The organism is Nocardia sp. NPDC051570, from assembly GCF_044454005.1.
GTDB lineage: Bacteria > Actinomycetota > Actinomycetes > Mycobacteriales > Mycobacteriaceae > Nocardia.
In genome coordinates this window covers 1-55,110 of record NZ_JBITDI010000019.1, presented here as the reverse complement: position 1 = coordinate 55,110, position 55,110 = coordinate 1, and the positions used below count along the sequence as shown (strand labels likewise).

Annotated in this window: 61 protein-coding genes (1 of these 61 only partly in view); 24 read left to right on the top strand and 37 right to left on the bottom strand. The window is 67.4% G+C overall.

Annotated elements, in window-relative coordinates:
- Positions 1–184 carry the start of an AMP-binding protein gene (locus ACIA76_RS35300; protein WP_397158368.1) on the bottom strand. The gene continues 1,442 nt to the left of window position 1, outside the view, so only the first 184 of its 1,626 coding nucleotides appear in the window; its start codon is at positions 182–184; the stop codon falls past the left edge of the window.
- Between the two features lie 346 nt (positions 185–530).
- Here ACIA76_RS35300 and ACIA76_RS35295 point away from each other — a divergent pair, with 346 nt between their 5' ends.
- A complete protein-coding gene (locus ACIA76_RS35295; RefSeq protein ID WP_397158365.1) occupies positions 531–1,268 on the top strand; it encodes a TetR/AcrR family transcriptional regulator in 738 nt (245 codons plus the stop codon).
- 98 nt (positions 1,269–1,366) lie between these two features.
- Here the strand turns inward: ACIA76_RS35295 and ACIA76_RS35290 are convergent, their stop codons facing one another.
- A complete protein-coding gene (locus ACIA76_RS35290; protein WP_397158363.1) occupies positions 1,367–1,996 on the bottom strand; it encodes a TetR/AcrR family transcriptional regulator in 630 nt (209 codons plus the stop codon).
- 149 nt (positions 1,997–2,145) lie between these two features.
- Between ACIA76_RS35290 and ACIA76_RS35285 the strand changes: the two genes are divergently transcribed.
- Both ACIA76_RS35285 and ACIA76_RS35280 read left to right on the top strand, forming a co-directional pair.
- A complete protein-coding gene (locus ACIA76_RS35285) occupies positions 2,146–3,654 on the top strand; it encodes an FAD-binding oxidoreductase (RefSeq protein WP_397158360.1) in 1,509 nt (502 codons plus the stop codon).
- A gap of 288 nt (positions 3,655–3,942) precedes the next feature.
- A complete protein-coding gene (locus tag ACIA76_RS35280) occupies positions 3,943–4,080 on the top strand; it encodes a hypothetical protein (protein ID WP_397158358.1) in 138 nt (45 codons plus the stop codon).
- 41 nt (positions 4,081–4,121) lie between these two features.
- Here the strand turns inward: ACIA76_RS35280 and ACIA76_RS35275 are convergent, their stop codons facing one another.
- Together ACIA76_RS35275 and ACIA76_RS35270 are read right to left on the bottom strand one after the other, a co-directional pair.
- Complete coding sequence (locus tag ACIA76_RS35275) at positions 4,122–4,748, bottom strand: SMI1/KNR4 family protein (RefSeq protein ID WP_397158356.1); 627 nt, start codon at positions 4,746–4,748, stop codon at positions 4,122–4,124.
- Positions 4,749–4,800: 52 nt separating this feature from the next.
- Entirely contained in the window at positions 4,801–6,144 is a 1,344-nt protein-coding gene (locus tag ACIA76_RS35270; protein WP_397158559.1) for an SHOCT domain-containing protein, read from the bottom strand.
- Between ACIA76_RS35270 and ACIA76_RS35265 the strand changes: the two genes are divergently transcribed.
- The 3 genes from ACIA76_RS35265 (at position 6,128) to ACIA76_RS35255 (ending at position 8,974) form a co-directional block, all read left to right on the top strand.
- A complete protein-coding gene (locus ACIA76_RS35265) occupies positions 6,128–6,331 on the top strand; it encodes a hypothetical protein (protein ID WP_397158573.1) in 204 nt (67 codons plus the stop codon). The two genes, ACIA76_RS35270 and ACIA76_RS35265, sit on opposite strands and share 17 nt — an antisense overlap.
- A gap of 830 nt (positions 6,332–7,161) precedes the next feature.
- A complete protein-coding gene (locus tag ACIA76_RS35260) occupies positions 7,162–7,545 on the top strand; it encodes a WXG100 family type VII secretion target (protein ID WP_397158354.1) in 384 nt (127 codons plus the stop codon).
- 4 nt (positions 7,546–7,549) lie between these two features.
- Entirely contained in the window at positions 7,550–8,974 is a 1,425-nt protein-coding gene (locus ACIA76_RS35255; RefSeq protein WP_397158352.1) for a hypothetical protein, read from the top strand.
- A 22-nt stretch (positions 8,975–8,996) separates the two neighbouring features.
- Here ACIA76_RS35255 and ACIA76_RS35250 read toward each other — a convergent pair whose 3' ends face one another.
- A complete protein-coding gene (locus ACIA76_RS35250) occupies positions 8,997–9,719 on the bottom strand; it encodes a sensor domain-containing protein (protein ID WP_397158350.1) in 723 nt (240 codons plus the stop codon).
- 55 nt (positions 9,720–9,774) lie between these two features.
- Positions 9,775–10,206: a winged helix-turn-helix transcriptional regulator gene (locus ACIA76_RS35245; protein ID WP_397158348.1), complete on the bottom strand. Its 432-nt coding sequence runs from the start codon at positions 10,204–10,206 to the stop codon at positions 9,775–9,777.
- 97 nt (positions 10,207–10,303) lie between these two features.
- On the opposite strand from ACIA76_RS35245, the gene ACIA76_RS35240 reads away from it, so the two are divergent.
- The gene (locus tag ACIA76_RS35240) at positions 10,304–11,242 is read left to right on the top strand and encodes an alpha/beta fold hydrolase (protein WP_397158346.1); all 939 of its coding nucleotides are present in this window, start codon (positions 10,304–10,306) and stop codon (positions 11,240–11,242) included.
- Positions 11,243–11,432: 190 nt separating this feature from the next.
- Here the strand turns inward: ACIA76_RS35240 and ACIA76_RS35235 are convergent, their stop codons facing one another.
- Together ACIA76_RS35235 and ACIA76_RS35230 are read right to left on the bottom strand one after the other, a co-directional pair.
- Positions 11,433–11,753, bottom strand: a complete 321-nt coding sequence (locus tag ACIA76_RS35235; protein WP_397158344.1) for a hypothetical protein — start codon at positions 11,751–11,753, stop codon at positions 11,433–11,435.
- Positions 11,754–12,027: 274 nt separating this feature from the next.
- Positions 12,028–13,548 (bottom strand): FAD-dependent monooxygenase, encoded by a 1,521-nt coding sequence (locus ACIA76_RS35230; RefSeq protein WP_397158342.1) that lies wholly within the window; start codon positions 13,546–13,548, stop codon positions 12,028–12,030.
- 72 nt (positions 13,549–13,620) lie between these two features.
- On the opposite strand from ACIA76_RS35230, the gene ACIA76_RS35225 reads away from it, so the two are divergent.
- Entirely contained in the window at positions 13,621–14,292 is a 672-nt protein-coding gene (locus ACIA76_RS35225; RefSeq protein WP_397158340.1) for a TetR/AcrR family transcriptional regulator C-terminal domain-containing protein, read from the top strand.
- A gap of 5 nt (positions 14,293–14,297) precedes the next feature.
- On the opposite strand, the gene ACIA76_RS35220 is transcribed toward ACIA76_RS35225, so the two are convergent.
- Positions 14,298–14,906, bottom strand: coding sequence for a TetR/AcrR family transcriptional regulator (locus ACIA76_RS35220; RefSeq protein ID WP_397158338.1), 609 nt, complete (start codon positions 14,904–14,906; stop codon positions 14,298–14,300).
- Positions 14,907–15,016: 110 nt separating this feature from the next.
- On the opposite strand from ACIA76_RS35220, the gene ACIA76_RS35215 reads away from it, so the two are divergent.
- From ACIA76_RS35215 to ACIA76_RS35205, 3 genes are read left to right on the top strand one after another with little or no spacing between them, the layout of a single operon-like run.
- Positions 15,017–16,216 (top strand): alpha/beta hydrolase family protein, encoded by a 1,200-nt coding sequence (locus ACIA76_RS35215; protein ID WP_397158336.1) that lies wholly within the window; start codon positions 15,017–15,019, stop codon positions 16,214–16,216.
- 59 nt (positions 16,217–16,275) lie between these two features.
- A complete protein-coding gene (locus tag ACIA76_RS35210; RefSeq protein WP_397158334.1) occupies positions 16,276–16,689 on the top strand; it encodes a VOC family protein in 414 nt (137 codons plus the stop codon).
- Between the two features lie 32 nt (positions 16,690–16,721).
- Positions 16,722–18,029, top strand: a complete 1,308-nt coding sequence (locus ACIA76_RS35205) for an MFS transporter (RefSeq protein ID WP_397158332.1) — start codon at positions 16,722–16,724, stop codon at positions 18,027–18,029.
- Between the two features lie 22 nt (positions 18,030–18,051).
- Here ACIA76_RS35205 and ACIA76_RS35200 read toward each other — a convergent pair whose 3' ends face one another.
- The gene (locus tag ACIA76_RS35200) at positions 18,052–18,621 is read right to left on the bottom strand and encodes a TetR/AcrR family transcriptional regulator (protein ID WP_397158330.1); all 570 of its coding nucleotides are present in this window, start codon (positions 18,619–18,621) and stop codon (positions 18,052–18,054) included.
- A 39-nt stretch (positions 18,622–18,660) separates the two neighbouring features.
- Positions 18,661–19,554: an SDR family oxidoreductase gene (locus tag ACIA76_RS35195; RefSeq protein WP_397158328.1), complete on the bottom strand. Its 894-nt coding sequence runs from the start codon at positions 19,552–19,554 to the stop codon at positions 18,661–18,663.
- Between the two features lie 147 nt (positions 19,555–19,701).
- On the opposite strand from ACIA76_RS35195, the gene ACIA76_RS35190 reads away from it, so the two are divergent.
- Together ACIA76_RS35190 and ACIA76_RS35185 are read left to right on the top strand one after the other, a co-directional pair.
- Complete coding sequence (locus ACIA76_RS35190) at positions 19,702–20,067, top strand: darcynin family protein (RefSeq protein WP_397158326.1); 366 nt, start codon at positions 19,702–19,704, stop codon at positions 20,065–20,067.
- Between the two features lie 78 nt (positions 20,068–20,145).
- Positions 20,146–21,030 carry a DMT family transporter gene (locus tag ACIA76_RS35185; RefSeq protein ID WP_397158325.1) on the top strand — a complete coding sequence of 295 codons (885 nt, stop codon included), beginning with the start codon at positions 20,146–20,148 and terminating at the stop codon, positions 21,028–21,030.
- Here ACIA76_RS35185 and ACIA76_RS35180 read toward each other — a convergent pair.
- The 9 genes from ACIA76_RS35180 to ACIA76_RS35140 all read right to left on the bottom strand — a co-directional run bounded on the left by ACIA76_RS35180 (position 20,981) and on the right by ACIA76_RS35140 (position 28,815).
- The gene (locus ACIA76_RS35180; protein ID WP_397158323.1) at positions 20,981–22,108 is read right to left on the bottom strand and encodes a glycerol dehydrogenase; all 1,128 of its coding nucleotides are present in this window, start codon (positions 22,106–22,108) and stop codon (positions 20,981–20,983) included. The two genes, ACIA76_RS35185 and ACIA76_RS35180, sit on opposite strands and share 50 nt — an antisense overlap.
- A 10-nt stretch (positions 22,109–22,118) precedes the next feature.
- A complete protein-coding gene (locus ACIA76_RS35175; RefSeq protein ID WP_397158321.1) occupies positions 22,119–22,763 on the bottom strand; it encodes a LuxR C-terminal-related transcriptional regulator in 645 nt (214 codons plus the stop codon).
- An 11-nt stretch (positions 22,764–22,774) separates the two neighbouring features.
- Positions 22,775–24,013 carry a sensor histidine kinase gene (locus ACIA76_RS35170; protein WP_397158319.1) on the bottom strand — a complete coding sequence of 413 codons (1,239 nt, stop codon included), beginning with the start codon at positions 24,011–24,013 and terminating at the stop codon, positions 22,775–22,777.
- A gap of 93 nt (positions 24,014–24,106) precedes the next feature.
- Entirely contained in the window at positions 24,107–25,279 is a 1,173-nt protein-coding gene (locus ACIA76_RS35165) for a glycosyltransferase (protein ID WP_397158317.1), read from the bottom strand.
- Positions 25,279–26,046, bottom strand: a complete 768-nt coding sequence (locus ACIA76_RS35160) for a DUF2334 domain-containing protein (RefSeq protein ID WP_397158316.1) — start codon at positions 26,044–26,046, stop codon at positions 25,279–25,281. Before ACIA76_RS35160 ends, ACIA76_RS35165 begins: the two co-directional genes overlap by 1 nt.
- A 76-nt stretch (positions 26,047–26,122) precedes the next feature.
- Entirely contained in the window at positions 26,123–26,962 is an 840-nt protein-coding gene (locus ACIA76_RS35155) for a lysophospholipase (RefSeq protein WP_397158314.1), read from the bottom strand.
- 261 nt (positions 26,963–27,223) lie between these two features.
- Complete coding sequence (locus ACIA76_RS35150; RefSeq protein WP_397158312.1) at positions 27,224–27,439, bottom strand: hypothetical protein; 216 nt, start codon at positions 27,437–27,439, stop codon at positions 27,224–27,226.
- Between the two features lie 255 nt (positions 27,440–27,694).
- Entirely contained in the window at positions 27,695–28,150 is a 456-nt protein-coding gene (locus ACIA76_RS35145; protein ID WP_397158310.1) for a MarR family winged helix-turn-helix transcriptional regulator, read from the bottom strand.
- 23 nt (positions 28,151–28,173) lie between these two features.
- A complete protein-coding gene (locus ACIA76_RS35140; protein ID WP_397158308.1) occupies positions 28,174–28,815 on the bottom strand; it encodes a GAF domain-containing protein in 642 nt (213 codons plus the stop codon).
- Between the two features lie 518 nt (positions 28,816–29,333).
- Here ACIA76_RS35140 and ACIA76_RS35135 point away from each other — a divergent pair.
- The 4 genes from ACIA76_RS35135 (at position 29,334) to ACIA76_RS35120 (ending at position 31,130) form a co-directional block, all read left to right on the top strand.
- Positions 29,334–30,155 carry an SDR family NAD(P)-dependent oxidoreductase gene (locus ACIA76_RS35135; protein WP_397158306.1) on the top strand — a complete coding sequence of 274 codons (822 nt, stop codon included), beginning with the start codon at positions 29,334–29,336 and terminating at the stop codon, positions 30,153–30,155.
- A gap of 31 nt (positions 30,156–30,186) precedes the next feature.
- Complete coding sequence (locus tag ACIA76_RS35130) at positions 30,187–30,261, top strand: 50S ribosomal protein bL37 (RefSeq protein ID WP_397158557.1); 75 nt, start codon at positions 30,187–30,189, stop codon at positions 30,259–30,261.
- A gap of 109 nt (positions 30,262–30,370) precedes the next feature.
- Positions 30,371–30,808 carry a TY-Chap domain-containing protein gene (locus ACIA76_RS35125; protein ID WP_397158304.1) on the top strand — a complete coding sequence of 146 codons (438 nt, stop codon included), beginning with the start codon at positions 30,371–30,373 and terminating at the stop codon, positions 30,806–30,808.
- 142 nt (positions 30,809–30,950) lie between these two features.
- Positions 30,951–31,130, top strand: coding sequence for a hypothetical protein (locus ACIA76_RS35120; RefSeq protein ID WP_397158302.1), 180 nt, complete (start codon positions 30,951–30,953; stop codon positions 31,128–31,130).
- Between the two features lie 64 nt (positions 31,131–31,194).
- Here the strand turns inward: ACIA76_RS35120 and ACIA76_RS35115 are convergent, their stop codons facing one another.
- Both ACIA76_RS35115 and ACIA76_RS35110 read right to left on the bottom strand, forming a co-directional pair.
- A complete protein-coding gene (locus tag ACIA76_RS35115) occupies positions 31,195–32,067 on the bottom strand; it encodes a tyrosine-protein phosphatase (protein WP_397158300.1) in 873 nt (290 codons plus the stop codon).
- A gap of 388 nt (positions 32,068–32,455) precedes the next feature.
- Complete coding sequence (locus ACIA76_RS35110) at positions 32,456–33,685, bottom strand: helix-turn-helix domain-containing protein (protein ID WP_397158298.1); 1,230 nt, start codon at positions 33,683–33,685, stop codon at positions 32,456–32,458.
- A 178-nt stretch (positions 33,686–33,863) separates the two neighbouring features.
- On the opposite strand from ACIA76_RS35110, the gene ACIA76_RS35105 reads away from it, so the two are divergent.
- A complete protein-coding gene (locus tag ACIA76_RS35105; protein ID WP_397158296.1) occupies positions 33,864–34,091 on the top strand; it encodes a hypothetical protein in 228 nt (75 codons plus the stop codon).
- A gap of 103 nt (positions 34,092–34,194) precedes the next feature.
- Positions 34,195–34,347, top strand: coding sequence for a hypothetical protein (locus ACIA76_RS35100; protein ID WP_397158294.1), 153 nt, complete (start codon positions 34,195–34,197; stop codon positions 34,345–34,347).
- A 43-nt stretch (positions 34,348–34,390) separates the two neighbouring features.
- On the opposite strand, the gene ACIA76_RS35095 is transcribed toward ACIA76_RS35100, so the two are convergent.
- The 3 genes from ACIA76_RS35095 to glnA all read right to left on the bottom strand — a co-directional run bounded on the left by ACIA76_RS35095 (position 34,391) and on the right by glnA (position 36,500).
- A complete protein-coding gene (locus ACIA76_RS35095) occupies positions 34,391–34,642 on the bottom strand; it encodes a type II toxin-antitoxin system RelE/ParE family toxin (protein WP_397158293.1) in 252 nt (83 codons plus the stop codon).
- Positions 34,639–34,911 (bottom strand): type II toxin-antitoxin system Phd/YefM family antitoxin, encoded by a 273-nt coding sequence (locus tag ACIA76_RS35090; protein WP_397158291.1) that lies wholly within the window; start codon positions 34,909–34,911, stop codon positions 34,639–34,641. Before ACIA76_RS35090 ends, ACIA76_RS35095 begins: the two co-directional genes overlap by 4 nt.
- A 152-nt stretch (positions 34,912–35,063) precedes the next feature.
- Complete coding sequence (glnA, locus tag ACIA76_RS35085) at positions 35,064–36,500, bottom strand: type I glutamate--ammonia ligase (protein WP_397158289.1); 1,437 nt, start codon at positions 36,498–36,500, stop codon at positions 35,064–35,066.
- Between the two features lie 362 nt (positions 36,501–36,862).
- On the opposite strand from glnA, the gene ACIA76_RS35080 reads away from it, so the two are divergent.
- Positions 36,863–37,324, top strand: coding sequence for an RDD family protein (locus ACIA76_RS35080; protein WP_397158287.1), 462 nt, complete (start codon positions 36,863–36,865; stop codon positions 37,322–37,324).
- A 59-nt stretch (positions 37,325–37,383) separates the two neighbouring features.
- Here the strand turns inward: ACIA76_RS35080 and ACIA76_RS35075 are convergent, their stop codons facing one another.
- From ACIA76_RS35075 to sucB, 8 genes are all read right to left on the bottom strand, one after another.
- Entirely contained in the window at positions 37,384–38,235 is an 852-nt protein-coding gene (locus ACIA76_RS35075) for a C1 family peptidase (protein WP_397158285.1), read from the bottom strand.
- 216 nt (positions 38,236–38,451) lie between these two features.
- The gene (locus ACIA76_RS35070) at positions 38,452–39,195 is read right to left on the bottom strand and encodes a DUF4191 domain-containing protein (RefSeq protein ID WP_397158283.1); all 744 of its coding nucleotides are present in this window, start codon (positions 39,193–39,195) and stop codon (positions 38,452–38,454) included.
- A 31-nt stretch (positions 39,196–39,226) separates the two neighbouring features.
- Entirely contained in the window at positions 39,227–41,428 is a 2,202-nt protein-coding gene (locus ACIA76_RS35065; RefSeq protein WP_397158556.1) for an elongation factor G-like protein EF-G2, read from the bottom strand.
- 170 nt (positions 41,429–41,598) lie between these two features.
- Positions 41,599–42,651: a lipoyl synthase gene (lipA, locus tag ACIA76_RS35060; RefSeq protein WP_397158281.1), complete on the bottom strand. Its 1,053-nt coding sequence runs from the start codon at positions 42,649–42,651 to the stop codon at positions 41,599–41,601.
- A gap of 21 nt (positions 42,652–42,672) precedes the next feature.
- Positions 42,673–43,416, bottom strand: coding sequence for a lipoyl(octanoyl) transferase LipB (gene lipB, locus ACIA76_RS35055; RefSeq protein ID WP_397158554.1), 744 nt, complete (start codon positions 43,414–43,416; stop codon positions 42,673–42,675).
- Positions 43,417–43,466: 50 nt separating this feature from the next.
- Entirely contained in the window at positions 43,467–44,006 is a 540-nt protein-coding gene (locus ACIA76_RS35050) for a GNAT family N-acetyltransferase (RefSeq protein ID WP_397158279.1), read from the bottom strand.
- Positions 44,007–44,158: 152 nt separating this feature from the next.
- A complete protein-coding gene (locus ACIA76_RS35045) occupies positions 44,159–45,058 on the bottom strand; it encodes a TIGR01777 family oxidoreductase (protein ID WP_397158277.1) in 900 nt (299 codons plus the stop codon).
- 13 nt (positions 45,059–45,071) lie between these two features.
- Positions 45,072–46,823 (bottom strand): 2-oxoglutarate dehydrogenase, E2 component, dihydrolipoamide succinyltransferase, encoded by a 1,752-nt coding sequence (gene sucB / locus ACIA76_RS35040; protein ID WP_397158275.1) that lies wholly within the window; start codon positions 46,821–46,823, stop codon positions 45,072–45,074.
- 295 nt (positions 46,824–47,118) lie between these two features.
- Between sucB and ACIA76_RS35035 the strand changes: the two genes are divergently transcribed.
- On the top strand, positions 47,119–47,466 hold the full coding sequence (locus ACIA76_RS35035; RefSeq protein ID WP_397158273.1) for an oxidoreductase: 348 nt from the start codon (positions 47,119–47,121) through the stop codon (positions 47,464–47,466).
- Between the two features lie 162 nt (positions 47,467–47,628).
- Here ACIA76_RS35035 and ACIA76_RS35030 read toward each other — a convergent pair whose 3' ends face one another.
- Complete coding sequence (locus ACIA76_RS35030) at positions 47,629–49,131, bottom strand: leucyl aminopeptidase (RefSeq protein WP_397158271.1); 1,503 nt, start codon at positions 49,129–49,131, stop codon at positions 47,629–47,631.
- A gap of 113 nt (positions 49,132–49,244) precedes the next feature.
- Here ACIA76_RS35030 and gcvT point away from each other — a divergent pair, with 113 nt between their 5' ends.
- Together gcvT and ACIA76_RS35020 are read left to right on the top strand one after the other, a co-directional pair.
- Positions 49,245–50,345, top strand: a complete 1,101-nt coding sequence (gene gcvT / locus ACIA76_RS35025) for a glycine cleavage system aminomethyltransferase GcvT (RefSeq protein WP_397158269.1) — start codon at positions 49,245–49,247, stop codon at positions 50,343–50,345.
- Positions 50,346–50,668: 323 nt separating this feature from the next.
- Complete coding sequence (locus tag ACIA76_RS35020; RefSeq protein WP_397158267.1) at positions 50,669–51,769, top strand: branched-chain amino acid aminotransferase; 1,101 nt, start codon at positions 50,669–50,671, stop codon at positions 51,767–51,769.
- 2 nt (positions 51,770–51,771) lie between these two features.
- On the opposite strand, the gene ACIA76_RS35015 is transcribed toward ACIA76_RS35020, so the two are convergent.
- The 3 genes from ACIA76_RS35015 to ACIA76_RS35005 form a co-directional block, all read right to left on the bottom strand.
- Positions 51,772–52,485 carry an MBL fold metallo-hydrolase gene (locus ACIA76_RS35015; RefSeq protein WP_397158265.1) on the bottom strand — a complete coding sequence of 238 codons (714 nt, stop codon included), beginning with the start codon at positions 52,483–52,485 and terminating at the stop codon, positions 51,772–51,774.
- Positions 52,486–52,643: 158 nt separating this feature from the next.
- Positions 52,644–53,615 carry a carbohydrate kinase family protein gene (locus ACIA76_RS35010; RefSeq protein ID WP_397158263.1) on the bottom strand — a complete coding sequence of 324 codons (972 nt, stop codon included), beginning with the start codon at positions 53,613–53,615 and terminating at the stop codon, positions 52,644–52,646.
- Between the two features lie 128 nt (positions 53,616–53,743).
- Entirely contained in the window at positions 53,744–54,094 is a 351-nt protein-coding gene (locus tag ACIA76_RS35005) for a HesB/IscA family protein (protein ID WP_397158261.1), read from the bottom strand.
- 202 nt (positions 54,095–54,296) lie between these two features.
- Here ACIA76_RS35005 and ACIA76_RS35000 point away from each other — a divergent pair, with 202 nt between their 5' ends.
- Entirely contained in the window at positions 54,297–54,980 is a 684-nt protein-coding gene (locus tag ACIA76_RS35000) for a DUF3043 domain-containing protein (protein ID WP_397158259.1), read from the top strand.
- Positions 54,981–55,110: the final 130 nt, after the last annotated feature.

The window sequence follows — 55,110 nt, the reverse complement described above, 5'->3', positions numbered from 1 at the left end:
CCCGCGTGCCCTTCCGGATCCCGGTGCGAGACAAGGCCGCAGCCGTGCGCTCGACCAGCTCCTCGAATTCGGGGTAGGTCAGACGGCGATCGGGTACACCAGGCCGAACATGCCATAGTGCGACCGTGTCCCTCGGTCGGCCCTCATCCAACCTGCGATTTGCTTCGACGGTGCTGGTGCCCATGTCTACCTCCGACCGCACCGATGAATCCGGATCGGCACCCACCTCGTTCCGACTTCTCCGACCTCGAAACTTGGCGGCCGGGCGCTCCACTCGCGCGATCACACCGCCGTCGACCTCATGCTTGGAATTCATCGCCGATCACCAGCTTTCTCTAGTCGTACCTACCAACGCATTACGGGGCACATATGGCTGCCTGTGTTACGTCTCGGTTCGAGACCGGATACTGCCTGTTCGCGGGGTCGCGATCACCTCGCCACCACACCGACGCTAACCATCGCCCAACCCGGTGTCAACATTGGAGTCACCAATGGTGACAACAATGGTCGGGATCTGGCACACTGGTGTGGTGAACGCGACAAACAAAACCAGTGGCCGTCCCCGCAAGAAACCGGCCCGCGAGACGGGCGGTGGCGAGAAGCCGCGTTTCCTGTCCCGGGAGGTGCTGCTCGACGCCGCCATGGCGGTCGTCGAGCGCGACGGGTCCGACAAACTCACCATCCGCGCGCTGGGCGCCGATCTCGGCGTCGATCACACCGCGATCTACCGGCACTTCCGCAGCATGGACGAACTGCTGCTCGCCTTGGCCGACCGGCTGCTGGCCACCGCCCTGGCCGACTTCGAGCCCGCGCCCGACTGGCGCACCACCGTGCGCGAGCTCAGCATCAGAGTCCGGCGCGCCTACCTGACCCACCCGCGCCTCGCTGTCTTGGCTGCGGCCAGAGTTACCCGCGGCGACGCCGAATTCCGGATCGTCGACCTGGGCGTGGCCGCCCTCAAAGCCGCCGGGATGGACGATCGCGCCGCCGCGCGCTACTACTTGGCCTGGGCGCACCTGGTGCTCGGCGCGACCGTGCTGGAAGCCATCACCCTCGGCCTCGACGAGCACGCCCGCGCCGGCGATCTGGCGGCAACCACCCGTGAATACCTGGCCGCACCCCCCTCCCAATACCCCCACCTCGCCGCGGCCGCACCCTACTTCGCCGACGCTGTCACCGAAGACCGCTTCGAACTCGGGCTGGACCTCCTCCTCGACGCTGTCGAGCTCCACGCCAACAAACAGACCCCCACATCAACCTCGGAGTGATTCACCGAAACCGTTGGCGGAGTGTGTCGGGACGGAGAAACCGGTCAACGAAGTTCGGCTGGAGTACTGGTGCACTACATGCCCTGTGTGGGGTGGTGTTATGTGTGGGCGGGGATGTCGAGGCCGTCGGCCAGTTCGGTCAGGACGGAGTCGGTGATGCGTTGTAGCGCGGTGGTGCTGTGATCATCGGAGTTTATCCAGTGGTCGAAGCCGACACTCAAGGCGGCGAAACAGGTTTCGGCCGTCAATTGCACGTATAGGTCCTCCTCGGGGCGGCCACAGCGCTGGGCGAAATGCGCGGCCAGCTCGCCCGCACGGCTCTTGGCGCCGATGAAGTTGGCTTGCCGCAGTTCGGGATTGGTGGTCAACAACCGACGGACGCGGCGGAGTGTGTCGACCTGGTCGGGGCTCAGCGACACGGGGGAATAGCCGGTGAGCATGTCGTGCAGGGCCCCGCGGAGGGCAGCGATTGCGGATTCGGTGGGCGGGCGCTGCTGTAACGCGGAAATCAGATGCGCGCCAAGGTCTTCCTCGTGGGTGAACACGATCGCCGTCTTCGACGGGAAATGCCGGTGCACGGTGCGGCGCGCAACATGAGCCTCGTCGGCGATCTCCTGCACGGTGGTCTGCTCGAAGCCTTGCCGCTCGAACAGCCGCAGCGCCGTGTGGATCACCTCCCGCCGCACTCGAGCTTTCGCCTGCTCACGCAGTCCACGCGATGGTGTCATCGGGGTTTCCCTGTCGCCTTCCTCACATCTGTCTCATGGTGACACTTCGGGAGTCTACATTCACTGAAGTGTCTCAATGAGCCACTAAAGGTATCTGTGAAGACGAGCCTTCCACTTCTCGACCAACTCGATGAGATAGGAGTTCTGCGATGTCCACAGCTGTCAGTTCGACGAGAAACAGCACGCTCGAGACCCTCGAGGCGGTGCGGGCGATGATCGGGGCGGACCGGGTGGATATGGTCACCGACAACGCCGGAGAACTTGTCCCACTCCCGCCGTTCGCCGATGTCAGCATGTCGCCACCCCACACGGTGCTGGGAGTTGTTCGCCCGCGCAGCGCCGAGGATGTGCAACGGATCGTCGCCCTGTTCGATCAATCGCCGTCGGCCAGCGGCTTGTACGTGTACAGCACCGGCCACAACTGGGGCTTCGGTTCCCGCGGACCCGCGGTCGACAACGTCGTCGCGCTCGACCTCGGCAACGTCGACCAGCTGCGGGGCATCGACATCGAGAGTGGCTGGGCGATCGTCGAACCGGGCGTCACCCAAGCGACCCTGGCGACCCGCCTGATGGGAACCAGTCGTGTCGCGAACCTGACCAGCTCCTCCGGACACACCAGCCTCGTCGGTAATCTGTCCGAACGCGGCGTCGGGATGCGCCGCCACCGAGTCGACGATCTACTCGGCCTGGAAGTCGTGCTGCCCGACGGGCACATGGTGCGCCTGGGCTGGTGGCCGGAGACCGGTAAGCACAAGGCCCTCTATCAGCACGGGTTGGGCCCCAATCCGTTGCACCTGTTTCTGCAATCGAATCTCGGCATCATCACCGCAGCGGTAATCCGGCTGATGCCTCGCCCCCCGAGGGAACGACTGGTCACCCTGCCGTTCACGCGGGCCGATCTGACAGCCGTCGCCACACTCGTCCGGGAATGGATGGTGGTCGGCCTGGTCAACGGCGTGCCGAAGTTCGCCGACGCCACCTCTGTCGATCACTACGGCGTCGCCGGCGTGCAGCAGGACCAGATGGTCGTCATGTATGTCGACGGCACCGCCGCCACCATCGACACCTCGGTGCAACTGCTCCTCGACGAGGCAGCAGCGACGGGGCTGTTCGGCGATCCGATCGTCGTCGACGAGCCCGAGCCCGGCACCGTGGCCGCGATGATGCGGGCGCAGTACTCCGGTGATCCGTCCTACAGCGAAGCGATCTTCGAGAACGCCTACCACGCCACCGCCGAAACGTTCGACGACAACGGCCCCGGCTGGATGTTCTTCGCCACCGTCGTCCCCTTCGCCGGCGCAGACATGATCGCCGCCTATGAACTCATCGAGCGCATCGAGCAAGACACCGGTGTGAAGTTCGGTGCGGTGTTCAACATCGTCGACGCCGACAGCGGCGATTTGGTTCTGAACTACATCTTCGACCGCACCGAGGAGGAGGCCGCCAAGGCCCACCGAGGCCGCGACCGCGCCTATGAACTGTTCGCCGAAGCCGGCTACTACCCCTACCGGTTGGACAGCGGCCACGGCCAGTTGGCCGACAAAGTCAGCCCCGGCCCCGAAGCACGCGAACTCATCGCGCGATTCAAAAACTGGCTCGACCCCCACCACACCATCGCGGTCGGACGATACGAGACACCCCCAGCAAACCGACACTGACACCGCCCACCCCGAACAGCCACGGCACCCACAGTGACGACACTTGACCAAACCTTTCAATACCAGCAGCCGATTACCGGACACCAGACACACGTCCGGTATTCGGCTACTACCGGACATTCTGCGCCGCAGTCGATCTCGCCGTGCATAACGCCGCCCCGCGGCACAGAGCTCACCCCTGCGGGCTATGGCCAGCATGCGGGGCGGGCTGGTGAATCCCACCGAGGATGCGGGATCCAGCACCGTGGAGTGATGAGTCATCGTGTCTCGTGATGTTGGAATGACGGTATGCGGGAACGGATTCCGGGTACCGATGTGGTGGGTGATTTCGGCTTCGGCCGTCCCCCGAAACCGCCCCGGCTGCCGAAAGCAGCCTGGATCAACGAGCCACCGAAGGAGAACATCAACACGGAATTCGTCGCCTGACCGGTCTCACCGGGATTGACAGGTTCCGCCCTCGTGACTGCCTATTTCCGTTCGTCTTTCAGTTTGTCGACGATCGCCTTCGCTAGGGTGATCTTCCTGTTCAGGAATTCCTTCAGATCGGCGAATCGGGTGTGGTCGGTGCTCTCCACTTCCCATACCGGGGCCGAGGCGCACTGCTGTTCTCGGCAGCCGACTGTGACGTAGACGATGCCATCGGCAGTGCCGCCGATGATGATCAAGTTGTCGAAGGAGTCCATCTCCAGATCGCTGGGCTGGATGGAGTATTCGTGGAAGGTATCGAGCATGACCTTGTGCTCGGGGGAGTCTTTGGAGATGTCGCTCAGCGCGTAGAGGTTGCCGCCGCCGGAGAAGGCTGTCCAGCCGTTGGCGTAGGCGAGCCACTGTTTGTATTGGTCGTCGAAGCGGATTCCGAGTCGCGCTTCGGCCGTGCGGATGTCTTCGGGTGAGGCCGCAGGGTTCGGCTCGGTCAACATCCAGTCAGATTTCCGGCCGAGCGCGAGATTCGCGTCGTACCAGTGCCTTTGCTGCTGTTTCAGCGACGAGATCACCGGCGGTACCCAATCACCCGGCTGTCCGGCCGGTTTGTCCGAACACGCACAGGCAGCTATGGCCATGAGAATGATCAACGACCATCGCGTGGACCGCATGCGCTGCTCCTTCGCTAGAGGTTGCCACCATCTTCGTTACTCACTGCTGTGTTCAGAATGACGTTGGTGGGGGTGAGGCCATTACTCGGGGGTTGGCGCTGGGCACGCAGACTCCATCTTCCCAGTCGCCGGGTACGAATGCGCGGGCCTTGTAGTTGATCGGATACTGTCTGCCCTGCGCACCGATCGACCGGTTCAGCGAACTGTCCATCGCTTCCCACGCGTACGGCATCGGTTTGGGTGGCGGCGGTCCGGTCCACATAGTGTCGGGAACGTGCCCCGGCTCGGCCTTCCCCGACGGGAACTGAGCCGGGTCAGGGTTGCGGAATATCTCGGGATGGGCCTCTTTCCACTGGGTTGCGAGTTGGGACGCGATGCCCCGCTCCGGAGTGTCTGTGGTGGCGATGCGCCAGGCAGGGAACATGTTGGAAGCGATATACGCATTGCCGCCGGTGATGTAGGCGTCACGTTGGCGGGTCACGTTGGACTTCTGCGGTTCGGGCAGGTTCTCCTGGCCTTTCGCGAGGCATACGGCAACCAAGCCCTCACAATCCTTGGAGGTGTCGCCCTTGTAGGCGCATTCCTTCTTGGAGCGGTCACGGGTGCGGTTGCGTTCGCGATAGACCCGGTACCACTCGTCGCGTACCTCCTGCCAGACGATCTGTTTGATCTGGTCCTTCGTCCCGGCGCAGCCCTTGTTGAGCTGGTTGGTGCGGTCGATGATCCGCCGCACGAAGGGATCGTCCGGGCCCAACTCTTCCTCGAGCGGTCCGACGATCGACGTGACGACCTCGTGGACCTCCGCCGGGCTGAGCACCCGAATCCCTGGCACACCGCAGGACGCCGGGTGGATCAACTCCGGCGGAATGACCCCGCCGTCACCGCTGGTCGATGCCGGGTTCTGCTCGCCGCCGTGTAGAAGGCGTTGCTTCAGGGCGTTGAACTCGTCGTCGGACAGCACGCCCTGGTCATGGAGTTGGGCGGCGTGTTCGAGCTGAGACACGATATCCCCGCTGGGCGCACCCGGCTCGGCGGGCGGCGGTGGTGGTGGCGGTTCTGGTTGCCCTGGTGGCGGATTGGCCGGCGCCGGTGGTACACGCGGCGGATTGCCTGGTGCCGCTGGTGGTGTGTCGCCGGGGACCGGAACAATCGGAGTGCCGTTTCCTGGTCCAGGATTCGGCGGCGTCAAGGCCCCGGGCCCGCTCCCCGGACCGGGGGCGGGTGAGTTGGTCGGGAATGCCGGTGGGGTAGGCACCGGCGGTATGTCGTTCGGTCCTTGCGGTCCAGTCGGTGGCCCGGGCGGGGGCGGCGGGCAGGACACCGGGGGAATGGGGATGCAGATCGGCTGGGCATTTGCTTGCGGGGTATGACGATCGGGTGTGGTCACGATCGCCATAGCGACCAGCGCGGCAAGCGCGGCCGACAACGCCGTCAGCCATCGACGCACCGAGCGGGAGAACATCAGTGGTCTCCTCGAGGTCACCGCCAGGCAGACGGCTGGCAGGTCGTTATCGCTGTTCGAAGCGACAGCGACAGTGCAGCAACAACTACAACAGCCTGGCGATGCGACTCGAGTGCAGTGAAGGACGTGCGGTTCAGCGAACTAGTCACAATCTGGAGCTGACTGTACAGAGGTGATTGGTTCTGTACAGAAAGTTCCTTGAGACACCCCGTGGACCCGATGAAGTTCCCTGTCACGTCACTCGAACGGTGGGTCGCGCACCCGCCGGATTCGATGGCTGACACGACGAGGATGACTTCGGGTTATGCAACGCGTAGGCGGGCTGGAGCCACATCGCGTCCCTTGACACAAGACACGCGGCGCGCTTCCTCCTTGTTATGGAGAGGTTGAACCCGCGGGCGTAGGCGGACACTGTCGCTGCCGCCGGTCGACATCACATAATCGGCTACGTGCGTGCGTTCGCCGGGCCGAGATGATCACTGCTCGTTGAGCTTCCAAAGAGTCGCGTGGCCGTTCGGAGCCGCGCGCCACGCGGCATGTGAGCGCATTCTCCCGGCGCACACCGAGGCTGAGATGCCGGGCAAATGCAGGCAACGCGAAACACCCCTCCTCGTCGAAGTACTGCCGTGATGGGAGCGAATAGTGATTGCCAGTCGATAGCTGTCGGGTCGAATGCAGGTGACACAGTCGAACCTGAACTGCGCAGGAGGGAGCTCGGTTGTGAAGCGCGTCCTCAGTGGTGCTGCCGTCTTATCCGCCGCGGCGTTCGTCTCGGTGCCGGTTCACACGAGCCCCGGCTCGGCAGTGGTGCCGGTTGCTCGGGGACCATCGCCCTGGCCGGCTGAGCGATCCATCGCGCTGCTGCGGCGTCACTGTCGGTGGTTCTGGGGGCATCGAGACACAGGACGGCTCGGCTAAAATGGCTTACCGGGGGGATGGCTCAGCGGGAGAATGCCTTTCGGCGGAAGGCGACCAGAAATGGTTGGGGTCGGGGATAATTCGTTCGGTAATCCATCAGGCGGTGCCGGCGACGAGGCGATCGAGGTCGACCCAGGCGACCTCCATATCATCGGGCACCAGTTCACGACAGCGGCCTCCGATGCCGTCGAGCACTTCGCCAGGTACCACACCGACCTGGAAGACTATTCCAGCACGGTGTTCACCACCACCCGCGCGGCGCTCATGGACAAGGTCGACGGCTGGCGGGCGCGGACGACGAGACTTCTGCACACGGTCGACAGCCATGGGCGCGAACTGCATTCGAGCGCGATCGAATACCGGGCCGCGGACGGCAACGCACAGACGGATATCGAGAATGTCGTCGGGCAGGCTTGATACGATGGTCACATTCGGCGATGTGCTCGGCTTCGACCCGGGGCAACTCCAGGAGATATTCCGTATCTGCACCTCGGCCAAGGGTTCGTGCACTGATTTGCACGACACGCTCCACGGCTTGAATACGCTGCAGACTTGGAACGGCCCGGCGTCGACGGTCGCCAGAGCCTCCGTCGGAAAGACCCGGGTGGACATCGACAGTCACGGCCAGGAGGTGTCCCAGGTCGGCGCGGCCGCGCTCGACTGCTACGAGGAGGGCGTCTCGCTGAAGAAGGAAGCCCTCGACTGTGAGCAGCAAGCCGGGGCGGCACATCTCGCCATCGATCCCGCCACGGGCACGGTCACCGAGACATTGATGGGGCCGTTCAACGACTCTCGGCGCGTGCTGATCGCGAATCTGCAGACCCGTGTGAACAATGTCGTCACCGACGCCACCCGGTTCGACGAGGACCTTGCCGTCCTGATCCAGGGCGCGGACGGACAGCTTCCCCTTACCCCGCCGGGCTCGCCGGGCGAGAACGAACTCGACCGTCGCGCCAACGAGATCGCCGCATTCCGCGCTGTCTACCACCGTGATCCGATTTCCGAGAACGACTGGCGCATGGCCGACGCCCTGGACCCGCACACCTATGACCCGAAATACAAAGGCGTCAAAGCCAATATCGTCATGCAGGCGTTCGATCCGATCCCCGGTGCCGGCGTGTACCGGCAGAACATGTACATCCCGTCCCCTGGTGTCCACAACGTCTTCAATCCCTTCGACGGTGGGTCGATCATCGGTTTCCTCGTCGATCAGAATGTCTTTCCCGAGAATCACGGAGACTTTCGCGGTCCGTCCTCGACAGTGCCCGCCGAGGAATCCAGGGTCTCGTTCTATGCCGATATGGACAACGGCATTCTGATCGGCCGGCAGAATCCGACGGTGAGCGAATACGGTGAGGTGCGGGCCGGTGTGCCCAACGTCTATGCGGTGCAAGGCAACGACGGCTCGTTGGCCGTCCATTACGACGGTACGGATGCGCTCGCCCCGCCCGGCTCGGAGTTGTTTCCCGTCCAGGGCGACATGACCCTGACACCGACGGGCGGGGGCAAAATCGCCGCCGGCGGAAAGGTCACCTCGTATCCCAGTGTCGAGGCCTATCAGTACAAGCCGGACGGGACCATCACCACGTTGTTTTCCCGGCAGGCGACGATGTCCTCCTGGGGGCCGATCGAGCACTTGCCGTTGGGCGAGGGCGCGAGCGTCGGGCATGAAGCGCCGAGCGTGGTCTCCGAGGTTCCGCATTACCCGGACGACCCGCCCGTTCTGACCCAGGTCGACCGCACACCCGGACATGTCCCGGAGGTGACAGGACCGATACCCGGCGCCCCCACGCCGACACCACCCGCCCCCTCACCCGGCCCCGCTCCAACCCTGCCGCCAGGCTGAGGCTGCGGGCCACTGCCACCGCCTACGAGCGCAGCGCGGTCACCTCCGCTGAGACGGACGCCGCCCGGCTGGTGGTCGGATCCTGAATGCGGCCCTGCATCACGGCGAGTCGGGTGAGCAGGGTCTGCGCGAAGGCGGCCTGCAGGGCGGCGCTGCCCCGCTGGACGGTGTACACGGTGAGCAGTGCTACGACACCGACGATCGTGTAGAAGACTGTCCGGTTGTGGGCAGTGTTCGCGCCCATGATCGTCTCGATGACGATGTCGTGGCTGTCGCCATAGGGAATGAACCTGCCCCAGAACCAGTACGTCAAACCACCCAGCGTCATTGCCCACCACACGATCGGCAGCACGAACGTGATGATCGCGATCGGTAGGTTGACGATGGCGTACAACAGATCCAGCCAGCTCTGCCCCTGCCCGATCGGCGCGGTGATCCGACGGAACCATCCCGCCCCCTCCGGTGCCCCGGCGTACCGAGGCCGTGGTGTCGCCCTGCCCGTCAGCTGCTGAAGGCGTAGGCGTTCGATGTCGGCGAAGCCGCGCGCGAGCAGCAGCGTCAGCGCGAGCAGCGGAATCCCGATGAAGATCACCACTGTGCCGATGCTCGCCGAGAAAAGGGCCACAAAGAGGCTGAAACTGACCACTGCGAGGGGCAAACCCAAGAACGTGTATGCGAAGTCGAGGCCCAAGCGCCGGATAATCATCACGCCGACAACGCTAGGACCGCGCACAGTGAGATCCATCCAGCCCTGGTATGGGATCGGGCTACCCCCAGGGAGGGATGGCCGTACATCGGAGTCAGCGGATATCTTGCGCCGCAACTGATCTCACCCCGTCGACCGACCCGTAGGCGGCGTTGGCGTGGTCGATCTCGGCCATGTGGTCCTCCGCCCAGGTCCGCAGTGCCGCCAACGGGATCTCCAGGGACAAGCCCAGTTCGGTGAGCCGGTAGTGCACGCGGGGCGGGACTGCCGGCTCCACTCGGCGGGTGACCAGACCGTCCCGGACCAGGTTGTGCAAGGTCACCGACAGCATCTTCTGCGACACACCGGGCATGCGCCGCCGCAGCTCGGCGAACCGTACTTCGCCCGGGGCGGCCTGTGCGAGGACCTTGACCGCCATCGACGTCCATTTCGTGCCGATGCGGTCCAGCAATTGACGTGTCGGGCATTGGCGATCGAACAGATCACCGCGATCGGTGGCCTTCGCGTGCGCTGATCGAGTAGTCACCTGGACCTCACCACCTGTAGCCAATGTGCCGTCTTGGCAGCGCAACTGAGGTTACCTACCGTTCTCTGGTAACCAATGGTAACTACTGAGAGATTCCATGTCCCGCACGCCCTTCCATGCCGCGTCGATCGAGCTGCGCCGGATCGAAACCAACGGCATCCGCGCCAATGTCGCCGTTGCCGGCACCGGCCCCGCGGTCGTTCTGCTGCACGGCTTTCCACATACCTGGCGACTGTGGAGCGAGATCATCGGCCCGTTGTCCGCGCATTACCGGGTCATCGCCCCGGACCTCCGCGGATTCGGCGCCACCAGTCGTGCACCGGACGGCTACGACGCCGGCACGCTGGCCGCCGATATTTCCGGGATCCTCGATGCCCTCGGCGAACCCACCGCGGCCGTGGTCGCGATCGATGCCGGCACCCCGGTCGCGGTCCTGCTCGCCCTGCGGAACCCCGATCGGGTACGGCAGTTGGTGGTCATGGAAGCACTGCTGGGCACACTCCCCGGCGCCGAGGACTTCCTTGCCGCGGGCCCGCCGTGGTGGTTCGGATTCCATGCCGTGCCCGGCCTCGCCGAAACGGTCCTGCTCGGCCAGGAGGCGCGGTATATCGAATGGTTTCTCACCACTGGCACCCGTGGCCGGGGCGTGCGGGCCGATATCCACGACGCGTTCGTCGACGCCTACACCGGACACGATGCCCTACGCTGCGCCTTTTCCTATTACCGCGCACTGCCGACCAGCGCCCACCAGATCAACGACGCCGCGGCGGCCGGTCGGTTCACCACACCCACCCTGGCCATCGGCGCCCACCCGGTCGGCGATGCGCTCGAGCGACAACTACGTCTCATCGCCGAGAATCTCACAGGACACGTCATTCCGGATTGCGGTCACATCATCCCGTTGGACCGGCCCCCGAGAACTACTCAGCCTCATACTGCCCTTCCTCGCCGCCGACCGCCCCGCCTGATCGCGCAAGCCCCGTCATGCGGCACCCCCTCCTCGGCCGCCAGACGTTCTGCGCCGCAGTCGATCTGAGCGGCCACCGTATTCGGCGCTGCGTGCCGGGGTGTGCTTGTGGTCGGGTAGCGAGGGCCGAGGCTGGATCCCCGCTACCCGATCATCAAGGGTGGCAATGTGACTGCTCGCCTTGCCGCCGTCCGATCTTCACACCGCTACCTCGAGCCAGGTTGCCAGCGGTCGTGATTCGCGGTCGACAGGTCCAGGGCTAATTGACAATGGTGCACTTGAGCGACTTGGACACCTGCTGGCCGTTTTTGGCGGTGATCGTTACACCGACCTCCGCGGTCCTGCCGACGAGATCATCAGTTGCCTTGAACTGGGTCTGCTGAGCGTTTGCGGGCCACTTGTAACCTTCGGGGTACGTGGGCAGCCAGTCAGGCCAGGTCCAGGCATAGGTCGCGTCCATCGGCTGCACGGGCTGGTCGTTATCGTCGATTGCGATCGCGCTGATCATGACGGGATTACCTACGACGAGGGTCGCTGTGTCGTCGTTCACGCCTGCACCGCCGAGAAATCGGATCTGCATTATTCGCTCCGTTCATCCTTGATGAGACTGTCTCCACTCCGCCGCTGTGTAGCTGCTCAGGTAACCGGCGAGTGTCGGTGCGCACGAAATGCCTGGCACCGCTTCATGATCCAGTCTGTTCGGGCATCGAGTCTCGGTATCCGCGAAATTCGTCAGCCCGGGGTCGGACTCGCCTGAGCGACACGCCCTCCCATGCTCACCGCGCCTTGCGGTTGGTGCCGACGAGGTGGGCGACCTCCCGCATCGGCACGCCCTCCGCGGTCGGGTTCGGCTGTCAATGCCCGGGTTTCGTGCTGTCCGTCGTCCTCGAGTCGCTCGAGGGGCCGAGCCAGGTGGTGAGGGCGTCGAGTAGGGCCGGGGTGTTGTCGGATTCGGTGGCGGCCCAGGCGATGTAGCCGTCGGGGCGGATCAGGAGGGCGGTGGGGAGCTCGATCGGGCCGATGTCGGGGAGTCTCGGGTGGATGTCCTCGGTGCGGGCGGTGATGAGGTCGAGGCGGTCGGACCAGCCCGCGGTGAGGGCGGGGAGGTCGGCGGGGTGGCCCAGGTTCAGCAGGACGGGGCGGGCGTTGTGCAGCAGCGTGAAGGTTCGGGTGTCGCCGTCGGCCGTCTTCAGGTCCAGGTCGGGCATGCGGCGGCCCAGGAGAGCGTGGGCGTCGCCGAGGGGGTAGTGGAGGTCCAGCGCGTTGATCATGCCGGCCAGGTAGCGGTTGACGTCGTCGAAACCGACGAGGGTTTCGACGGTTTCGCGGAGGGCTTCGGTGTGAGGGCCGGGGCGGCCGAGGGCGGTTTGGGCGCGGGTGTTGTGCAGGACGCGGGCGGCGACGGGGTGGCGTTCGCTCTCGTAGGTGTCGAGCAGGGTGTCCGGCGCGTGGCCGGTGGCTACGGCGGCCAGCTTCCAGCCGAGGTTGACCGCGTCCTGGATGCCGAGGTTCTGGCCCTGACCGCCCGCGGGGAAGTGGATATGCGCGGCATCGCCGGCGAGCAGGACGCGGCCCGCGCGGTAGCGGTCGGCCTGGCGCGCGGCGTCGCCGAAGTGGGAGATCCAGCGCGGGCTGTGCATGCCGAAATCCGTTCCGGCGATGCGGATCAGCGAGCGGCGCAGCTCCTCGACGTCGACGGTCGTGTCACGATCGAGCACCCGGTCGTATTCGGTGGTCACGACCCGGTACCAGCCGGGTTCGAAGTCGAACACCAGGAGACCGCCGTGCTCGTACCGCTGCATGGATCCCAGATCCTCAGGGGGAGAGGCCAATTCGACGTCACCGAGAATCGAGGTCAGGGTGGCGTCGGTGCCGGGGAAGTCGATGCCCGCCAGCTTGCGCACCGCGCTGCGGCCGCCGTCGCAGCCGACCACGTAATCGACTGTGAGCGTGTCGATTCCGGCGGGAGTGCGCACCGTCACCTCGACACCGTCGTCGTGCTGATCGATGCCGATCACCTCGGTCGACCACCGCACCGTCACGCCCAGTTCGGCGGCGCGTTGCTCGAGCAGTCGCTCGACGCGGTACTGCAGCAGCACCAGCGTGTAGGGATAACGGGTCGGGAAGTCGCTGAAATCCAATGCGAGGCCCGAGTAGTGCCCGACCTGCAGCGGGCGACCCTCGGCCAGGAAACGATCCAGGATGCCGCGCTGATCCAGCACCTCCATCGTGCGCGGATGCATACCGCCCGCCCGTGATTCCCCGCTGCGCTCGGCGAGCCGGTCCACGAGCACGACATCTACTCCGGCCGTACGCAATTCGGATGCCAGCATCAGGCCCGTCGGACCCGCACCGGCGATCAGTACGGTCGCCATCGCGACCACCTCCTTAACAACGTTAAATCGAACGACGTTAAGGATGCGCTGAACGATGTTAAGCTGTCAAGTGTGCCGAAGCCGAAGACCGCCCCGCCCGCCAAGCTCACCGTCGAGCTGATCGCGCGCACCGCCCTGGACCTGCTCAATGAGGTGGGCCTGGACGGGCTGACCATGCGGGCGCTGGCCACGCGGCTGACTGTGCAAGCACCCGCGCTGTACTGGCACGTCAAGAACAAACGGCAACTGCTCGACGCGATGGCGACGATGATGTTCGTCGATGCGATCGGGGGCATCGAGGCGCCCCGGCGCGGGGTCGACTGGGATGAGTGGTCGGCCGAATGGGCGAGGCGGTTGCGCCGCACCATGTTGCGCTATCGCGACGGCGCACGGGTCTTCGCCGGAACCTGGGTCACCGATCCGTTCGTCTTCCGCACCACCGAACTGGCCCTGGGCACCCTGCAGGACGCGGGTTTCGAGCTGCGCACGGCCGCGCGCACCTTTGGGGTGCTCCTGCACTACACCGTCGGATTCACCATCGAGGAGCAGGCCCGCACCGGGATCGACTACGGCGACGTCAATCCCTATGGGGACGAGCAGATGAGCGCGATCCTCGATCCCGAACGCTTCCCGCTCAGCGCCGCGGCCCGTAACGATCTGTTCGATCCCGACACCGACAGGGGATTCGAGGACGGACTGCGCGTGGTGCTGGCGGGGATGCGCTGCATCGGACTGGGTGAATAGTGTTGTCAGGCACGGCCTTTCGGGGAAGCGCGCAGTGCGTGTAACACCATCTCGGTGAGCTCGTCCAGATATCCGGGATCGGTCGTACCGCCCCGCAGCGTCTGCCGCCAGAACAGCGGCGCGACCGTGAAGTCCAGGGCCAGTTCGATATTCAGATCCCCGGGCAGCTCACCGCGCTCGATACCGCGCCGCAGTAGTTCCGCCACCCGCTCGCGCCGCTGCTCGCCGAGCCCGGTCCCCAGCGCCTCGGCCAGTGCGGGCGTGCGCACCGCCTCCGCGAGCAGATCGGGAATGATGCGGGCCGCCAAGGGATGTGCCAGCCCGGCCGCGGTCACCTCGAGGAAGGCGCGCAGATCCCCGCGCAGCGTTCCGGTGTCGGGCGTCTCGGCCGCGGTCACCGCCACCTCGGCGATGAGCGCGAGCACCAGCTGCTGTTTGGACGGCCAGCGTCGATACAGGGTTGGCTTGCTCACGCCCGCGCGCCGGGCGACCGCCTCCATCGACAGCTTTCCGTAACCGACCTCGGCCAACTCGGTGAAGGCGGCGGCCCGGATCGCGGCGGTGACCTGAGGCTGCATGACCGCGGCGCCCGCGGGGGTACGTCGGGTGCTCATGGAAACACTCTATCAACGAGGAAACGGTTGCGTATCGACGTCCAGTGTTCTACCGTTGAGCTCGTACGAAGAAACGCTAACGTATCGACGTAAGTGACGAGGTCAACGCCATGAAGTTCCTATTCGACGATGAGTCCTATTCGTTCGAGACGCTGCGCGCGGCGGGCTTCGCCTGCTATGGCGGCGCCGAACTGGGCGAGGTGCTCACCACCGCCGCCCGGATCACCGAGGGTGACGACGATTCCTGGCTGCGGGAGTGGCGGGCCACCGCGGAGCGAGTGCACGCGATCGGCCGCGACTGCCTGGCGCGGGGTCATCGGGTGAGCGCACGCGAGGCACTGTTGCGTGCCTCGAACTACTACCGCACCGCGGAGTTCTACCGGCGCGAGCACCCGGTCGGCGATTCCGTGATGCACGAGCTCTCGCGGCTGTCGCGCGAAACCTTCGCCGCCGCGGCGCCCTTGCTCGACACCCCCGTGCGCGCGGTGTCGATTCCCTACGCCGACACCACACTTCCGGGGTATCTGTTCCTGGTCGACGACTCCGGCGCGCCGCGGCCCACGATCATCTTCAACAGCGGCTTCGATTCCACCCTGGAGGAGGCGTATTTCGTGCTCGCCGCGGCGGCCGTGGCGCGCGGATATCAGGTGCTCGCCTTCGACGGGCCGGGGCAGGGTGCGGTGATTCGCGAACAGGGCCTGCCGTTCCGGCCGGACTGGGAGGCGGTGATCACGCCCGTGGTCGACTTCGCCGTCGCGCTGCCGGAGGTCGACGCCGACCGAATCGCGTTGTTCGGCTACAGCCTCGGCGGCTATCTGACCGCCCGGGCCGCCGCCTTCGAACCGCGCCTGGCCGCACTGATCCTCGACGACGGCCTGTTCGACTACCACGCCCCCCACCTGCGCATGCTGCCGCCGTTCCTGAACGAGTGGATCGAGGCCGGTCGCGACGCCGAGGTGAATTCCGTTGTGGCACTGATGACCGCGTACAGCACGCAACTGCGCTGGGCGATGCGCAACGGGAACTGGACCTTCGCCGCGACCGGACCGGCCGATTACATCCGCAAGACCAAGGCATACACCCTCGCCGGTGTGGTCGACCGAATCGCCTGCCCCACACTGGTTCTCGATGCGGAGAACGACCAGTTCTTCGGCGGCGAGGCCGAGCGGATGTACAAGGCGCTGAGCTGTCCGAAGGACTACATCGTCGGCACCGAGGCCGAGGGTGCGGGCGAGCACTGCCATGTGGGTGCCATGCTGCTCACCCATCAGCGCGTCTTCGACTGGCTGGACGGCACCGCCGCCGCGTGAGTCGCGGCGCATCGGGGCCCGGCGCGGGCCGGGCCCCCACGCGGAGTAGCGTGCGCCGCATGGGGTTTGCCGTCGAGCGGTTCGATCACATCGTCCTCAATTGCCGCGATGTGGCGGCCACCGCCGCATGGTACGAGCGGGTGCTCGGCATGCGCGCGCAGACCTTCGGGCCATCCGGCCGCACGGCGCTGGCATTCGGGAATCAGAAGATCAATCTGCGCCCGCTGGGCGCGCTCGCGGCGGATCCGAACTGGACGACCGGCGCGGTGGAGGCGGCGGGGTCGGAGGATCTGTGCTTCGTCACGACCGCGACGCCCGAAGACGTGCGCGCACATCTCATCTCCTGCGGGGTGGAGATCGTCGCCGGACCGCTCGCCAAGATCGGTGCGCTGGGCGAGATGACCTCGCACTACTGTCGCGATCTCGACGGGAATCTCGTGGAGATCGCCGTCTATCCCCCTTCCGGGTCTTGACGTCCGGCAATCCGGACACGGACAGTACGCAGGTGCTATCGGACACCGATGTCTCCCGGAGGACGCTGCGCAAGGTCGGCGTGCGGCTCGTGCCGTTTCTGGGTCTGCTCTATGTCGTCAACTCGCTGGATCGGGTCAATATCGGCTTCGCCGGGCCGAGCGGGCTGAAGACCGATCTGGCGTTGAGCGAGACGGTCTTCGGATTCGCCTCGGGCATCTTCTTTCTCGGATATCTGGTGTTGGAGGTGCCGAGCAATCTGGCACTGCATCGGTTCGGTGCGCGGCGGTGGATCGCGCGAATCATGGTGAGCTGGGGTGTGATCGCCACGGCCATGGCGTTCGTGCCGAATGCGACCGTGCTGATCGTGCTGCGCTTCGCGCTCGGTGTGGCCGAGGCCGGCTTCTTCCCCGGAATCCTGCTGTATCTCACGTACTGGTTCCCGCAGGCCCATCGCGCGCGAGTGGTGGCGCTGTTCATGACGGCCATTCCGATCTCGACCGCGCTCGGGTCCACGCTGTCGAGTCTGATCATCCAGTACGGCGACGGGGTGTTCGGGCTGCGGGGCTGGCGGTTCATGTTCCTGGTCGAGGGACTGCCCGCGCTGGCGTTGGCCGTGGTGACCTGGTGGTATCTCACCGATCGGCCCGAGCAGGCGCGCTGGCTCACGCCCGGGGAAAGGGATTGGCTCGCAGGCGAACTCGAGCGCGAGCGGGTCGCGGTCGAGCGCCGCGAGCACTGGACCGTGCGCAAGGCGCTGACCGATAGGAGGGTGCTCGGACTGGCGGCGATCTACGGCGGCCTCGTCTACGGCCTGTACGCGCTGGCCTTCTTCCTGCCCACCATCGTCGCTGGATTCCAGCAGCAGTACGGCGTGCACTATTCGGTGGTGCAGCGCGGATTGATCGCCGCGGTGCCGTATGCCGTCGCCGCGCTGACGATGGTGTGGTGGGGTCGCCACGGCGACCGCACGGGGGAGCGGCGGTGGCATGTGGCCCTGCCCGCGGTGATCGGCGGCCTGGCCATCCCCGTCACGCTGTACCTGGGTGATCCGTTCGCCGCCATGACCGCGGTGACCGTCTGTGCCGTCGGCCTGATGGCGGCGCTGCCCACCTTCTGGGCACTGCCCGGCGCCTTCCTGTCCGGTGCGGCCGCGGCCGGCGGTATCGCGCTGATCAATTCGCTCGGCAATATCAGCGGTTTCGCCGCGCCCTACATCACCGGATGGCTGCGCGATGTCACCGGCACCCAGCGGGCGGGGCTGTGGGTGGTCGGGGTGTGCATGGTGCTCGCGGGCCTGGGAGCCCTCGCCCTGCGCCCGCCCGCGACGAACGAAAGGTGATGGGGCCCACCACGATTGGAGATCATGCCCAGGTGGTGACGAGCCGCTGGGCCTGCGCGCGCAGATCCCGGCGCGACGGCGGGGTGTCGCCGGTGATCACGAGGAATACGATCGGGCCGCACAGTTCGGCGACGGCCAGTCGATCTTGCGGCAGGCCGGGGAGTGTGGGCGCGAGGCGGTCGAGCACCACGCGGGCCGGTGCGCCGAGGATGTCGGCGGCGGCGAGGAGCGTGCCCACCTCGCCGTCGTGCTGGGCCTCACCCAGCAGGGCGCGGTAGGCCGCGCCCGCGGGTGAGGCCGTGAGGAACTGCGCGAGGGTGACCAGGAATTCGGTGATCATGCGCACCGGATCGGCGTGCGCGGCGATGGTCAGTTCGCCCCGCGCGTCGTCCGCGCAGGCCTCGATCAGGATGTGCGCCTTGGTGGGCCACCAGCGATAGACGGTCTGGCGGCCCACTCCGGCGCGTTCGGCGATGCCCTTCATGGTCATCGCGGCATAGCCGGTCTCGACGAGGAGATCGTCGACCGCGTGCAGGACCGCGGCGCGGGCGGATTCGCTGCGTGGCCGCCCCGGTGCGGCAGACTTACTCATAGCGACACCATATCGGGGCATCGTGTACCGGTATCGCGCTCAGCGGGTGTAGGCGCCGGAGTCGATATCCTCGATCAGGCTCGGCCCGGTGGGCTCCCAGTCCACGGCCTTGCGGGTGAGCTCGCTCGAGGCGGTCATGGTCATGCCGAAGAAGCTGCCCACGATGCCGAAATGCTCCCCGGCATCGGCCGGGGCGACCGAGACGACGGGCAGATCCAGGGCGCGACCGATGGCCTCGGCGATCGCCCGTGTGGTGACGAACTCCTCGGCCACGACGTGCAGACGCGTTCCGCCCGAGGCGTTTTCCAGGCCGAGCCGGATGAGCCGGGCCGCATCGGAGCGATGCACCGCCGACCAGGTCGCCGAGCCGTCGCCGAGATAGCCCGAGACGCCGCGCCGACGGGCCGCGGCCACGAGGAAGGTGACGAAACCCCAGTCGCCCGCCCCGTGGACCGAGGGCGCGAATCGGGTGATGACGGTCCGCACGCCGCGGTCGACGTAGTCCAGCGCGAGATTCTCACTGCCGCCGCGATCGGATCCCGGGCCCACCGCGGGCGAGGGATCGGTCTCCAGCACCGAACGCCCCTCGACCAGACCCGACAGGGCGTTGGCGACTACGAACGGCCGCCCGGTGCCGACCAGTGCCTCGGCCATGGTCGCGACCGCGGCCCGCTCGGCGCGATCCGATTCGGCCGGATTGCCCCAGTCGTGTTTGTTGGCCAGATGGACGACCGCGTCGGCCTCGGAAGCGCCGCGGTGCAACGAGTCCGGATCGTCGAGATCACCGCGCAGGACCGTCGCGCCCCTGCGCTCGAGCGCCGCGGCCGAGGCGTCCGACCGGGCCAGCCCGACGACCCCGTGTCCCGTGTCGAGCAGCTCGTCGACGGTCGCCGATCCGATCCAGCCGCTGGCGCCGGTGACGAATACACGCATATGCCTGTTCTCCTTCGAATGATGTAGTTCCGAGTCACTGTGCATCGAAACGATAGCAGGGAATCGAGACATCGTGTATCGAATCTGCTAGCCTTTCGGTGCACGGTGACTCGGAATGGTTCCGGGCGCCGACGAAAGGAAAGTGCTATGACCACAACGGCATTCGAACCGAATCTGACCGCGTTCATGCTGGTGAAGACGCTGCCTGCCTGGCTGAGCCTGACCGTCGAAGAGCGGTTCCGGGCCTTCGAGACCGAGATCCTGCCCGCCGTCCGGGACAAGGTGGAGGGGGTGCGCTCGCGCTTCTTCGATACCGAGTTCTACTCGGCCCGGGTGACCGATATCTGGGTGTGGGAGGCGCGCGATCACCACTCGTACCAACTGGTGGTCGAGGCGCTGCGCGAGACACCGTTCTGGGACCACTACTTCGAGGTCGTCGACCTGCTGGTCGGCGTCGAGAACGCCTACGCCACCAACTACGGCCGAGACACCGTCGCCACCGTCGAGGCGTGAGGTTTCGCACCGGTTCGCGATGACCGCCGTCCATGCGGCGGCCAACCGGGGTTCACCAGTGGTGCTCAGGATGTACTCATGATCGGATTGGTCGGTGTCGAGGTGGTCGGTGGCGGGTTGGCGCTGCTGTCCGCCTTGCTTTTCGCGGTGGCGGCGGCGCTGCAGCAGGGCAGTGCGCGGCGGGCGGCGCTGGCCGATCCGACGCAGGGCCGCTCGCTCGCGGTGATCGGGATCGCGCGCACGCTGGTGACCAACCGGCGGTGGCTGGTGGGTCAGGGGGCCAGTGCGACCGGATTCGTCTTACATGCGGCCGCGCTGCGGTTCACCGCACTGCCGATGGTGCAGGCGCTGCTGGTGGTGCAGTTGCTGTTCGCGCTGCCGCTGTCCGCGGGGCGGCGGCGTCGGCGACTGCTGCGCCGGGATTGGGCGGGGACCGCGGCGGTGTGCTGCGGGCTGGTGGTGCTGATCGCACACGGTGTGCCGCACGGCTCGGTGCGTACCGATCGGTTACCCCTTGCCGCCCTGGTGGTTCCGGTGGCGGTGCTGCTGTTGCTGGCGGTGGCGCAGACAGTTCGATCCACGCAGTGGCGTGCCGCGCTGATCGCGATGGCCTCGGGGTGGTGCGTATCCACCACGGCCGTGCTGGTGTCGATCTCGGCCGCCGCCCTCCCGCAGCTGAGCTGGGCGCTGGTGGGAGTTCCGCTCTCGACCGGGATCGGCGCGGTCCTGACCCAGGAGGCGTTCGCGCGCGGCTCGCTGCCCACGGCCCTGACCACCATGACCATCACCGACCCGATCCTCAGCTACACCGCGGGCCTCACGCTGTTCACCAGCCCCGCCCGGGTGTATCCGCTGCCGCTGGCCCTGGCCGCCGGGCTCATCGTGGGAGGAATTGTGCTCCTGGCGAATTCGCCTACCCTGCACGATGAGCGCGAGTCGCCGCGGCCGGTGCCCGTCGGCTGAGGGCGTCGGCGGCGCGCAGCGCGTCCAGGGTCATCGCGGCGTCGACCGCGAAGGGTTCGTTGTGGATCGTCTCGCCCGCGGCCGTGGCGCGAATGGCGATGGCGGACAAGGTTTCCGCCTCGGCGTCGGCCAGGCCGAGCGCGGCGAGGGTGGTGGGCAGGCCGACCTCGGTGCAGAAGTTCAGGACGGTATCGATCTCCGCGGCGGGCGCGCCTTCGAGGACCAATTGGGTCAGCACGCCGAAGGCGACCTTCTCGCCGTGCAGGAACGGCCGGGTCTGCGGCGCGGCGGTGAGCCCGTTGTGGACGGCGTGCGCGGCGGCCAGGCCGGAGGATTCGAAGCCGAGACCGGACAGCAGGGTATTGGCCTCGACGATGCGTTCGAGCGCCGGGGTGACGGCATGTTCGCGCACGGCGGCCAAGGCCTGCGAGCCATCGGCCAGCAGCGTGTTGTAGCAGAGTTCGGCGAGCGCGGTCGCGCTGCGCGTGGACGCGCCGCCGCGCATATTGCGCACCCGCGCCAGCGTGCAGGTGCGCGCCTCGAACCAGGTGGCCAGCGCATCGCCCATCCCGGCGGCCAGCAGCCGCGGTGGGGCCTGCGCGATGACCGAGGTATCGACCAGCACGAGCGCCGGATTGCGCTGGACGAGTTGATAGGCCTCGAATTCGCCTGCGTCGCTGTAGATCACCGACAGCGCGCTGCACGGGGCATCGCTGGAGGCAGTGGTCGGACAGCTGATCATGGGCAGCGCCAGATCGTCGGCGACCGCGCGGGCCGCATCGAGCACCTTGCCGCCGCCCGCGCCCAGCACGACCGTGCCGCCGGTGTCGCGCACGGCGGCGGTGATCCGGGCGAGTTCCGCGCGGCTGCACTCCCCGCCCGAATCATGGACGGAATAAACGATTTTCGCCTCGGTCAGCGACCGGTCCCAGGTGTCGGCCAGTAATCGCCGCGCGCTGCCGCTCGCCACGATCAGCACCGGTCCGCCGATCCCGAGCCGCGTCATCTCCGTCCCGAGCGCGGCCGTGGCATCGCGCCCCTGCACGTAATGACCCGGCGAGGAGAACACACTCAGCATTGCGACCACGCTACGCGCTGAGCCAGGCCACCACGGCCAGGACGCGGCGATGGTCGCTGTCCGACGGCGGCAGGTTCAGCTTGGCGAAGATCGAGGAGACATGCTTCTCCACACCGCCCTCGCTGATCTCGAGCCGCTGACAGATCGCCCGGTTGGTGCGGCCCTGGGCCATGAGGTCGAGGATCTGGCGCTCGCGCGGGGTCAGCGCGTCCAGCGGCCCGCGCCGACGGCGGGCGAACAGCCCGGTGACCACCTCCGGATCGAGTACGGTGCCGCCGTCGGCCACTCGGCGCAGGGCGTCGGACAGCTCCTCCAGCTTGGAGATTCGATCCTTGAGCAGATAGCCGACGCCGCCGAGTCCCGCCTCGGCGAGCAGATCGGTGGCATAGGTCTGTTCGACGTATTGGGACAGCACCAGCACCGCCGTACCCGGCACCAGACGCCGCGCCTCGAGCGCGGCGCGCAATCCCTCGGTGCCGAACGACGGTGGCATCCGCACATCGGTGACCGCGATATCGGGTCGATGGTCGACCACCGCGCGAATCAGCGCCTCGCCGTCGCCGACGGCCTCGACCACTGTCGCGCCCGCCTCGTCGAGCAGCCGGACCAGACCCTCCCGAAGTAGCAGCGAATCCTCCGCCAGCACCACACGCACGAGCGGAAATCCTACCGGTGCAGGGGGATCTCGGCGGTCAGCACCGTCGGCCCGCCCGCGGGGCTGTGCACGTCGAGCCGGCCGTCGACCCCGGCGAGCCGATCGGCCAGACCGGCCAGGCCGTGGCCCTTGCCCAGATGCGCGCCGCCGACGCCGTCGTCGGCGACCCGCAGCCACAGGGTCGCGGTCTCGGTGGTCACCGTCACGGTGCAGCCGGTGGCGTACGCATGTTTGGCGATATTGGTCAATGCCTCGCTGACCACGAAATAGGCCGCGTTCTCGACCGATTCGGCGAGCCGGGCGCGCTCGGGCAGATCGCAGTCGAGCGTGGCGGGGACCGGGCAGCGGGCCACCGCCGCGTCGAGTGCGGCGGTGAGGCCGCGATCGATCAGGATCGGCGGTGCGATGCCGCGGGATACCGCGCGCAATTCCCGCAGCGCCTCATGGCTCTGCGTGAGCGCCCCGTCGACGAGAGTCCGTGCGGCGTCGGGGTCGTCGTTCATGCGGCGGCGCACCGCCTCGAGGTCCATGGTCAATCGGACCAGGCGCTGCTGTGGCCCGTCGTGGATATCGCGCTCCACCCGGCGCAGCGTCTGCGCCTCGGCCTGTGCGGCGGCGCTGCGGCTGGTGGTGAGTTGTTCGGTCCGCGCACGCAATTGGGCCTTCTCATCGGCCAGCAGTGCGCGGGCCAGGCCGATCTGGAGGGCGGCCAGCGCGCGCAGCATCCGGGGACCCGTGAGCAGGAAGACGAGGCCCGACAGCGTATTGATCACGATGTTGGCCAGATGACTGTGCATGCCCAGCAGATCGGCCAGGCCGGAGGTCTCGGGATAGCCGGGAAGCATCCATCCGTAGATCGGCGACAGGACCCCCAGCACCGCCGCGCAGACCCAGATGATGGTGACAGCCCAGGTGAACAGGGCGACGGGCATGATCAACACCCCGTGCTCCGCATCGCGCCAGTACTGCGGATCCCGCAGCATCGCCCAGAGCCTGCGCGGCAGACTGCCCTCGGAGGTGGCGTAGTAGGCGGGCGGCAGTTCGTACCCGGTCGCGGCGGCGATCCGCCGTCGCTCGATCGCGGCGAAAACCCGTGCGGCCCGCAGTATGACGAACAGGAGCGGCAGACCGACCCAGATCGCGGACGATGCGAAGCCCAGCAGCAGACCACAGACCAGCGTGGTGAAGCTGACGAGCGCGAGGGGAAAGCCGGACAGCAGATAGATCAGCGTGCGTCGAATCGCGGACATGCCGTTCACCATCCCGGGCGCTGGCTCGGTACTCCACCCGGTAAGCATGCCGACCAGGGTAGGGCTAGCCCCACCCGCGGGCAGCGGTCGGCCTCACGCGGAGCGGGCCTCGGGCTCGAAGTCGGCATAGACCGACAGCAGCTCGGTGACCGTGGTGGACCACGGGAAGCGTTCGGCGCTGCGGCGGGCGGCGCTGCGCCTGGAGTATTCCGGGATCGCCAGCAGCGTGGAGATGCCGGTGGCCAGGCCGGTCGGGGTGCCGTCGCATTCGATGCCGGAGCCGGGCGCGCCGAGCAGTTCGCGGGCGGCGCCCTCGCGCGGGACCACCACGGGGGTGCCGCAGGCCAGCGCTTCGAGGACGGCCAGGCCGAAGGTTTCGGCGGGGGAGGGGCAGACGGCGATGTCGGCGGCGGCGACCATGTGGGCCACGGTGTTGCGGTCGGAGATATGCCCCATGAACGTGACGGGCAGTCCGGATGCCCGCTCCCGCAGGCGATCTCGCAGCGGGCCGTCACCGATCACGGTCAGCTCGGCATCGATGCCGCCCTCGCGCAGCAGCCGCAGGGCGTCGATCGCGCGGCCCGGCCGCTTCTCTCGCGAGAGCCGGCTCACCATCACCAGACTCACCACGGAACGATCGACGGCGGGAAGTGCTGCGGCCCAGTCGTTTCGGTGTTCGTCGACCAGTCGCAGCGGTCCGGCGTCGATGAACGGGTCGAGCGGGCGGAAGGTCGCGAGATCCACGCCCAGTGGAATCCGATGCACATTGCGCGCGCCGATGCGGGTGAACTCGTCGCGGGCGAAACCCGAGGTGACGATGATGCGATGCGCGCGGGCCGACAGCCGCCGATTGGCCAGATCCGCGGCCGCCGTCAGCGGGAATCCGGGCGGCACCCGCGGGCGCAGGATGGCATCGATGCGTTCGTGGGAGAACAGCACCAGCGGCACCCCGGCACGCCGGGCCCACGGTGCGAGCCAGCGCACGCTCAGCTTGTCACTGCATTCGATCAGGTCCGGGCGCAGCCGCTCCAGCAGCGGCCGGGTGCGCCGCGCGGTGAGTACGTGATATCCGGCCCCGCCGAAGCGCGGCCCGCGCACCGTGACGCGGCGTCCGGCCGGGGTGAGCTCATCGGCGTCGGCGAGTCCGGGCACCACCAGCACGCGGTCGTGCCCGGCAGCCAGATAGCCGCGGCCGATCTCGTCGACACAGGTACGCAGCCCACCCGATGCCGGGGTGTAGAAGTTGGCGAGCTGCACGATGCGCATCAGCCGATCACCTCGCGCGGTGCGACGACCCGCATGCCCGCGCACCCGATCACCTCCGCATAGGTCATCGGGCGGGCACCCGCGGTGAGGGCGGCATCGATCGCGCGCAGCGCCGCATCGCGCAGGCCGGGGCGGTGCAGATCGTCGGGGTGCAGGGCGATGCGCACGAATCCGCCGCGCAGCGCCGTGCGGCGGGCCAGCGTCCGCATCAGCCAGGCCGCGGTCTGCTCGCCGCGCCCGCCCGGCCGCTGCGACAGGGCGAAGCCGCGGTGCCGGCGCCCCGACCGCAGATCGCGCACGCCGAAGTGGTCGGTCGTATGCGAGAAGCCCGCGCGGCACAGCAGGCGCACGGCATCCGGGGAGGCCAGCCAGCCTGGCGGGGTGAATCCCGTTGTCGCCAGGCCCAATTCGTCCATGACCGCGATCGCGGGCCGTAGCCGGGCGTCGGCGGCGATCTCGTCGAGGGCGGCGAATTCGGCCGCCCCGCGCGCCACCAGCCGGGCGACGGCCCGGCGTAAGTAGGAGCCGTCGTCGGGAGCGCGATGGTCCCACCCGTGCAACATGATCTCGTCGCCGTGGGCGCGACGTTCGCGCAGGAACATGCCGTATTCGGGCGCATCGGACAGCCGGAGGCCGCGCCACGGACCCGGTATCACCAGAAGCGATACCGGAATTCCGAACGCGTCGGCATCGGCGCACCAGCGCGCGGTCTCGGCCTCACTGGCCGGAGCGACATCATGGATACTCACCACCAGACGTGCGGACACGCGCGCACGCTAGCAGCGCCCGGTTGCCGACAGCTGAACAATCGGGGCGTTGCCGGGCAAATCGTGATCTTGCTGCTTATCGATCGCCGAGATGTTTCTCCAACCACTCGACCACATCGGCGAGCACGGTGTCGCGTTCGGGCTCGTTGAAGATCTCGTGATACAGGCCCGGATAGCGGCGGACAGTGAGATCCTTCGCCGCCGCATTGTGCTCGATGATGTCGGTGCCCGCGGGGGAGGCGAGCTGGTCGCCGGTGCCGTGCATGACCAGGGTGGGCACGGTCAGCCGGTCCAGCCGGCCGCGCACGATCTCGGCGGTCCGCAGGATCTCTGCGGCGGTGCGGGCGGGGAGCGCGCCGCGGTAGACCAGCGGATCGTTGTCGTAGGCGCGCCGGACCTCCGGATCGCGGCTGATCGCCGACGAATCCAGTTTCAGCACACCGAGATTCGGCGTGAACCGGCTCAGCAGCGGGGCCGCCAGCCGCTGCGCGGCATTACCCGCCTCGACCACCAGCGGCGGCGCGGATACCGCGATCCCCGCGACATCGAGCGGCGCGCGTGTGGCCAGCCACAGCGTGATCAGGCTGCCCATGCTGTGCCCGAGCAGGAATCGTGGCAGCCCGGGATGGGCGCCCGACGCGAGGGTGAGCATGGCCGAAACATTGTCCGCCGCACCGTCGATGGAGTCGATATTGGCCTTCGACCCGGCCGACCGGCCGTGCCCGATGTGATCGGGGGCGTACACCGCGAATCCGCTGTCGGCCAGCCGCCGGCCCACGTGCTCATAGCGTCCCGAATGCTCGGCGACCCCGTGGACCAGGACGACGATCGCGCGCGGCTGTCCGTCCGGCAGCCAGGCCCGCCAGAAGATCCGTCCGCCGCGCCCCGCGAATTCGCCTGTCTCGGTTCGACTCATCCCGCCATTGTTCACCGTCCGGGCGGCTCGCATGGGCTGATTTGTCTTGATCGGCGTGGTGAATTGGGCCTACGCCCCCATCCGTTCTGACCGTGTGGAACAAATGTTGTGCGTCCGCTCGCGCGAGACGGGGATTGGCACAGGTGAAAGCCTGAAATGCAAGAAAGGGACGACAGAACAGACCAGGGCGAGTGCGGATATCGGAAACACTCGGAGAACTGGTATGCATTCCGGCGGATCACCGAGGATAACGAGTAGCGATTATCGGCCGGGGAACGGGACGTTCACCGTCGCATCCAGCACGCCCGGGCCCACCGTCATGGTCTTGTCCGCAACCCATTTCACGATGTCATCGGTCACCGCGCCGACCACGTCGGAATGCCGGACGCCGGTCAGCAGCGGCAGCTCCACCCGGGCCGCAGCGCCACGCTCACGCGCTGGGAATCGGTGGGCGGCCAGGTGTTCTCGCCGCGCCACCGACCGTCGAAGCGCCCCACGGTGATCCGCGGTCCGGGCACCGTCACATCCCGCCCCGCCACATGCCGATCGAAGAACTCCAGCAGCTCCGTATCGAATTGTGGTGCGCCGCAGCCGATATGGTAGGTGAACGATCGTCCGGTGGATATCCAGAAGTTTGGATATCGACGATCTCGAAATCGAAACGCTGACAACCGGCCTGGGTGCCGACCCCGCCGAACTTCCACTCCTCGGCCGCGTGCGCGACGAGCACCGCTAGTGGTGCCAGAACTTCCCGTCGGTGTTGTGAATCATGCGCTGCAGAACCTTCATGGTCGTCAGGAGATCGTCGTCGGTGACTCCGCCATGAATTCTTGTGTGGGCTGTGATCTGAACCTCCTTGGCAGCGGCCAGGATTCGTTGCCCCTCGGGGGTCATCGCGACCTGGTCCATATCGTCGACCACGATCACGCCGCGAGCGACCAAGTCATCGATGTCGACGTTCAACTGATCGCCGACATCGAGGTAGCCGCGCAGAGTTCGAATCAGCCCTTCCAGACTGTGTGCACCCGCCGCATCGTCGAGCTGATTGAGCACCCACCACTGTGGTTGCGTCAGACCGACGGTCGCGAGTGCCTGCCGAATATGCGCGACGACGGAGGTATGCGCTGCCCAACTCCAGTAGCCGATAGGTTGTTCGACGAGCTCGCTGTCAGGGTGTGAGAACTGCATGCCCGCCACCGTAGAACCTCAATCTATATTGAGGTCAACAGCGATCGGCCGTCGCCCTCGGTGAGATCCACGGTGATGCCGTGCAGCCATCGATGACCGTCGCTGTCGCTGGTCATGCGGGCGGCCCAGACCATTCTGCGTAGTCGGCCGTCGTAGCGCTCGATCTTCCACTCGTGGGTCAGCTCGAAGCCGGGCTCGCCCGCGAAAGCGGCTTGCAGCGCCGCCTCTTGTTCCTCGGCGGCGGCCGTCACGCCGTACATCGACTGCGCCCGCGAGATCTCCACCACCGAATCCTCGGATGGCATCCGATACACCCGGTGGATCTCCGGGCTCGCCAGACAGGTTCCGCGGTCGATATCCCATACCCACGCACCCGTCGGCAACTCCGATGGCGGCTGCTCGTCCGGCGCGCCGGACCAGACGCTGACAGCGGTGACGATGCCCTGCGGTGTCGAATACGGCCGAGCGATCACCCGGGCGCCCCGGTGCACCGTGTCGGATACGGTCTTCTGCTCGACGGCCCGGGCGACACCGGCGATCGTCGTCTCCCGGACGGACTCGTCCAATGCGGTCAGCGCCGACAGCGGCTCGGGGTTGCGGCCTCTTGCGAGCAGGCGGCTCGAGCTGCCGGGCAGCGTGGCCACCACGATCCGATCTATGCCCATGACTTCGAGCGTAGGGCACGTCGACGGGCGATATCGGCTGTCCGCCAAAGGTTCTCGCTTGGTTGGCGGCGTCTCGTGGTCGGTCGTGCGGGGATCCGGTGTGTAGTGGATGTTCGGTGTTCGGTCGAGGGGAGGGGCCGGAAAGGTTTCGTCAATACGGGGCCGGGAGCTTGCCCGGGGGTGTCGGGACGGGTCTGATGGAGGGATGGTCGATCTGTGCACGAGTGGTCGTGCCCCGCATGCGGATCCGGTAGGTGCCGGGGCGTGCGGGTGGTCGGCATGTCCGGAACCGGCGCCGACGAGTTTGGAGCGCTTCGGTTTCGGGGGTGAGGACGAGCCGCCGTCGTGCGGCCCCCGCCCCGTCTGACGGTCTGGATCGGCCCGATGCGCCGCCGTTTCCGGCGGATTCTCGTTTGAAAGACCCACGGTAGCGGCGGATTCGGAGACTTCCGGATCGGTGCGCTGATCCCTCACCCCTGTCCGCGGGACGCCGTCCCGCCCATCCTCGAGGAAGAGCCATGCCTGATTCAGTTTCCACGTCCCGTATCGCACTCGTCACCGGCGCCACCGGCGGTCTCGGCTTCGCGCTGGCCCGACGTCTGGTCGATGACGGCGCCACCGTGATCGTGCACGCACCGGATCAGGTCAGCGGCGAGCAGGCGCTGGAGGAGTTGGTCAAGGACGGCGCCGAACCGCTGCGGCTGCGGCTGGTGGTCGCGGACTTCGCCGAGAAGGACGAGGTGCTCGCGCTCGCAACGGATCTGGCGCGCACCGTGCCCGCCCTGGATCTGCTGGTCAACAATGCCGCCATCGTCGGACCGGAGCGCCGCACCCGGACCGCGGCGGGCCATGAGGTGACCCTGCAGGTCAACTATCTCGCGCCCTATGTGCTGGTCAGGGCGCTGACCGCGGCGCTCACCGCCGCGCACGGCCGGATCGTGAACATCTCCTCCGATCTGCACCGCGGCGGCAGCATCGCCTGGAACGACCTGGACCGTCGGCAGGGCTACTATCTGCCGCTGCCGGTCTACGCGCAGTCCAAGCTGGCGTTGACCATGTTCACCCGCACGCTCGCCGAGACCCACGGCGACGCGTTCACCGCCATCAGCGTCGATCCCGGAAATCTGAAGACCGGAATGCTGCAGCGCTACGGCCACGTCGGCCGCCCCGCCGCCGAGGTCGCGGCGGAGATCGCCCCGCTGTTCGATCCGTCGTACGCCGTGACCAACGGCGGCTACTACGTCCGGCGCGAGCCCGCGAAACCCGCTGCGCTGGTGGATAACCAGGGCGTCCGCGCCCGGCTGTCCCGGCTCACCGCGCGGCTCACCGAGATCCACTGAACGCGGGATTCACCGAACGAAAGGCATTCGAATGTCCAAACGCGCCCGCAAGAAGCGCGACCGCCGCAAGAGCAAGGCCAATCACGGCAAGCGCCCCGGAGCGTAGCGAGCCCGGAAAGTCCTACCGGACAAAATAATTCGGCGGTGGCACCGGTCCGGCGGCGTATGATCGGCCCATCGGTGAGAAGGCCGCCGGGGGACAGATGAGCGAAGCGATGGCAGCGGACTGGGGTGAGTTCGCGCGAGCGCTCGCCCGCTGCCTGTCCGAACTGCCCTCGCGCGCCACGCTGATCATCGCCGCCCCGGGCACTCGCTACGTGCAGTTCCTGCAGTACGACATCCGGCTGACGGTCGAGCTCACCGGCAATCACTATCTGGCCGAACCGATTTCCATCGCGGCCGATCGGCGATTACGTGAACTCGGCTGGCGCGCACCGGCACCCGCGCAGGACGTCGAGAACTGGCATCGCATGCTGTTCTGGCCGATCGGGTGGACCGGACTGCTGCAACTGGCCGGTGCGGTGGCCTTCGGCCTGCACGACGCGCTGGGGATCGAATCCCCGGCCGATCTGCGGGCGATGGGCTGGACCGAGGTGTCCGGAGATCTGGACCTGACCGTTCTGGGACCGATCGCGCGGCGACGCGTCTTCTGAGGCCACGGCCGATGCGTCGCTGACCTGTGCTTGTCACCCGAAGTTCACCATACGTTTTCATGAAATCTTGACAGAGTTTCCGAGCATTTGGTGAGAGACTTGAAGTCCGCCAACAACCGAGAGGGGAGAGTGAGTTACAGCAATGAACCGTCCGCACTTCCGAAACAGTGACCACGCCCCCTGGCTACCAGCCCTGCGCGACTACGCACGCCGTTCGATGGCGCGCCGCAATCTGACGCCCGAGGAGCGCCGCAATATGGCGGCCGCGCAGCGTCCGGCGGCCGTGTACAACGCGTCGCTGGGATGTCATCCGCATCTGTGAGTCGATGACGTAAGGGCCGAAGCCCCAGTGCTTTTCGCTGGGGCTTCGACTATGGGTACGAGGATCAGCCGACGAGATTCTTGCGCAGCTGCAGGATGGTGCCCGGGTCCAGGCCCAGACCGTCGGTGAGGTACTTGCCGAAATCGCCGATCGCGTTCACCGCGGTGTCGAGGTATTCGTCGCGGACCTCCTGCAGTGGGATCAGCAGATCGGGATCCTGCATCAGTCCCGCCTGTTTCACCTGGTCACGCAGGGCGGCATCGGCCGCCGCGCGGTAGGTGTTGGACAGCAGATAGTCCTGGCGCGCGGTCTGCTCGGGGACGCCGACCGCGCGCAGCACCACATACATCAGCCAGCCCGTGCGATCCTTACCGGCCGTACAGTGCACGAGAGTGGGACGGTCGGTCGCCGCGAGATCGCGAATCGTCTGTCCCAGTTTCGCTGTCGTATCGGCATCGGTGGCGAGGCTGGTGTACATGTTCTGCATGATCCGCTCGGCCCCGCCATTGCCGAGCGCCGCCTGCTGCTTCGCCGGATCTCCCGACTTGATCAGCTGCAGCATCTGCAGATACATGCCCGTATCGGTCACCGGCCGCGCGATGACCGGCACCCCCGCCGGCACCTTGTCCGGGCCTTGGGCCCCCACCTCCGCCTGCGTTCGCAGATCGATCACCTGTTTCAACCGAAGCGATCCGAGTTTCTGCACATCCGCGTCGGTCAGCGCGTCGAGCGCATCGGATCGAATGGCCTTCCCGGATTTCACGGTCTTGCCGTCATAGGTCCGATACCCGCCGATATCGCGCGTGTTCACCGCACCCTGCAAGTCGATCTTCCCCCCGGTCGCGGCGTCGACCGCCGGTTGGGCGGTCGCGGTCGTCGCGGCCATCGCGCACACCGCCAAGGCGGCCCCGAACAAAGAAACGAGCGAGAACTTCATGTGCCGGGACAGTAGGGGCCTCGATATGCGTTTCGAGGTGTTCCGTGGCAGCGGAGGGCATCTACCCCACTGACCGGGACCGGCGACTGTACTCATCGGGATCCGAACTGGACAATCGCCGAAAAGGCCGAGGCCCCAGCCGAATTCGGCTGGGGCGTCGGGGGTGCTACCTACGACTTGCACGTCGAAGTGGAGCTCGGACTCGCACCCGCGCGTCGGCTTGTATCGAGGACTCGAATTTGGTCCTGCGACCAGCAGTTTCATGCTTTGCTCTTGTTGGCTATAACCCACGTTTGTGGCAATGCTGCGTGCTTTCTGCGCACCGACTGCCCTCGAACGGGTCCGTGCTCCGCCGGAGTAGCACCCGCCCTTGCGGGGTGCTCGGGGTTCAGGCTGGCACGGCTCCGACACGTTGGGCGAGCCTGCCGAGTTCGCCGGTGGTGAGTTCGCTTCGCGCCGAACGCATCATGTGCCCGACCAGTTCGCGCACATGCGTCATGTTGCGGACGTGCTGAGGCGCGGCGTGCTCGGCGCGCAGTAGCGCGTACAGCGAATCGCGGTAGTTGCGTTGCATGGCGTATGCGCGGCCGATTTCCACGAAGTACTGTGCCCGACGGCCCTCGGCTGGCAGCTCGGCCGGAGACAGCGTCGGTGCCAGCCGGAGCACCTGTCCCGGCTCCCGGCGTTCCATCGCGGCCGACATGCGCCACAACGCGACGTTGGCCTTGCCGAAGGTCGGATTGCGCAGGATAGAGGTACCTGGTTCAGCGTGCGGAAGCCGGTCGGCCTGCTCGGCAGCTGCCGCAAGATGCGGTTCCGGATCACCCCCCATGGCCGCAGTCACCAATGACGCTTGCAAGTGCAGCATCCCCAGCGTCTCGACTTCGCCGAGCGTCCGCACGTCCGGCGCGATCCGCTCGGCGGTGTCCTCGGCGTACGCCAGTGCGGACGGCAGCGAGCCGGGCCGCGCCAACAGGACTTGACTGCGTGCGAAGGCGGTTGCGGCGAGAGCCGCTGTGCCGCCGATGGCCTCGGCTGCCCGCTCGGCCTGCTGCGCCGCAGTCCAGGACAACGCGGGGTAGCCACGCGCCTTCAATGCTGCCGCCGTGGTGTGCGCGATGGTGGCGAGCACATCCCACGCTCGGTCACGGTCAGCGCCCGTTGCATCCCGCAAGTACCGGTAGCAGTCGGTGAGCATGGGCGCGATCATCGGCCCGAGGGCGGCGTAATCGGTATCTATGCGGAGTTTGGCCGCGTGCTGCGCGGCGGTGGCCAACTCGTCGAGAGTTCGTGGCGGCCCAGTCGGTGTGGCGTTGCCCTCGGTCCATAGCGCGGTCTCGATATCGGGGACAGACATGTGGAACCCGGCGGCCGACGGGTCGAGCTTGTCTTGTTCGTGGCCGGTCAGGTCGCCAACCGTCACGCCCAGGGCCTGGGCCAGCGCGTAGAGAACACGGCGCGAATCTACCGGGCGTTCCCCGTTTTCGTACTTGGCGATAGCGCCACGACTGAGGCCGACCCGATCAGCAAGCACCTGTTGAGAGATCCCGCGCCGGGCACGAATTGCGCGCACCTGGCGGCCGACAAAGCGGCCCTCGTCTGGTTCGTAGTCGGACATGTGTGCACTTCCCTGGGACGGCACTAGAACCTCATGCTATCGGGAGTGTCCCGCTGCGGGACAATCCGCGCCTCTCCCCTTGCCACGCTAATCGTGGCCCCCGCCGCCGGGTCGTGGCTGAAACTTCCGATCCGGCTCCTCGGCGGTGGGTGCCCTCCAACGACGGACGGGGCGCGCGATGGGCGAGAACAGCAAGCTGCCGCAACGAGTGGTGCATGTCGACAACGGCGGGGTGAAACACCCGACGCTCGAATACACCGCCGCACCACATATCGTCTTGAACTTCCTTGCCGCACTACGAATCTCGAACCCCGACTACCGGGTTGAGATTCAGCCCGTCGACGACCCGGACGGCAATGTGCCACCCACTCCGCTGTGGCAGCTGCGGGCTTGGGACTGCCGATGAACGAGTTCATCGCGTTCGGGCTCGGCCTCCTGAGCATCCTCGCGTCCATCGGAGCCGGGTACTACCGCGACGGCCGCACCCGCTCCGACAAGAGGAAGTCGTCATGACCTGGGAATGGGGTTTGGCCATCGTGATCGGAATCCCGCTCGCGGTCTTCCTCGCCGCCACCTTCTGGCCGCAGCGGATTCCGAAGGGCCGCTCCGTGCACGAGATTCAGCAGCGCATCGAAGGCGAAGACGATGTGCCGGGACAGTGAGGGTCTCGATTGCAGCGTCTGCTCGGAGACGGCAGTCGTTTCCTTACCGGTAGACGTCTGATCGCTTCGCGACGATGTAGATCGTGACCAACTGCGCGTCGTCGTCGATCTCGTACACAATGCGGTATCGGCCGATCCGAACACGCCAATCGCTGTGGCTGCCAACCAGTTTCTTCGCGCCGGAAGGCCGCGGCTCGGCACTCGGACCGATGATGGCCTGCAGGGCGGTTTCGAACACATCGCGCGGGAGCTTCTGGAGCTGTTTGAGCGTGTCGGGATGGAAGGCGATCTTCACGACGCGAGGACCGTCTCCGGGTCGATGCCCAGTGCCTCGATCATCTCCGACATCGACATCGTCTCGAAGGGCGTTTCGCGCATCCGGCGCAGCCGCAGCGCGTCGGCAACGTCGGCGTGCTCGTGCAACCGCTCGTAGTCGGCCATGCTGATGAGCACGGCCACCTCGGTACCGCTGTCGGTGATCACGACCTCCTCCCCGGTCGCGGCGACCTCACGGACGATCGTGCCGAGCTTGGCTCGCAGATCCTTCAAGCTCTGTGTACTCATGTTAAACCCGAGTCGTTCGTGTCGGGTGGACACCGACCAACCTCCCCTTCCTCGACCGGGACCGTACTCATCGGGATCCGAACTGGACAACCGCCGAAAATGCCGAGGCCCCAGCCGAATTCGGCTGGGGCCTCGGAGGTGCTGTCTACGACTTACACGTCGAAGTAGAGCTCGAACTCGTACGGGTGCGGCCGCAGGTTCACCGGCGCGATCTCGTTATCGCGCTTGAGCTGGATCCAGGTCTCGATCAGGTCCTCGGTGAACACGTTGCCCTCGGTGAGGTAGTCGTGGTCCTGTTCGAGGCGGTCGATGACCGAGGCCAGGCTGGTGGGGGCCTGCGGGATGTTCTTGGCCTCCTCCGGCGGGAGCTCGTAGAGGTCCTTGTCGACGGGGGCCGCGGGCTCGATCTTCTTCTTGATGCCGTCCAGGCCGGCCATCAGCATCGCGGCGAAGGCCAGGTACGGGTTGCCCGAGGAGTCGGGGGCGCGGAACTCGATGCGCTTGGCCTTCGGGTTGTTGCCCGTGACCGGAATGCGCACGGCCGCAGAGCGGTTGCGCTGCGAGTACACCAGGTTGATCGGGGCCTCGTAGCCTGGGACCAGGCGGTGGTAGGAGTTCACGGTCGGGTTGGTGAACGCCAGCAGCGACGGGGCGTGGTGCAGGATGCCGCCGATGTACCAGCGCGCCAGATCCGACAGGCCGCCGTAGCCGGCCTCGTCGTGGAACAGCGGCTTGCCGTCCTTCCACAGCGACTGGTGCACATGCATGCCCGAGCCGTTGTCGCCGAACAGCGGCTTCGGCATGAAGGTGACGGTCTTGCCCTCGGCCCAGGCGGTGTTCTTGACGATGTACTTGAACAGCATCAGATCGTCGGCCGCGCCGAGCAGCGTGTCGAAGCGGTAGTTGATCTCGGACTGACCGGCGGTGCCGACCTCGTGGTGGCCGCGCTCGAGCTCGAAGCCCGCGTCCTGCAGGTTGGTCGAGATCTTGTCGCGCAGATCCACGTAGTGGTCGTACGGCGCGACGGGGAAGTAGCCACCCTTGTTGCGGACCTTGTAGCCGCGGTTGAGCGTGCCGTCCGGGTTGAACTCCGCGCCGGTGTTCCAGGAGCCCGAGACCGATTCGATCTCGTAGAAGGCGCCGTTGATGGCCGAGTCGTAGCGGATCGAGTCGAAGATGTAGAACTCCGCCTCGGGACCGAAGTACGCGGTGTCGGCGATACCGGTCGAGCGCAGGTACTCCTCGGCCTTACGCGCGATGTTGCGCGGGTCGCGGCTGTAGGCCTCGCGGGTGAACGGGTCGTGCACGAAGAAGTTCAGATTCAGCGTCTTGGCGGCGCGGAACGGATCGATGCGGGCGGTGCCGAAATCGGGCAGCAGCAGCATGTCCGACTCGTCGATCGACTGGAAGCCACGCACCGAGGATCCGTCGAACGCCAGACCCTCCTCGGCCAGGTCGGCCGTGAAAGCCTTCGCCGGGATCGAGAAGTGCTGCTGCACACCGGGGAGGTCGGTGAACCGGACGTCGACGTACTCGACCTCCTCCTCCTTGATGTACTTGATGACCTCGTCGGCCGTGCTGAACGCCACTTAGTACTCCTTACGGATCGGTTCCCAGCCGGTGCAGCATGCTGGGTGTCGTCGTCGCAGAACGCTATGGATGCGGTGTTTCCCGGCAATCAAGATTGTGTTTCGCCAGTGTTACGCGTGCCGCTCAGCGCGAGACCACGATGTTCTCGCACCTCGCGCGGGGTTTGGCCGGTGGCCCGATGGGTGCCGACCGGTATGCATATCCTGCCATCAGTCGAGCGCGGGCGCTCGGTATCAGCTGAGCCAGCCCAGGTCTCGCGCGGCGGCGGCTCGCTCCGGGTGCGCGATGCCGCCGCTTGTGCATTCGTAGCCGGGCGGGCCGCGGATGTGTCCGCATGGCGGCGCTGCCTAAGCTGGAACCCATGGCACGAATCACCGGTTCCTGGCTGTCCGGGCCGAATGCGGCAGATCCGGGGGAACCCGCGCCCGACGAGTACGCGGGCAAGTTGCTGGGTCTGCCGCGGTCCGGCGCCGGATCGCTGGCCTCGATGTTCCGCCGCATCGTCGCGCTGTTCGTGGACTGGTTCATCGCGATGGGGATCGCCGCGCTGATCGTGCACGGCAGCGGTTCGCTCAATACCGTCACGCTGCTGGTGTGGTTCGTGATCGGCGTGGTCACGGTGACGCTGTTCGGCTTCACCCCCGGCCAGTTCTTCCTGCGGATGCGCGTGCTCCGCATCGACGCTGATGCCCCCGTGGGCTTCGTGCGCGCCCTGGTCCGTCAGGTCCTGTTGATCTTCGTGGTGCCCGCCCTGTTCACCGATTCCGACGGGCGTGGCATGCACGACCGCGCGACCGGCACCGCCCTGATCCGGCTGCGCTGAAAAGCGTTGCCCGCGTTCGGCTGGGGTGGATTTCCCAGTCGAACACGGGCAACGGGTGATCAGCTGGCGACGAGCCGGCCCATCGAATGGATCTCGTTCACGTCACCGCCGGTGATGAACGACCAAGGGGCGGTGAAGAATCCGCTGTCGCCCCAGTTGGCGCCCCAGGAGTTCTCGATGGTGACGCCGTTTTCGCCATAGGCCACGATCGTCACCTCGTGACCGCCGAGAATCTTCTCGTTGTCGGACGGATTGTAATACGAGTTGCTCTTGTTCAGGCTCTCGAAACTCTGCCTGACCTGGAATCCGATCGGGACCGGCAGGCCGGAGGAGATCGCACGCTTGATGTTGTCCACCCGATCGCCGTGGGTCAGATCCTTGTTGCCGGAGATCTTGTAATGCGCGGCGTTGGCGCGTTCCTTCGCGGTGGGCTGAGTGGTGTAATCGAAATCGCCCTGCCAGTAATCGGATTTGGTGTCGATGCCCTGCTGCTGTTCCATCGGCAGCGCGACCGAGGCCCAGGTGCCGTTGTCGTTGCCCTTGGCGATCTGCGCGTAGATGAACATCGGGGCCATCGGGCCGCCCTTGATGTTCTGCTCGTTCATCAGCAGGCCGTAGGCGGTGTATCCGGTCGCCCACGTCACGCACGACCCCACCTGACCTTGATTGCCCGGGGACAGTGCGTATTTCCGTAGCGAATAGGTCGCCGGCGGTGTGACGGAGCCGACGCGGACCGGCAATGCCGTTCCGACGCTGGTATCGCCCTTGGCCTCGGCGGCTTGGGCGCCTCGGACGTCGAGACCGAAGGAATGACCAGTCGACGGGGCCGGGGCCGCGGATGCGATCCCCGCCGACACGATTCCTACGCCCAAGGCGAACGAGAGCGCGAGAGGTAAACATGAATTGCGCATTGAATCTCCTGGGATGAATACGCCGGGGTGGTGTTCCCGACGACATCAATATCTGCCCGGATCGCTTGTGGGACAAGGATGTTCAAAACACCCGCGCTATCGCCGCGCGGATCGGGGGAGATATCGTGATTCACAGGGGATGGGTGCGCTTGTGCGGCGTCGATACGACGAAGGCCCGCGTCCCCGATGGGACGCGGGCCTTTCTACGACATCAACTCAGCGGCGGCGGATCGTGCGCTGCACGCCGCGCATCTTCGCGCCCGCGGGCAGCGGACCCTTGGGCAGGGCCGGGCCGCCGCGGGTGGCCAGCGCGGACAGGCGGCCCTCGATGAGGTCCATGCGCTTGGTGTCGATGTTGCGGGGGAGTTTGGTGAGGTAGCGCTGCAGCTCCTTGAGCGGGATCTGGCCCTCGTCGTTGCCGATGATGATGTCGTAGATGGGTGTGTCGCCGACCAGGCGGGCGGTGCGCTTCTTCTCCTGTGCCAGAAGGGATTTCACGCGCTGGGGCGATCCCTCGGCGATCAGGATGACGCCCGGCAGGCCGATGGCGCGGTGCACGGCGTCGAGCTGGGTGGTGGCGGCGATGCCGTTGGTGACGCGCCACTTGCCCTGCAGATTCTCCAGCACCCACGCGGCCGCGCCCGCCTGGCCCTCGGCCTTGGCGTACACGTTCTTCTGCACGCGGCGGCCGAAGATGATGAACGCCACCAGCGCGCCCAGCAGCAGACCGATCGGCAGCAGGAACCACTGCAGATGCACGAACAGGCCGATCACGAACAACACCAGGGCGATGCCGAGGAATGCGCCGATCATCAACGGCAGCAGCAGTTTGTCTTCCTTGCGCTGCATCTGGAACGCCTGCCAGAGCTGCTGACGCCGCTCCTTCGACGCCTGCTTGCGCGCCGCCTTCGCCGCGGCCTTCGCTTCCTTCGACGGCTTACCGCCCTTACCTGCTGCCATGGCTCTCAGGATAGTGGGAACCGCGCGCTGCTCACGCCGAGGCCCTGGCCTGGGCGCGGACGGTATCGGCGATCGGGGCGGGCATGGCCTCGTGCCGGGTGTAGGCCCGGGTGAACTGGACCGCGCCGTGCGAGATCGACCGCAGGTCGATGGCGTAACGGCTCAGTTCCAGCTCGGGCACCTCCGCGCGGATCACCGTGCGCCCGGCGCTGACCGGTTCGGTGCCCAGCACGCGACCGCGGCGGCTGGACAGATCCGACAGCACCGCGCCGACGTAGTCGTCGGACACCGTGACCCGCACCTCCGCGATCGGCTCGAGCAGGTTGAGCTTGGCCGCCGCGGCGGCCTCGCGCAGCGCCAGCGCGCCCGCGGTCTGGAACGCCGCATCCGAGGAGTCCACCGAATGGGCCTTGCCGTCGTAGAGGGTGATCCGCACGTCGACCAGCGGGCAGCCGGTCACCACGCCGCGGGCGGCCTGGGCGCGCACACCCTTCTCCACCGACGGAATGAACTGGCGCGGAACGACTCCGCCCACCACCTTGTCCACGAATTCGATGCCCGAACCCCCCGGCAGCGGCGCCACCTCGATCTCGCAGATGGCGTACTGGCCGTGACCGCCGGACTGTTTGACATGGCGCCCGCGGCCGATCGCGGTGGTGGCGAAGGTCTCGCGCAGCGCCACCCGATGATCGACCACATCGACCTGCACGCCGAACCGCGACCGCAGCCGTTCGAGGGCCACCTCGCGGTGCGCCTCGCCCAGACACCACAGCACCAGCTGATGGGTCTGGCCGTTCTGCTCGAGGCGCACGGTCGGATCCTCGGTGACCAGGCGGCCCAGGCCCTGGGACAGCTTGTCCTCGTCGGCCTTGCTGTGCGCGCGGATGGCCACCGGCAGTAGGGGTTCGGGCATGGGCCAGGGCTCGATCAGCAGGGGAGTGTCCTTGGCGGACAAGGTGTCTCCGGTCTCGGCGTGGCCTAGTTTGGTGACGCAGGCGATATCGCCGGCGATGGCCTGACCGAGCGGGCGCTGCTGTTTACCGAACGGGGCCGAGACCGCTCCCACCCGCTCGTCCAGGTCGTGACCGCGCTCGACGTCGGGGCCGTGGCCCGAGACGTGCACCATATCGTCGGGGCGCAGTGTGCCGGAGAACACCCGCACCAGCGACAGCCGCCCGACATAGGGGTCGGAGGCGGTGCGGATCACCTCGGCGGCCAGCGGTGCGGCCGGATCGCAGGTCAGCGGCGTGGGGCCCGATCCGTCCGAGGGGCAGCTCGCCGCGACGGGATGTTCTGCGGGCGTGGGGAATCCGCGCGTGGCCAGATCGAGGATCTCGACCATGCCCAGGCCTTGGCGCGCACCCTCCGGCGGGGGCGCGGCGATCAGGATCGGATGGAAGCTGCCGCGCGCGACGGCGCGTTCCAGATCGGTGACGAGCGTGGTGAGATCTATCTCCTCGCCCGCCAGATAGCGGTCCATGAGGGTCTCGTCCTCGCTCTCGGCGATGATGCCCTCGATGAGGCGGCCGCGGGCGCTGTCGATCAGCTCGGCCTGTTCGGCGGTGGGTTCGGTGCGGGTGTGCTCACCCGCGGAGTAGTCGAAGACCCGCTGGGTGAGCAGATCGATCAGGCCGGTGACGGGCCGGTGGCCGTCGGCGGATTTGGGGCCGTAGACCGGAAGATGCAGGGGCAGCATGCTTTCCGACGCGCCGCCGCCGAGGATGTCGCGGCAGGTGCGGGCCATCTCCTCGAAATCGGCGCGGGCGGCGTCGAGATGGGTGATGACCAGTGCGCGGGGCATGCCGACCGCGGCGCATTCCTCCCACAGGGCCAGGGTCTGACCGCTCACCCCCGTGGCCCCTGCGGCGGCCGATATCACGAAAAGGGCCGCATCCGCTGCTCGCAGACCGGCCCGCAATTCGCCGACGAAATCGGCATATCCTGGAGTATCCAGCAGATTGATCTTGATCCCGTCCCAGTACACGGGGATCACCGACAGCTGGACCGAACGATGTTGTCGCTGTTCGATATCGTCGTAGTCCGACACACACGTGCCGTCCTCGACCCGCCCGGCTCGGGTCACCGCGCCGGTGGCCACCGCGAGCGCCTCCACCACGGTGGTTTTCCCGGATCCGCTGTGGCCGACCAGCACCACATTGCGGATATCCGCCGGACGCTCGACCGTCGCCACTCTGCCGTTGCCGCCGACAGCTGCGCTCGCCTTCTCGACCATGACACCCTCGATCCCCGGGTACGACATGTGCGGTTAATCCGAGCTTCCCACCGTGGACCACAGATTGTCAGCAATTCGAAAGATCCCGCGACAGCGTGGGATCCGGGGATGCGGATAACAAACCCGCGGGTCGGCGGCGAACCGGACCCGCGGGTGTGGTGTCGGATCGGTCAGGAACCGAAGCGGGCCAGCACCGAGGTGGCCTCCTGCGAGGCGCTGCCCTCCGCGGCGAGATGAGCCATCTCCGCGGGCAGTTCGCGGCCGTGGTGGGCCAGGGCCTGGGCGTAGAGGCGACCGGCGCGGTAGGAGGAGCGGACCAGCGGGCCCGCCATGACGCCGGCGAAGCCGAGTTCCGTTGCGACGCGGGAGTGTTCGACGAACTCCTCCGGCTTGACCCAGCGGTCGACCGGATGGTGGCGCGGGGAGGGGCGCAGATACTGGGTGATGGTCAGGATGTCGCAGCCCGCCTCGTGCAGGTCGCGCATGGCCTGGGTCACTTCCTCGGGGGTCTCGCCCATGCCGAGGATGAGGTTGGACTTGGTGACCAGTCCGTCCGCGCGGGCCGCGGTGATCACGGCCAGGGAGCGCTCGTAGCGGAAGGCCGGGCGGATGCGCTTGAAGATGCGCGGGACCGTCTCCACGTTGTGCGCCAACACCTCCGGACGGGAGGAGAAGACCTCGGCCAGCTGGTCCGGATCGGCGTTGAAGTCGGGGATCAGCAGTTCCACGCCCGTATTGGGGTTGAGCCGCTTGATCGCGCGCACGGTCTCGGCGTAGAGCCAGGCGCCGCCGTCGTCGAGGTCGTCGCGGGCCACGCCGGTGATGGTGGAGTAGCGCAGGCCCATCGCCTGCACGCTCTCGGCGACGCGGCGGGGCTCGTCGCGGTCCAGCGCGGCGGGCTTACCGGTGTCGATCTGGCAGAAGTCGCAGCGGCGGGTGCACTGTTCGCCGCCGATCAGGAAGGTGGCCTCGCGGTCCTCCCAGCATTCGAAGATGTTCGGACAGCCCGCCTCCTCGCAGACCGTATGCAGCCCTTCCCGTTTGACCAGGCCCTTGAGTTCGGAATACTCCGGGCCCATGGTCGCGCGGGTGCGGATCCACTTCGGTTTGCGTTCGATCGGCGTTTCGGCGTTGCGTGCCTCGATGCGAAGCAGCTTGCGTCCGTTCGGCTGAGCTGGATTCAGCCCGCCGTCCTTCGGTGTCGGGGTGTCGACTGAGGTCACTGGACCGATGCTACGCCGCCGTCATCCGGCCTTGGCGGGTGCTCCGGCACCGGCGCCGACGGGTGTGACGCGCGCAATAGTGTGATCGGTGACGGGCAGCTCACCGTCGAGGGCGCGAATGATGGCCTGGGCCACCAGCGGTCGCACCTGCGCCACGGTCACCTCGCGGCGCAGCTCGGCGCTCAGGGTGGTGACCCCGGCGTCGCGAATGCCACAGGGCACGATCGCCTGGAAGCCGTCGAGGGCGGAGTTGCAGTTGAGCGAGATGCCGTGCAGGGCCACGCCGCGCTGCACGCGCACGCCGATCGCGGCCACCTTGCGTTCGGGTTGCAGATCGTTCGCCGGAACCCAGACCCCGGAGCGGCCCGCGACCCGGCCGCAGCGCACGCCCAGGCTGGTGCATACGCAGATCAAGGCCTCCTCGAGGCGGCGCACGTAGTGGACCACGTCGACCGGTTCGGCCAGTCGCACGATCGGATAGCCGACCAACTGGCCCGGACCGTGCCAGGTGATCTTGCCGCCGCGGTCGACCTGCACCACCGGGCTGCCGTCCATCGGCATATCCTCCGGTTCGGTGCGGCGGCCCGCGGTGAAGACCGCCGGATGCTCGAGCAGCAGCAGCCGATCGTGCCCACGGCCCTCGGCTCGTTCGGCGGCGATGCCGCGCTGCAGATCCCAGGCCCGCTGATAGTCGATGACGCCGAGGTCCTCGACGGCCAGGGGAGTCCGGTCGTAGCGGGCGGATTCGACCGCATGCCGCGGCACCGGGATCACCGGATGGGCCGAGGTATCGGTCGGGGATGTGGACGGCTCGCTCACGACGTCGACGGTACGCCATCGCCGTCGGCCGCTGTGACGGGACCGGACAGCGTGAGCTGCATGAGCGTGAGATCCAGCCAGCGGCCGAACTTGTGCCCGACCTCGGGCAGCTCGCCGACCGTGCGGAAGCCGAACTTCTCGTGCAGGCGAATGGATGTCGCATTGGCCGATTCGATCGCCGCGACCACCGCGTGGACGGCACCGGACCGCCGCGCCCGTTCGAGCAGTTCGGTGAGCAGCGCGGTGGCCACCCCGCGCCCCTGGAACCGATCGGCCACATAGACCGAATTCTCCACAGTGAACCGGAATCCGACCTTGGGCCGCCACTGCGAGTATGTGGCGTAACCCACGACCACACCCTCGATCTCGGCCACCAGCACCGGATACCCCGCCGCTACCCGCGCACGCCACCACGCACTCCGCTCGGCGAGATCCACCGGCTCGGAGTCCCAGATCGCCGTCGTCTCGGCGATAGCCGCGTTATGAATCACCACAACCTCGGGAAGATCCCCCTCCCGAGCATCCCGAACAACCACCTGCCCAACCACCGCCCCACGGTAACCAACCCCCCGGCACACCCCCACCCCCGCACCCTTTCCCGCGCTCCGCACCCTCTGTGGGCGCCCGCAACGGGTGCGAAGCGCGGGAAAGGGTGCGGGGATCGGGGTGGGGGATGCGTTGGGCGGGTTCAGGAGTCGCGGTCGAAGAGCGCGGCGAGGGCCTGGCCGATGGTCTGGTGGTGGAAGGTGTAGCCCGCCTCCTCCAGGACCGTGGGGATGGCGCGCGGGCCGTGCAGGATGGCCTCCTGGGCGAATTCGCCGATCAGCAGGCGCAGGGCGACGGCGGGGACCACCAGGGCAGCGGGGCGGTGCAGGGCGCGGGCCAGGGCGCGGCTGAATTCGGCGTTGGTGACCGGCGCGGGGCCGACCATATTCACCGGGCCGCGAATCGTGTCGTGGGTGAGCGCGAATCGGATGCCGCCGATCTCGTCGTCGAGGGAGATCCACGGCACGTACTGGCGGCCGTTGCCGAGGCGGCCGCCGAGTCCGAGCGAATACAGCGGTTCCAGCATGTTGAGCATGCCGCCGTGCCGGGACAGCACCACCGCGCTGCGCAGCAGCACCACGCGCACCCCGGCCTCGGCGGCGGGGCAGGCGGCGGCCTCCCAATCGGCGCACAGCGCACCCAGGAAACCCGTTCCGGCCGAAGCGGATTCGGTGACCACCCGATCACCGGTGCCGCCGCCGTAGTAGTGCACACCGCTGGCGTTGATGAGCGTCGGCACCCCCGCGGCGGCGACCGCTGTGGCCAGCACATCGGTCGGCGTGATCCGGCTGTCGCGCAGCTGCTGTTTGTAGCCGCCGCTCCAGCGGCGCGCGCCGATTCCGGCCCCGCACAGGTTGATCACGGCATCCGCGCCGCGCAGGGCCCGTTCGGGCACCTGCGCCCGGACGGGATCCCAGCCGAACTCGTCGCGGGCGGCGGCGGGACGGCGCACGAGCCGCAGCACCTCGTGCCCGTCGCGGCGCAGGGCCGCCACGAGCGCCGTCCCGATCAGCCCGGACGAGCCGGCGATCACAACCTGCATGCGGTGGAACTACTTACAGTCCCAGATCGGCTTCGAACGCCGCTTCCTCGAGCCGGTGCTTGATCGTGGTGAGGAAGCGTCCGGCGTCGGCGCCGTCGATGAGCCGGTGGTCGTAGGTCAGCGGCAGGAAGCACATCGACCGGATGCCGATGAACTCGTCGCCGTTGTCCGCGATCACCATGGGCCGCTTGACGATCGCACCGGTGCCCAGCATGCCCGCCTGCGGCGGAAGCAGGATCGGGGTGTCGAACAGCGCGCCCTGGCTGCCGATGTTGGTGATCGTGAAGGTGCCGCCCGCCAGCTCGTCGGGCTTCAGGCCGCTGGTGCGGGCGCGGCCCGCGATATCGGCGATCGCCCGGGCCAGGCCGGCCAGCGACAGGTCGCTGGCGTTGTGGATGACCGGGGAGAGCAGGCCCTGCTCGGTGTCCACGGCGATGCCGAGGTGGACCGCCGAGTGGTAGGTGATCTCCTTGGTGTCCTCGTTGTAGGACGCGTTGACGTTCGGGTGCACGCCCAGCGCCTCGACCGCGGCCTTGGCGAAGAACGGCAGGAACGTCAGGTTGACGCCCTCGCGCTTGGCGAACGCGTCCTTGGTCTTCGCCCGCAGCGCAGCGATCTTGGTGACGTCGACCTCGAAGGTCTGGGTCAGCTGCGCGGTGGTCTGCAGCGATTCCAGGGTCTTGGCCGCGGTGATCTGGCGGATGCGGCTGGCCTTCTGCGTGGTGCCGCGCAGCGCCTGCAGCTGCGGACGCACACCGGCCGGGGCCGAGGCGGCCGCGGCGGGAGCCTTCGGCGCGGCGGCCGGGGCCGACGGAGCCGAGGCGGGCGCGGGCGCCTGCTTGGTCTCGGCCGCCGCGAGCACGTCCTGCTTGCGGATGCGACCGCCGACGCCGGAGCCCTGCACCGAGGCGAGGTCGACGTTGTGCTCGGTGGCCAGCTTGCGGACCAGCGGGGTCACGTAGGGGGCCTCACCGTTGCCCGATGCCTCGGCCGGGGCCGCGACCGGAGCCGGGGCGGGCTGCGGCTTGGGCTGCGGCGCTTCGGCCTTGGGCTGCGGCGCGGGGGCCGGCTTGGGCTCGGGCTGCGGGGCCGCCTGCTGCACCGGTTCCGGCTTGGGCGCCGGGGCCGGTGCGGGCTGGGCGGCGGGCTGACCGCTGCCGATCACACCGAGCTGACCGCCGACGGCGACGACATCGTCCTCCTGCGCGGTGATCTCCAGCAACGTGCCGGCGACCGGCGAGGGGATCTCGGTGTCGACCTTGTCGGTGGACACCTCGAGCAGCGGCTCGTCGACCGCGACATCGTCGCCGACCTGCTTGAGCCAGCGGGTGACGGTGCCCTCGGTGACGGATTCGCCGAGCTCGGGCATCTTGACCGAGGTGCCCGATGCGGCACCGGTCGAGGCGGCGGGCTGGGCCGCGGGCTGCGGGGCGGGCTGCTGGGCCGGGGCGGGCTGCGGTGCGGGTTGCGGGGCCGGGGCCTGCTCGGCCTGCGGGGCCGGGGCCGACTGCGCGGCGGGCGCCTCGTTGGCGTCGCCGATCACACCCAGCTCGCCACCGACGTCGACGACGTCGTCCTCCTTGGCCACGATCTTGGTGAGCACACCTGCCACGGGCGAGGGGATTTCGGTGTCGACCTTGTCGGTGGACACCTCGAGCAGGGGCTCGTCGACCTCGACCGTGTCTCCTTCCTGCTTCAGCCACCTGGTCACAGTGCCCTCGGTGACGCTCTCACCAAGAGCTGGCATCTGGACGGAGAAGGCCATGTCCGTTGACTCCTCTAACTGCTCGACGGGTCTACAACAGTTCGTCTCTCGGCGGGCTCCCGCCGCGGGTTGCGGCGAATGTCCTGACGCCACCGAAGGTTCTGTGTGGCACCGGAGATCTGTGGTTCTTGTTCCGACTTCCCATCCTTGCACTCGCCGACTCGGCCCGTGGCACAGGGCGGCCGTGTTGGGCGGGGATGCCGGACCGGGCGGTCGTCGGGTATGTCCCGATTCCTGGCACTATCGATGCACCGGGTGTGAACATCTCCGGTGCAGGAAGAGGAGGTGGGCGGAGATGGGTTTGCTGGATCGTTTCCGCCGCGGCGGACCGGGCGGCATCACCGATGCGACCGACGCCCGGTACCTGGCGGATTGGGTGCACACCCACATCGGCGTCGAGGCATACATAGAACCGAAGACGACTGTGACCGATGTCACAGTAGTTTTAATAGCCGCGGACGGCGAATGGACCCGTCGCATAGTCGGCGAACAGGGCGCCCGCCGCCTGTCCGGCTGGCTCGGTGTCCCCGTCTACGACGCGGCCCGCACCGGCTACCCGCAACGCATGCGCGACTATGACGCCCGCCGCCGCATCGAGCGCAAACGGGCCCTGGAGAACGAACTGCGCGACCGATCGGACTGACCCCGTCGCCCGGCCTTGCGGCCAGTCGACGGGGTCAACATCCCCATCTCATCCCGCGTGAGGTGCTCTTTCTCATCTCATGCGAGGTGCTTCCCGCTTCCCGCGCGAGTTGCTCCTCTTTTCTTTGTCCCCGCCGAGCGAAGCGAGGCGGGGTGGACGGGGCTATTCCGCGGCGATGTCGTCCAGCACCGCGATGAGGGTGCGGACCGGGACGCCCGTGCCGCCCTTGCCGGTGTAGCCGAACGGGCTGCCGGTGTTGTAGGCCGGGCCGGCGACGTCGAGGTGGGCCCAGCCGACGTTCTCGGGGACGAACTCCTTCAGGAACAGGCCCGCCGAGAGCATGCCGCCGTAGCGGTGCGGGGCGACATTGGCCAGGTCGGCGACCTTGGAGTTGATATCGGCGCGTAGTTCCGTGGGAAGGGGCATGGCCCAGGCGTTTTCGCCGATCCGCTGAGAGATGCGGGCCACCCGATCGCGGAATTCCTCGGTGCCCATCACGCCCGGGGTGCGGGTGCCCAGCGCGACCATCTGGGCGCCGGTCAGGGTGGCGACGTCGATGAGGTAGTCCGGATCGTCCTCGCCCGCACGGACGATGGCGTCGGCCAGGATCAGCCGCCCCTCGGCGTCGGTGTTGATGACCTCGACCGTGATGCCGCCGTACTGGGTGAGTACGTCACCCGGCCGCTGCGCGGTGGAGGACGGCATGTTCTCGGCCATCGGCACGGTCGCGATGACCGTGATCGGCAGGCTCAGCCGCGCCGCCAGCAGCGTGGTGGCGATGACCGCCGCCGCACCGCCCATATCGGAGGTCATGATCTCCATATTCGCGGCGGGCTTGATGGAGATGCCGCCGGTGTCGAAGGTGATGCCCTTGCCGATCAGGGCGACCTTCTTGTCACCGCCGCGATAGGTGATGCGGATCAGCCGCGGCCCCCGCGAGGAGCCCTTGCCGACGCCGAGGATGCCGCCGTAACCGCCTGCCGCCAAGGACTTTTCGTCGAGCACCTCGACCTCGAGCCCGGCCGCCTCGGCCAATTGCTGTGCCCGGGAAGCGAATTCTGCCGGGAACAGATGGCTCGGCGGGGTGTTCACGAAATCGCGCGTGGTCGCGACGGCCTCGGCGATCGCCTGCGCCCGGAACAGCTCCTGCTCACCGGATTCCGGTGTGGGAACAAGGAATTCGACCCGCCGCACCGGCTGCTCGTCCGGCTTGGGCGCGGACTTGCCGGACTTGAACGAGGTGAAGGTGTAGGCCCCCAGATAGAACCCCTCGGCCGCCGCACCCAGATCCAGCCCCGACAGCGTGGTGACCGCGGTCCCGACCCCGGCCAGCGCCCGCCCCGCGACACCCGCGGACTTGCGCACCTGCTCGGCATCCGCCTTCTCCGCGGCACCGAGCCCGACGGCCAGCACGCTGGTCACCCCCAGCCCCTCCGGCGCGGGCACCCGGGTCAACTCCTCGGCCTTCCCCTTGGCTCCCACCGCCCGCAACTGCTCGATCAGCCCGTCGCGCGCATCACCCAACACGTCCTCGAACGCATCCGACGGCGCCAATTCCGGCCCCTCCGCACCGCTGAACAGCCCCACGACAAGCACATCGGCATCCCCGATACCAACCACACGAACCAGTTCCGGCCCGAGCGAACGATCTGCAACTCCAGTCATGCGGACCAGGCTACTGAACGGCCCCGCCGAGCTCGTCCGCCGGGAAGTACCGTCTTGCGACCTGTCGAAGAGTGAGGTCCGCTGGGGTGGAATCGGCCGGTTAAGCTCGCGTCGTGACCGAGACGAACCTGCTGCAAGGCCCGATTCACAACGTGCATGTCGAGCTGGGTGCGAGCTTCGCGCCGTTCGGAGGCTGGGAGATGCCCGTCCAGTACGGCGGGACGGTGGCCGAACATACCGCCGTGCGGACGAGCGTCGGGGTGTTCGATGTGAGTCATCTCGGCAAGGCGACCGTGGCGGGGCCGGGGGCGGCGGCATTCGTGAACTCGGCGTTGACCAATGATCTGGGGCGTATTCGGCCGGGTAAGGCCCAGTACACGCTGTGCTGCACGCCCGAGGGCGGTGTGATCGACGATCTGATCGCGTACTACGTGAGCGAGGACGAGGTCTTCCTGGTTCCCAATGCCGCCAATACCGCGGCGGTGGTGGCCGAACTGCGTAAGGCCGCTCCGGAGGGGATCACCGTCACCGAACAGCACCGCGATTACGCGGTCTTCGCGGTGCAGGGGCCGAAGTCGGCGGAAGCGCTTGCCGCCCTGGGTCTTCCGACCGATATGGAGTACATGGCCTACGCCGACGCCGAATGGGACGGCCGCCCGGTGCGGGTGTGCCGCACCGGCTACACCGGCGAGCACGGCTACGAGCTGCTGCCGCGCTGGGCCGATGCCGAACCGGTGTTCCGCGCGCTGATCGAGCGGGTGCGGGCGCTCGGCGGCGAGCCCGCGGGCCTCGGCGCCCGCGACACCCTGCGCACCGAGATGGGTTATCCCCTGCACGGACATGAACTGTCGCTCGACATTTCGCCGGTGCAGGCCCGCTGCGGCTGGGCAGTCGGCTGGAAGAAGGCCGAGTTCTGGGGCAAATCCGCTCTGGAACAGGAGAAGTCGGCCGGACCGCGGCGAATCCTGATGGGGCTCAAGGCACTCGATCGCGGAGTGCTGCGCCAGGGGCAGGCCGTGCTGCGCGGCGAGGAGACCGTCGGCGAGACCACCTCGGGCACCTTCTCGCCCTCGCTGAAGGTCGGTATCGCGCTGGCCCTGCTCGACACTGCCGCGAATCTCGAGCCGGGCGATCAGGTCGAGGTCGATGTGCGCGGCCGTCGCCTGCGCGCGGAGGTCGTGCGGCCACCGTTCGTGACCCCGCACACTTCGTGAGCGGGGCCAGGGTCGGGATTGTGAGCGGGGCCAGGGTCAGGATTGTGAGCGGGGCCAGGGCCAGGATTGAGCGGGCCAGGGCCAGGGCCAGAGTCGGGATCGTGAGCGGGGGCAGGCTCGGATCGTGAGCGGGCCCGGGATCGAGCGGGGCCGGGATCGTGAGCCGGGCCAGGGCCGGGATGTAGCGCATAGAGCGTGTCGCCCATAGGGAATCGGAGTCGACCGGACGTTGCTGAGCAATCTGCACAGCACGTCCGGTTCCTTCTATCCGGGATGCCGGACCGGGCATCGCGCAGCGGGTGCTGCGTTCTAGGATCAGGATCATGACCGTTGCTGCGCAGTTCACCCGTGTTCCGCATCCCGCTCCGACGCCCGCGCAGCGGCGGCAGGAAATCCTCGCGGCGCCCGGCTTCGGGCGGTACTTCACCGATCACATGGTCACCCTCGACTACCTCGACGGACAGTGGGGCAACGGCCTCGTCGAGCCCTATGCTCCGCTCACGCTGGACCCGGCGACCATGGTGTTCCACTACGGCCAGGCCATCTTCGAGGGTCTCAAGGCCTATCGGCAGTCCGACGGCAGCATCGCGACCTTCCGCATCGACGCCAATGCCGCTCGTATGCAGCGCTCGGCGCGCCGCATGGCGATGGCCGAACTGCCCGAGGAGCTGTTCATCGAATCGGTGCGCCAGCTGCTCGAGGTCGACGGTGACTGGGTGCCCGCGGCGGGCGGCGAGGATTCGCTGTATCTGCGGCCGTTCCTGGTCGCCACCGAATCCGGCCTGGGCGTCAAGCCCGCCGAGGCATACAAGTTCCTCCTGCTGGGATCGCCTGCGGGAGCGTACTTTCCGCGCGGGCTGAAGCCGGTGCGGGTGTGGTTGTCCACCGAATACGTGCGGGCCGCGCCCGGCGGCACCGGCGAGGCGAAGGTCGCGGGCAACTACGCGGCCTCACTGCTGGCGCAGAAGCAGGCCGCCGAGAAGGGCTGCGATCAGGTGGTCTGGCTGGACGCGTGCGAGCACCGCTACGTCGAGGAGATGGGCACCAACAACCTGTTCTTCGTCTTCGGCTCCGGCTCGCAGGCGCGGCTGGTGACCCCCGAACTGTCCGGTTCGCTACTGCCCGGCATCACCCGCGACTCACTGATCACACTGGCCGCCGACGCCGGCTACAAGGTCGAGGAGCGCAAGATCTCCGTCGAAGAATGGCGCAAGGGCGTCGAATCGGGGGAGATCACCGAGGTGTTCGGCTGCGGTACCGCCGCGGTGGTCATCCCGGTCGCCTCGGTCCGCTCGGCCGAGGGTGAATTCACCATCGGCAACGGCGAACCGGGCGAGGTGACCATGGCCCTGCGCGATACGTTGACCGGCATCCAGCGCGGCACGTTCGCCGATATCCACGAGTGGATGCGCAAGCTGGCCTGACGCTAGCCGGGCATGAGCATGTGCCATTGGTCGAGGGTCGTCGGGCGCAGCACGTAGTTGTTGTCGCGCACCGACGACAGCGCGGCACTGGGCTCCTGGGAATACCAATGGCCCGGGTACACGACCGGATCGCCCGAGAGGCCTGCGAGATAGCGCAGGCTGCGGAACATCTCGTCGGAGTCGCCGCCCGGGAAATCGGTGCGTCCGCATCCGTCGATGAATAACGTGTCCCCGGCGACGAGGCGATTGTCGAACAGGAAGCATTGACTGCCCGGCGTATGTCCGGGCGTATGCAGCATCTCGATCTCCAGATCGCCGACGCCGAGCTTGTCGCCGTGCTCGTGTCCGGTCAGCGCGCTCGGCTCGATACCGGTGACATTGGCGACCCACGGCAGTTCCAGCTGCTGCACATGCACCGGCACATCGATGCGTTCCAGCAGTTCACGCACGCCGCGCAGGGTGAAGCCGAGCATCGACCCGCCGACATGATCGGGATGGTGATGGGTGACCAGCACACCGGTCAACCGCAGCCCGTCGCCCTCGGCGATATCCACCAGATCCCCTGCCGCATAGGCGGGATCGACCACCACGCATTCGCCGGTCTCCCGGTCGCCGATCAGATACGCGAAGTTGCGCATCTGAGTGGCGAGCGGATCGCCGACGGCCCAGTCCCGGCCGGACAGCAGCTGACGGAAGTACATATGGTCGGATCCCATGCACACCAGCCTATGGCCCGCCGGCGAATTCGACGCATCCGCCCGCGCTGTGAACCGTCACTGCGCGGGCGGACCAGGATTCGGATATCGCCGCCGGTTTCGCGAATTGCCCGGTTCGGCGTTGATGCGCCGCGAGTCAACCCGCGGCGCAGCGGTTTTCAGCGCAGCACAGTGCTGATTTCCTCGGCCGCCTCGGGGCCGTAGGCCCCGCGAATCCGCTCCAGGGCGCTGTCGCGGTCCAGCGACCACTCCTGCGGACCGTTGGTCTCGAGCACGAGAACGGCCACCAGCGAACCCAATTGAGCCGACCGCTCGAGGCTCAGTCCGGCCGTATGCCCGGTGAGGAATCCGGCCCGGAACGCGTCGCCGATACCGGTCGGATCGACCTTCGCCGACTCCGGTACCACCTCGACGTTGATCTCGGTGCCGTCGCGGTCGGTGATCTGCACGCCCTTCGCACCCAGCGTGGTGATCCGGATGCCGACGCGGCTATCGATCTCCTCGAGGGTCAGCCCGGACTTCTGTCGCAGCAGGCCCAGCTCGTACTCGTTGGTGAACAGATAGGTCGCGCCGTCGATCAGCTGTAGCGCCTGCGCGCCGTCGAGGCGGGCCAGCTGCTGGGAGGGGTCGGCGGCGAACGGGATGCCCAGCTCGCGGCATTCGGCGGTGTGGCGCAGCATCGCGTCGGGATCGTCGGCGCCGACCAGCACCAGTTCCAGCGTGCGGCCGCGGGTGACCTCCGCGAGGGAGATGTCGCGGGCCTCACTCATCGCACCCGGATAGAAGACGGCGATCTGGGCCATCTCCTCATCGGTCGTGCAGATGAACCGTGCGGTGTGCGCCTTCTGCGAGACGTGCACGGCCGAGCAGTCCACGCCGTGCTTCTCGAGCCACTCCCGGTATTCGCCGAAGTCGGGTCCGACCGCGCCGAGCAGCAGCGGTGCGCCGCCGAGCAGGCCCATGGCGTAGGTGATGTTGCCGGCCACGCCGCCGCGGCGGATCGACAGGTCGTCGACCAGGAAGCTCACCGATACGTGCTCGAGCTGGTCCGCCAGCAGCGCCTCGGAGAACCGGCCGGGGAAATTCATGAGGTGGTCCGTCGCGATGGATCCGGACACGGCGATGGTCACTGGGGGAATCCTTCGTGTGGTGCGCTGGGCGCGGGTTGTGCCCCAGGGATTCTCGACCCCCGGGCAGATATCAGCGCGGAGCCTCGACAGGGGGCTCCGCGCTGGGTCGACTCATCCGATCACGGGTGTCAGTTGAAGCTGTCGCCGCAGGCGCAGGAGCCGGTGGCGTTGGGGTTGTCGATGGTGAAACCCTGCTTCTCGATGGTGTCGACGAAATCGATCGACGCGCCCTGCACGTAGGGGGCGCTCATCCGGTCGACGGCCAGCTTGACGCCGCCGAAGTCGACGATGAGGTCGCCGTCGAGGGAGCGATCGTCGAAGAAGAGCTGGTAACGCAGACCGGCGCAGCCGCCGGGCTGCACCGCGATCCGCAGCGCCAGATCGTCGCGACCCTCCTGATCGAGCAGCGCCTTCGCCTTGAGGGCGGCGGCGTCGCTCAGAGTCACACCGTGGGTGGCGGTCTCGTTCTGCACAGTCATGAACTCTCCTAGGGACCTGTGTTACCCGTGAAACGGCTCGCGCCATGTCAACGCCACTTCGCGGGTGGCTATTTCCAATCTTGCCACTCGGATCGAGTCCACGGGCCTGTCGACCCCCCTCGAACCCCGAAACAAAACGGTTGTCGTCCTGGCGGGTGAACCGGATTTCCCGGCCGATCTGCTATCGAATAGCCTGGTCGGCGTGAAGTTCCTCCGCCGCGGCGACTCAAGCACCACCGACGACCTCGCCGACGATACCTCGGCCGCCACGACCGGCGGTTCCGACGGCGGCTCGGCCACCTCGCATCGGGCGGCCGTGCCCGCGACCGCGGGCAAGGGTAAGCCCACTCCCAAGCGTCGTGACGCGGAGAACCGCCGGCGTGGTCCGGTCGCGCCCGCGCCCCTGACGGCCAAGGAGGCCCGGGCCCGCCGCAAGGCCGTGCGTGGCAGTCGCGCGGAGCGTAAGGCGGCCTCCGCCGAGCGTCGTCGCGATGCCGCTGACCGTCGCCAACGCATGCTTGCCGGTGAGGACAAGTTCCTGCTGCCGCGTGATCGCGGGCCGGTGCGGGCCTATGTCCGTGATCTGGTGGACGCTCGGCGCAATCTGGTGGGGATGTTCATGCCGCTTGCGCTGGTGTTGATTCTGACCATGTTTCTTACCCCGGCCGTGCAGGCTTACATCACGCTGGCGATGTTGGTGATGATGGCGTTCATGATCGGGGAGGGGTTTTTGTTGGGGCGCATCATCAATCGGCGGGTGCGGGAGCGGTATCCCGAGCATGTCGAGTCGACTTGGTCGTTGGGGTGGTATGCGTTTGTGCGGGCTTCGCAGATTCGGCGGATGCGGGCGCCTAAGCCTCGGGTTACGCCGGGGACTGCTGTTTAGCTTCGCGTTGGCGGGGCCATGAGGGGTGTCGTTGGGCTGTGTTTTTGGCCTTCGCTTCGCTTCGGCGGGCTCGCGGCCCTGAGTCTCGCCGTTCAGCGCTCGAGACTCGCGCTTCGCGCATGCGCTTCGA

Excerpts from the sequence above, each read along its gene's own strand:
- ACIA76_RS35290 (WP_397158363.1), bottom strand. The coding sequence starts at position 1,996 with ATGACACCATCGCGTGGACTGCGTGAGCAGGCGAAAGCTCGAGTGCGG.
- ACIA76_RS35170 (WP_397158319.1), bottom strand. The coding sequence starts at position 24,013 with ATGTCCGCGATTCGACGCACGCTGATCTATCTGCTGTCCGGCTTTCCC.
- ACIA76_RS35200 (WP_397158330.1), bottom strand. The coding sequence starts at position 18,621 with ATGAGTAAGTCTGCCGCACCGGGGCGGCCACGCAGCGAATCCGCCCGC.
- sucB (WP_397158275.1), bottom strand. The coding sequence starts at position 46,823 with ATGGCCTTCTCCGTCCAGATGCCAGCTCTTGGTGAGAGCGTCACCGAG.
- ACIA76_RS35090 (WP_397158291.1), bottom strand. The coding sequence starts at position 34,911 with ATGAGTACACAGAGCTTGAAGGATCTGCGAGCCAAGCTCGGCACGATC.
- ACIA76_RS35260 (WP_397158354.1), top strand. The coding sequence starts at position 7,162 with ATGCCTTTCGGCGGAAGGCGACCAGAAATGGTTGGGGTCGGGGATAAT.
- ACIA76_RS35195 (WP_397158328.1), bottom strand. The coding sequence starts at position 19,554 with ATGCGTGTATTCGTCACCGGCGCCAGCGGCTGGATCGGATCGGCGACC.
- ACIA76_RS35185 (WP_397158325.1), top strand. The coding sequence starts at position 20,146 with ATGATCGGATTGGTCGGTGTCGAGGTGGTCGGTGGCGGGTTGGCGCTG.
- ACIA76_RS35080 (WP_397158287.1), top strand. The coding sequence starts at position 36,863 with ATGGCACGAATCACCGGTTCCTGGCTGTCCGGGCCGAATGCGGCAGAT.
- ACIA76_RS35270 (WP_397158559.1), bottom strand. The coding sequence starts at position 6,144 with ATGGCGATCGTGACCACACCCGATCGTCATACCCCGCAAGCAAATGCC.
- ACIA76_RS35135 (WP_397158306.1), top strand. The coding sequence starts at position 29,334 with ATGCCTGATTCAGTTTCCACGTCCCGTATCGCACTCGTCACCGGCGCC.
- ACIA76_RS35220 (WP_397158338.1), bottom strand. The coding sequence starts at position 14,906 with ATGAGCACCCGACGTACCCCCGCGGGCGCCGCGGTCATGCAGCCTCAG.
- ACIA76_RS35045 (WP_397158277.1), bottom strand. The coding sequence starts at position 45,058 with ATGCAGGTTGTGATCGCCGGCTCGTCCGGGCTGATCGGGACGGCGCTC.
- ACIA76_RS35190 (WP_397158326.1), top strand. The coding sequence starts at position 19,702 with ATGACCACAACGGCATTCGAACCGAATCTGACCGCGTTCATGCTGGTG.
- ACIA76_RS35210 (WP_397158334.1), top strand. The coding sequence starts at position 16,276 with ATGGGGTTTGCCGTCGAGCGGTTCGATCACATCGTCCTCAATTGCCGC.
- ACIA76_RS35030 (WP_397158271.1), bottom strand. The coding sequence starts at position 49,131 with ATGACTGGAGTTGCAGATCGTTCGCTCGGGCCGGAACTGGTTCGTGTG.
- ACIA76_RS35065 (WP_397158556.1), bottom strand. The coding sequence starts at position 41,428 with ATGGTCGAGAAGGCGAGCGCAGCTGTCGGCGGCAACGGCAGAGTGGCG.
- ACIA76_RS35020 (WP_397158267.1), top strand. The coding sequence starts at position 50,669 with ATGACCGTTGCTGCGCAGTTCACCCGTGTTCCGCATCCCGCTCCGACG.
- ACIA76_RS35070 (WP_397158283.1), bottom strand. The coding sequence starts at position 39,195 with ATGGCAGCAGGTAAGGGCGGTAAGCCGTCGAAGGAAGCGAAGGCCGCG.
- ACIA76_RS35255 (WP_397158352.1), top strand. The coding sequence starts at position 7,550 with ATGGTCACATTCGGCGATGTGCTCGGCTTCGACCCGGGGCAACTCCAG.
- ACIA76_RS35155 (WP_397158314.1), bottom strand. The coding sequence starts at position 26,962 with ATGAGTCGAACCGAGACAGGCGAATTCGCGGGGCGCGGCGGACGGATC.
- ACIA76_RS35215 (WP_397158336.1), top strand. The coding sequence starts at position 15,017 with ATGAAGTTCCTATTCGACGATGAGTCCTATTCGTTCGAGACGCTGCGC.
- ACIA76_RS35105 (WP_397158296.1), top strand. The coding sequence starts at position 33,864 with ATGGGCGAGAACAGCAAGCTGCCGCAACGAGTGGTGCATGTCGACAAC.
- ACIA76_RS35035 (WP_397158273.1), top strand. The coding sequence starts at position 47,119 with ATGGGTTTGCTGGATCGTTTCCGCCGCGGCGGACCGGGCGGCATCACC.
- ACIA76_RS35075 (WP_397158285.1), bottom strand. The coding sequence starts at position 38,235 with ATGCGCAATTCATGTTTACCTCTCGCGCTCTCGTTCGCCTTGGGCGTA.
- ACIA76_RS35140 (WP_397158308.1), bottom strand. The coding sequence starts at position 28,815 with ATGGGCATAGATCGGATCGTGGTGGCCACGCTGCCCGGCAGCTCGAGC.
- ACIA76_RS35145 (WP_397158310.1), bottom strand. The coding sequence starts at position 28,150 with ATGCAGTTCTCACACCCTGACAGCGAGCTCGTCGAACAACCTATCGGC.
- ACIA76_RS35235 (WP_397158344.1), bottom strand. The coding sequence starts at position 11,753 with ATGCAGATCCGATTTCTCGGCGGTGCAGGCGTGAACGACGACACAGCG.
- ACIA76_RS35280 (WP_397158358.1), top strand. The coding sequence starts at position 3,943 with ATGCGGGAACGGATTCCGGGTACCGATGTGGTGGGTGATTTCGGCTTC.
- ACIA76_RS35180 (WP_397158323.1), bottom strand. The coding sequence starts at position 22,108 with ATGCTGAGTGTGTTCTCCTCGCCGGGTCATTACGTGCAGGGGCGCGAT.
- ACIA76_RS35005 (WP_397158261.1), bottom strand. The coding sequence starts at position 54,094 with ATGACTGTGCAGAACGAGACCGCCACCCACGGTGTGACTCTGAGCGAC.
- ACIA76_RS35250 (WP_397158350.1), bottom strand. The coding sequence starts at position 9,719 with ATGGATCTCACTGTGCGCGGTCCTAGCGTTGTCGGCGTGATGATTATC.
- ACIA76_RS35240 (WP_397158346.1), top strand. The coding sequence starts at position 10,304 with ATGTCCCGCACGCCCTTCCATGCCGCGTCGATCGAGCTGCGCCGGATC.
- ACIA76_RS35100 (WP_397158294.1), top strand. The coding sequence starts at position 34,195 with ATGACCTGGGAATGGGGTTTGGCCATCGTGATCGGAATCCCGCTCGCG.
- ACIA76_RS35110 (WP_397158298.1), bottom strand. The coding sequence starts at position 33,685 with ATGTCCGACTACGAACCAGACGAGGGCCGCTTTGTCGGCCGCCAGGTG.
- ACIA76_RS35285 (WP_397158360.1), top strand. The coding sequence starts at position 2,146 with ATGTCCACAGCTGTCAGTTCGACGAGAAACAGCACGCTCGAGACCCTC.
- ACIA76_RS35120 (WP_397158302.1), top strand. The coding sequence starts at position 30,951 with ATGAACCGTCCGCACTTCCGAAACAGTGACCACGCCCCCTGGCTACCA.
- ACIA76_RS35115 (WP_397158300.1), bottom strand. The coding sequence starts at position 32,067 with ATGAAGTTCTCGCTCGTTTCTTTGTTCGGGGCCGCCTTGGCGGTGTGC.
- ACIA76_RS35275 (WP_397158356.1), bottom strand. The coding sequence starts at position 4,748 with ATGCGGTCCACGCGATGGTCGTTGATCATTCTCATGGCCATAGCTGCC.
- ACIA76_RS35015 (WP_397158265.1), bottom strand. The coding sequence starts at position 52,485 with ATGGGATCCGACCATATGTACTTCCGTCAGCTGCTGTCCGGCCGGGAC.
- ACIA76_RS35165 (WP_397158317.1), bottom strand. The coding sequence starts at position 25,279 with ATGCGCATCGTGCAGCTCGCCAACTTCTACACCCCGGCATCGGGTGGG.
- ACIA76_RS35125 (WP_397158304.1), top strand. The coding sequence starts at position 30,371 with ATGGCAGCGGACTGGGGTGAGTTCGCGCGAGCGCTCGCCCGCTGCCTG.
- ACIA76_RS35230 (WP_397158342.1), bottom strand. The coding sequence starts at position 13,548 with ATGGCGACCGTACTGATCGCCGGTGCGGGTCCGACGGGCCTGATGCTG.